45 protein-coding genes and 1 tRNA gene (1 of these 46 running past the window's edge) are annotated in these 57671 nt (G+C 33.0%); 26 read left to right on the plus strand and 20 right to left on the minus strand.

Going from position 1 to position 57671, the window contains the following annotated elements; all coding sequences use genetic code 11:
• Window positions 1–142: 142 nt before the first annotated feature.
• Window positions 143–215, minus strand: a tRNA-Phe gene (locus ABEB18_RS16550).
• Between the two features lie 98 nt (window positions 216–313).
• Here ABEB18_RS16550 and ABEB18_RS16555 point away from each other — a divergent pair.
• From ABEB18_RS16555 to ABEB18_RS16585, 7 genes are all read left to right on the plus strand, one after another.
• Entirely contained in the window at window positions 314–1048 is a 735-nt protein-coding gene (locus ABEB18_RS16555) for a type III pantothenate kinase (protein ID WP_348800449.1), read from the plus strand.
• A complete protein-coding gene (gene bamG / locus ABEB18_RS16560) occupies window positions 1041–2291 on the plus strand; it encodes a BamG family beta-barrel-assembly machinery protein (protein WP_348800450.1) in 1251 nt (416 codons plus the stop codon). Before ABEB18_RS16555 ends, bamG begins: the two co-directional genes overlap by 8 nt.
• 44 nt (window positions 2292–2335) lie before the next feature.
• Window positions 2336–2890, plus strand: a complete 555-nt coding sequence (gene lptC / locus ABEB18_RS16565) for an LPS export ABC transporter periplasmic protein LptC (RefSeq protein ID WP_348800452.1) — start codon at window positions 2336–2338, stop codon at window positions 2888–2890.
• A 12-nt stretch (window positions 2891–2902) separates the two neighbouring features.
• On the plus strand, window positions 2903–3094 hold the full coding sequence (locus ABEB18_RS16570; RefSeq protein WP_348800453.1) for a hypothetical protein: 192 nt from the start codon (window positions 2903–2905) through the stop codon (window positions 3092–3094).
• Between the two features lie 6 nt (window positions 3095–3100).
• A complete protein-coding gene (locus tag ABEB18_RS16575) occupies window positions 3101–4360 on the plus strand; it encodes a hemolysin family protein (RefSeq protein ID WP_348800454.1) in 1260 nt (419 codons plus the stop codon).
• 110 nt (window positions 4361–4470) lie between these two features.
• Window positions 4471–6570: a peptidylprolyl isomerase gene (locus ABEB18_RS16580; RefSeq protein WP_348800455.1), complete on the plus strand. Its 2100-nt coding sequence runs from the start codon at window positions 4471–4473 to the stop codon at window positions 6568–6570.
• A 291-nt stretch (window positions 6571–6861) separates the two neighbouring features.
• A complete protein-coding gene (locus ABEB18_RS16585; protein WP_348800456.1) occupies window positions 6862–7299 on the plus strand; it encodes a hypothetical protein in 438 nt (145 codons plus the stop codon).
• Window positions 7300–7303: 4 nt separating this feature from the next.
• Here ABEB18_RS16585 and ABEB18_RS16590 read toward each other — a convergent pair whose 3' ends face one another.
• Both ABEB18_RS16590 and ABEB18_RS16595 read right to left on the minus strand, forming a co-directional pair.
• A complete protein-coding gene (locus ABEB18_RS16590; RefSeq protein WP_348800457.1) occupies window positions 7304–8215 on the minus strand; it encodes a GYDIA family GHMP kinase in 912 nt (303 codons plus the stop codon).
• A 102-nt stretch (window positions 8216–8317) separates the two neighbouring features.
• A complete protein-coding gene (locus ABEB18_RS16595; protein WP_348800458.1) occupies window positions 8318–9634 on the minus strand; it encodes a hydroxymethylglutaryl-CoA reductase, degradative in 1317 nt (438 codons plus the stop codon).
• Between the two features lie 356 nt (window positions 9635–9990).
• Between ABEB18_RS16595 and ABEB18_RS16600 the strand changes: the two genes are divergently transcribed.
• Genes ABEB18_RS16600 through ABEB18_RS16615 form a run of 4 tightly spaced genes read left to right on the plus strand, consistent with a single transcriptional unit; the run spans window position 9991 to window position 16079 of the window.
• The gene (locus tag ABEB18_RS16600; RefSeq protein WP_348800459.1) at window positions 9991–12162 is read left to right on the plus strand and encodes a S9 family peptidase; all 2172 of its coding nucleotides are present in this window, start codon (window positions 9991–9993) and stop codon (window positions 12160–12162) included.
• 9 nt (window positions 12163–12171) lie between these two features.
• Window positions 12172–13674 (plus strand): peptide MFS transporter, encoded by a 1503-nt coding sequence (locus ABEB18_RS16605; protein ID WP_348800460.1) that lies wholly within the window; start codon window positions 12172–12174, stop codon window positions 13672–13674.
• A 35-nt stretch (window positions 13675–13709) separates the two neighbouring features.
• The gene (locus tag ABEB18_RS16610; protein WP_348800461.1) at window positions 13710–15515 is read left to right on the plus strand and encodes a peptide MFS transporter; all 1806 of its coding nucleotides are present in this window, start codon (window positions 13710–13712) and stop codon (window positions 15513–15515) included.
• A gap of 45 nt (window positions 15516–15560) precedes the next feature.
• Complete coding sequence (locus tag ABEB18_RS16615; RefSeq protein WP_348800463.1) at window positions 15561–16079, plus strand: thioredoxin family protein; 519 nt, start codon at window positions 15561–15563, stop codon at window positions 16077–16079.
• A gap of 5 nt (window positions 16080–16084) precedes the next feature.
• Here ABEB18_RS16615 and ABEB18_RS16620 read toward each other — a convergent pair whose 3' ends face one another.
• The 5 genes from ABEB18_RS16620 to surE form a co-directional block, all read right to left on the minus strand.
• A complete protein-coding gene (locus ABEB18_RS16620) occupies window positions 16085–18121 on the minus strand; it encodes a ComEC/Rec2 family competence protein (protein WP_348800464.1) in 2037 nt (678 codons plus the stop codon).
• A 342-nt stretch (window positions 18122–18463) separates the two neighbouring features.
• On the minus strand, window positions 18464–19072 hold the full coding sequence (locus ABEB18_RS16625; RefSeq protein ID WP_348800465.1) for a DUF937 domain-containing protein: 609 nt from the start codon (window positions 19070–19072) through the stop codon (window positions 18464–18466).
• Between the two features lie 249 nt (window positions 19073–19321).
• Complete coding sequence (gene lpxB, locus ABEB18_RS16630; RefSeq protein WP_348800466.1) at window positions 19322–20434, minus strand: lipid-A-disaccharide synthase; 1113 nt, start codon at window positions 20432–20434, stop codon at window positions 19322–19324.
• A gap of 127 nt (window positions 20435–20561) precedes the next feature.
• Window positions 20562–20834 (minus strand): hypothetical protein, encoded by a 273-nt coding sequence (locus tag ABEB18_RS16635; RefSeq protein ID WP_348800468.1) that lies wholly within the window; start codon window positions 20832–20834, stop codon window positions 20562–20564.
• Complete coding sequence (gene surE, locus ABEB18_RS16640) at window positions 20827–21606, minus strand: 5'/3'-nucleotidase SurE (RefSeq protein ID WP_348800469.1); 780 nt, start codon at window positions 21604–21606, stop codon at window positions 20827–20829. The genes ABEB18_RS16635 and surE overlap by 8 nt, the downstream gene beginning before the upstream one ends.
• A gap of 176 nt (window positions 21607–21782) precedes the next feature.
• Between surE and ABEB18_RS16645 the strand changes: the two genes are divergently transcribed.
• Window positions 21783–23963 (plus strand): carboxy terminal-processing peptidase, encoded by a 2181-nt coding sequence (locus ABEB18_RS16645; protein ID WP_348800470.1) that lies wholly within the window; start codon window positions 21783–21785, stop codon window positions 23961–23963.
• A 212-nt stretch (window positions 23964–24175) separates the two neighbouring features.
• Here the strand turns inward: ABEB18_RS16645 and ABEB18_RS16650 are convergent, their stop codons facing one another.
• The 4 genes from ABEB18_RS16650 to ABEB18_RS16665 form a co-directional block, all read right to left on the minus strand.
• Complete coding sequence (locus ABEB18_RS16650) at window positions 24176–27064, minus strand: alpha-amylase family glycosyl hydrolase (RefSeq protein ID WP_348800471.1); 2889 nt, start codon at window positions 27062–27064, stop codon at window positions 24176–24178.
• A gap of 75 nt (window positions 27065–27139) precedes the next feature.
• Complete coding sequence (locus ABEB18_RS16655; RefSeq protein ID WP_348800472.1) at window positions 27140–28252, minus strand: SusE domain-containing protein; 1113 nt, start codon at window positions 28250–28252, stop codon at window positions 27140–27142.
• A gap of 25 nt (window positions 28253–28277) precedes the next feature.
• Window positions 28278–29885 (minus strand): RagB/SusD family nutrient uptake outer membrane protein, encoded by a 1608-nt coding sequence (locus ABEB18_RS16660; protein WP_348800473.1) that lies wholly within the window; start codon window positions 29883–29885, stop codon window positions 28278–28280.
• Between the two features lie 35 nt (window positions 29886–29920).
• Window positions 29921–32896, minus strand: a complete 2976-nt coding sequence (locus tag ABEB18_RS16665) for a SusC/RagA family TonB-linked outer membrane protein (protein ID WP_348800474.1) — start codon at window positions 32894–32896, stop codon at window positions 29921–29923.
• Window positions 32897–33139: 243 nt separating this feature from the next.
• Here ABEB18_RS16665 and ABEB18_RS16670 point away from each other — a divergent pair, with 243 nt between their 5' ends.
• The 5 genes from ABEB18_RS16670 (at window position 33140) to ABEB18_RS16690 (ending at window position 41139) form a co-directional block, all read left to right on the plus strand.
• The gene (locus ABEB18_RS16670; protein WP_348800475.1) at window positions 33140–34162 is read left to right on the plus strand and encodes a LacI family DNA-binding transcriptional regulator; all 1023 of its coding nucleotides are present in this window, start codon (window positions 33140–33142) and stop codon (window positions 34160–34162) included.
• Between the two features lie 633 nt (window positions 34163–34795).
• On the plus strand, window positions 34796–36121 hold the full coding sequence (locus ABEB18_RS16675) for an MFS transporter (RefSeq protein WP_348800476.1): 1326 nt from the start codon (window positions 34796–34798) through the stop codon (window positions 36119–36121).
• Window positions 36122–36143: 22 nt separating this feature from the next.
• Window positions 36144–36803, plus strand: coding sequence for a beta-phosphoglucomutase (gene pgmB, locus ABEB18_RS16680; RefSeq protein ID WP_348800477.1), 660 nt, complete (start codon window positions 36144–36146; stop codon window positions 36801–36803).
• An 84-nt stretch (window positions 36804–36887) separates the two neighbouring features.
• A complete protein-coding gene (locus ABEB18_RS16685) occupies window positions 36888–39182 on the plus strand; it encodes a glycoside hydrolase family 65 protein (RefSeq protein WP_348800478.1) in 2295 nt (764 codons plus the stop codon).
• A 118-nt stretch (window positions 39183–39300) separates the two neighbouring features.
• Window positions 39301–41139: a glycoside hydrolase family 13 protein gene (locus tag ABEB18_RS16690; RefSeq protein ID WP_348800479.1), complete on the plus strand. Its 1839-nt coding sequence runs from the start codon at window positions 39301–39303 to the stop codon at window positions 41137–41139.
• 161 nt (window positions 41140–41300) lie between these two features.
• Here ABEB18_RS16690 and ABEB18_RS16695 read toward each other — a convergent pair whose 3' ends face one another.
• The gene (locus tag ABEB18_RS16695; protein ID WP_348800480.1) at window positions 41301–43601 is read right to left on the minus strand and encodes a family 20 glycosylhydrolase; all 2301 of its coding nucleotides are present in this window, start codon (window positions 43599–43601) and stop codon (window positions 41301–41303) included.
• A gap of 186 nt (window positions 43602–43787) precedes the next feature.
• Between ABEB18_RS16695 and ABEB18_RS16700 the strand changes: the two genes are divergently transcribed.
• The gene (locus ABEB18_RS16700; RefSeq protein WP_348800481.1) at window positions 43788–44564 is read left to right on the plus strand and encodes a DeoR/GlpR family DNA-binding transcription regulator; all 777 of its coding nucleotides are present in this window, start codon (window positions 43788–43790) and stop codon (window positions 44562–44564) included.
• On the opposite strand, the gene ABEB18_RS16705 is transcribed toward ABEB18_RS16700, so the two are convergent.
• Window positions 44561–45631 (minus strand): dipeptidase, encoded by a 1071-nt coding sequence (locus ABEB18_RS16705; protein WP_348800482.1) that lies wholly within the window; start codon window positions 45629–45631, stop codon window positions 44561–44563. The genes ABEB18_RS16700 and ABEB18_RS16705 overlap by 4 nt on opposite strands.
• A gap of 16 nt (window positions 45632–45647) precedes the next feature.
• Complete coding sequence (locus ABEB18_RS16710) at window positions 45648–45959, minus strand: type III PLP-dependent enzyme domain-containing protein (protein ID WP_348800507.1); 312 nt, start codon at window positions 45957–45959, stop codon at window positions 45648–45650.
• A gap of 14 nt (window positions 45960–45973) precedes the next feature.
• Here ABEB18_RS16710 and ABEB18_RS16715 point away from each other — a divergent pair, with 14 nt between their 5' ends.
• From ABEB18_RS16715 to ABEB18_RS16725, 3 genes are all read left to right on the plus strand, one after another.
• A complete protein-coding gene (locus tag ABEB18_RS16715; protein ID WP_348800483.1) occupies window positions 45974–46660 on the plus strand; it encodes a glycerophosphodiester phosphodiesterase in 687 nt (228 codons plus the stop codon).
• A 131-nt stretch (window positions 46661–46791) separates the two neighbouring features.
• Window positions 46792–48003 carry a BaiN/RdsA family NAD(P)/FAD-dependent oxidoreductase gene (locus ABEB18_RS16720; protein WP_348800484.1) on the plus strand — a complete coding sequence of 404 codons (1212 nt, stop codon included), beginning with the start codon at window positions 46792–46794 and terminating at the stop codon, window positions 48001–48003.
• A gap of 84 nt (window positions 48004–48087) precedes the next feature.
• Window positions 48088–48834, plus strand: a complete 747-nt coding sequence (locus tag ABEB18_RS16725; protein WP_348800485.1) for a BamP family beta-assembly machinery protein — start codon at window positions 48088–48090, stop codon at window positions 48832–48834.
• A gap of 37 nt (window positions 48835–48871) precedes the next feature.
• Here ABEB18_RS16725 and ABEB18_RS16730 read toward each other — a convergent pair whose 3' ends face one another.
• Window positions 48872–49348 carry a TspO/MBR family protein gene (locus ABEB18_RS16730; RefSeq protein WP_348800486.1) on the minus strand — a complete coding sequence of 159 codons (477 nt, stop codon included), beginning with the start codon at window positions 49346–49348 and terminating at the stop codon, window positions 48872–48874.
• 111 nt (window positions 49349–49459) lie between these two features.
• Between ABEB18_RS16730 and ABEB18_RS16735 the strand changes: the two genes are divergently transcribed.
• The 5 genes from ABEB18_RS16735 (at window position 49460) to ABEB18_RS16755 (ending at window position 53796) form a co-directional block, all read left to right on the plus strand.
• Window positions 49460–50542, plus strand: coding sequence for a diphosphomevalonate decarboxylase (locus tag ABEB18_RS16735; protein WP_348800487.1), 1083 nt, complete (start codon window positions 49460–49462; stop codon window positions 50540–50542).
• Window positions 50543–50582: 40 nt separating this feature from the next.
• On the plus strand, window positions 50583–50777 hold the full coding sequence (locus ABEB18_RS16740) for a hypothetical protein (protein ID WP_348800488.1): 195 nt from the start codon (window positions 50583–50585) through the stop codon (window positions 50775–50777).
• A gap of 43 nt (window positions 50778–50820) precedes the next feature.
• Complete coding sequence (locus ABEB18_RS16745) at window positions 50821–51759, plus strand: mevalonate kinase family protein (RefSeq protein ID WP_348800489.1); 939 nt, start codon at window positions 50821–50823, stop codon at window positions 51757–51759.
• Window positions 51760–51791: 32 nt separating this feature from the next.
• Window positions 51792–52748 carry a geranylgeranylglycerol-phosphate geranylgeranyltransferase gene (locus ABEB18_RS16750; protein ID WP_348800490.1) on the plus strand — a complete coding sequence of 319 codons (957 nt, stop codon included), beginning with the start codon at window positions 51792–51794 and terminating at the stop codon, window positions 52746–52748.
• Between the two features lie 139 nt (window positions 52749–52887).
• The gene (locus tag ABEB18_RS16755; RefSeq protein ID WP_348800491.1) at window positions 52888–53796 is read left to right on the plus strand and encodes a pseudouridine synthase; all 909 of its coding nucleotides are present in this window, start codon (window positions 52888–52890) and stop codon (window positions 53794–53796) included.
• Window positions 53797–53903: 107 nt separating this feature from the next.
• Here ABEB18_RS16755 and rodA read toward each other — a convergent pair whose 3' ends face one another.
• The 4 genes in view from rodA to mreC are tightly spaced (at most 16 nt apart) and all read right to left on the minus strand, a layout consistent with a single transcriptional unit that may run on beyond the window.
• The gene (gene rodA, locus ABEB18_RS16760; protein WP_348800492.1) at window positions 53904–55139 is read right to left on the minus strand and encodes a rod shape-determining protein RodA; all 1236 of its coding nucleotides are present in this window, start codon (window positions 55137–55139) and stop codon (window positions 53904–53906) included.
• A 16-nt stretch (window positions 55140–55155) separates the two neighbouring features.
• The gene (mrdA, locus tag ABEB18_RS16765) at window positions 55156–57099 is read right to left on the minus strand and encodes a penicillin-binding protein 2 (protein ID WP_348800493.1); all 1944 of its coding nucleotides are present in this window, start codon (window positions 57097–57099) and stop codon (window positions 55156–55158) included.
• Window positions 57096–57602, minus strand: a complete 507-nt coding sequence (locus ABEB18_RS16770; protein WP_348800494.1) for a rod shape-determining protein MreD — start codon at window positions 57600–57602, stop codon at window positions 57096–57098. The genes mrdA and ABEB18_RS16770 overlap by 4 nt, the downstream gene beginning before the upstream one ends.
• On the minus strand, window positions 57595–57671 hold the final stretch of the coding sequence (gene mreC / locus ABEB18_RS16775; RefSeq protein ID WP_348800495.1) for a rod shape-determining protein MreC. Its footprint extends 751 nt past the window's final position; the window shows 77 of its 828 coding nt (coding positions 752–828); its start codon lies off the right edge, out of view — the gene reads right to left on this strand; its stop codon occupies window positions 57595–57597. The genes ABEB18_RS16770 and mreC overlap by 8 nt, the downstream gene beginning before the upstream one ends.

A 57671-nucleotide genomic window follows, 5' to 3' on the forward strand; every position in this document is an offset into this window, starting at 1 on the left:
TATGATTCCAATTGCAGTAGCTTTTCTGCAAATATCAAGCTTTTTAATTATTTCTCCCCAGGTTTTGTGATTGATCCGGGATCAGGTTATAATTAGTTCTAAGAGGTATAAAACAAAAAACCCACTCGAAGAGTGGGTTATGTGGTACCTCCAGGGATCGAACCAGGGACACATGGATTTTCAGTCCATTGCTCTACCATCTGAGCTAAGGTACCTTGCTAATGCGGGTGCAAATATAAGATCATTTTTAATTTATCCAAAACAAATATTAAAAAAAAATCAATTCGTATCTTAGCAGTATTAAATTAAATCTATGATTCTAGCTATTGATATCGGGAATACTAGAGTTAAGTCTGCTGTTTTTCAAGACGATACTCTTTTGGAGCTTTTTGTTTTTTATAAATTGGAGTTGAAAAAAAATATTCAAAATATTTTGATTAATTATCCAAAAGTGACTCAATTTGTTGTTTCATCTGTTTCGGATATTGAAAAAAAGGATTTTTCATTATTTGAGTTGCAAGTTAAAATACATTTTGTCTCTTATAAAGATTCGTTCCCTTTTGTGAATAAGTATAAAACTCCGGAGACATTAGGTGTTGATAGGATGATTCTAGCAGCAGGAGCATTACTTTTATATCCCAATCAAAATAGGTTGGTTATTGATGTAGGGACATGTCTTACATATGATTTTATTGATAAGTCGAACAATTATCTTGGTGGTGCTATTTCTCCTGGTTTGCAATTGCGTTATAATGCTATGCATAATTTTACTGCTAAACTACCACAATTGATTGCTGAAAATCCCCATTCTATAATTGGGGGGTCGACTATTGAAGCAATGCATTCGGGAGTTGTAAACGGATTGGTCTATGAAATTGACGGTTTTATAGAAGAATATAAGCAATTGTATTCAAATTTTATCATAATTTTAACGGGTGGTGATACAGATTTTTTGGCTAGAAGATTAAAAAATACCATATTTGCCAATTCAAATTTTCTATTGGAGAGTTTGAACCAATTTTTTCAATATAAAATAGAAAATGATTAAAAAAATTATTGTTGCCGCTTGTTTCTTTTTCTCACTAATGGTTAGTGCTCAAAGTGGATCAGCATCTCCTTATTCTTTTTTTGGTTTAGGTGAATCTAGATTTAAAGGAAACCTCGAAAATCGTTCAATGGGTGGGCTTAATATTGAGCAAGACAGTCTTCATATCAATATTTTAAATCCTGCAAGCTTTGCTGCGATACAGTTAACCGCATTTACAATTGGTGGAAATTATACAATGACTAATTTAAAAACGGATTCTAATAAAGGTAATGCTCAAAGAACTGCTATTGATTATTTAGCTGTTGGATTGCCTTTAGGAAAAGTTGGAGTTGGTTTTGGATTGATGCCTTATACTTCTGTCGGATATAATATTGAATCTACAAATTCTGATATCGATGGTGCAAATAGTGTTTTAAAGGGTACAGGAGGGTTGAACAAAGCTTTTTTCTCGTTAGGTTATACAATTATCCCAAATTTGGTCATTGGAGCTGATATTCAATATAATTTTGGAAGAATAAATAATACAAATTTAGAATTCTTGACAGGAGTTTTAGTTGGGACAGAAGAAAAAAATAAAGCTGATTTGAACGGATTGGCAACTAATTTTGGAATAATGTATAAGCAAAAGATTTATAAATCTACCAATTTATATACTAGCTTTACTTATACTCCAAAATCTAAATTATCTTCTACTAATACTAAAACAATATCTACAGTAAGTTATAATTCTAATTATGATGTTTCTATTATAGATGCTGTTGATGAACAAGAAATTAGAACCGATTTAACTATTCCTGATAAAACTTCTATTGGAATAGGTGTTGGGAAAACAAAAAAATGGTTGTTAGGTACACAATTGACATTTCAAAACGTCGGAGAATTAGCAGCTGATTTCAATACAACGGACAAAGTTAGTTATGGAAAATCTGCAAGTTATAGTTTAGGAGGTTTTTATGTGCCAAATTATAATGTATTCTCAAGTTATTTTCAAAAAGTGGTTTACAGAGGAGGTTTGAAATTTACCAAGACTGGAACTATAATTGATAATGAAGAAATAAACGAAAAATCTATTAATCTAGGTTTTGGAATGCCAATTATAGGGAGTGTTTCTAATGTGAATCTTGGTTTAGAATTTGGAAAACGAGGAACGACATCTAAAGGATTGGTTCAGGAGAATTATTTTTCTTTTGCAGTGAGTTTTTCTCTTAATGATAAGTGGTTTAGACAACGTAAAATCGATTAAGATTTTGTCTTTTTAAACATTTAGAGGTTGTTTATAAATTAGATATGCTTTTTTTTACTAGAAATATTTCTTCCTATTTTTTTATGTTCATTCTTACTGGAGTGTTTCTTGCTTGTGAAAGTAATTTTAAGGAAATCCAAAAAAATGATTATTCAGAATTTGTTCCTAGTGGAGATGCTGATAATGTGAATCTGAAATACACAGATTCTGGAAGAATAAAATCTATATTGATAAGTCCTAAAATGTTTGATTATGCTAATGTAGATTTTGCATTTACAGAATTTCCAAAAGGAGTTGATGTTACTATATATGACGATAAAGGAAAGCGAACATTTATTCGGTCAAATTATGCGGTTTCATATAAGCAAACCAATATTATCGATTTGCAAGGAAAAGTTAAGATAACTTCTGAGGCAGGACAGGTATTAGAAACCGAACAACTGTTTTTTGATCAAAAAAATCAATGGTTTTATACTGAACGAAAATTTAAATTAACGGATGCAGCGAATAGCTCGACGGGGCAAGGAATTGATTTTAGTAAAGATTTTAAAACAATCAATTCACAAAGAATCCAAGGAGAAATAGAATCCAACGAATAAAATTAAAATCACATGAATTTTTTAAAATACACCTCGTATCTGTATTTGGCTTTTGGAATATATTTTTTATACGAAGGCTATACAAAATTGAATTCAGAAGAATCTCCTGCATTGAGTTTCTTTATTGGAGGACTTGCTATTTTTATGTTTTTCTTTAGAATGCGATTTGCTAAGAAATTTAATGATAAGAATAAAAAGTCTTGATAAAAAATGGAAATAGGGGTCATAATATTGTCTCTAATACTATGTGCATTTTTTTCAGGAATGGAGATTGCCTTTGTTTCGTCAAATAAGATATATCTTGAATTAGAAAAAAAGCAAGATAATTTTCTTTCTAGAATACTTACTAAGCTTACCGAAAAACCTTCAAAATTTATTGTTGCCATGCTTGTTGGTAATAATATAGCCCTTGTTGTATATGGTTTTTTTTCTGGTGAGTTGTTAATGAAGTGGTTGATGTTATTCGATCTTCATTTTTCAGATTTCACTAGTCTTTTGTTGCAAACGGTAATTTCGACGATAATAGTTCTAATCACAGCTGAATTTTTGCCAAAGGTTTTTTTTCAAATTTATGCCAATTCTATAATTAAGTTTTTTGCTATTCCAACTTATTTCTTTTATAGATTATTTTATTTTATTTCAACTTTCTTAATTTGGATTTCCGATTTTGTACTGAAAAATTTTTTTAAAACCGAAGGAGATCAGGTGCAACTCTATTTTAGTAAAGTAGAACTTGGAAATTATATTACCGAACAAATGAGTACTGTAGATGATGAAGAAGAAGTGGATTCTGAGATACAAATTTTTAGAAATGCTTTGGAATTTTCGGGAGTAAAAGCTCGAGATGTGATGACGCCGAGGACTGAAATAGCGGCAATAGATATTAAGGATCCAGTTGCTGATTTGAAAACTTTGTTTATTGAAACCGGTTACTCTAAAATTGTTATTTATCAAAATGCATTGGATGACATAGTTGGTTACGTTCATTCTTTTGATTTATTTAAAAAACCATCTACTATCAAAGATATTGTAATTCCAGTCGAATTTATTCCGGAGACTATTTTTGTAAAAGAGGCTATGGGAATTTTGATGAAAAAGAGAAAAAGTGTAGCAGTAGTTTTGGATGAATACGGAGGGACTTCTGGAATCTTGACAATGGAGGATATAGTAGAAGAACTTTTTGGGGAGATAGAAGACGAACACGATTTAGACGAAGAATTGATCGAAAAAGCATTAGGAGACAATACATTTTTGTTTTCTACTCGACTAGATGTAGAATATTTAAATCAAGCCTATAAGCTTACAATTCCCGAAAGCGATTCGTATGGAACACTTGGAGGATTTATTGTGAATTTTACTAAAGAAATTCCTCAAAAAGGAGCCGAAATTGATATCGAAAATTATCATTTCGTTATTGAAGAAGCCACAAATAAAAAGATAGAATTGGTTAGAATGTCTATCAAAGACTGAGTTTCTTTTTTTAATTTAAAAAAAAACAAAAAAAAAACAGTAGTTCTATAATTATTAATTAGATAATTGTATTTTCGCAAACAAAATTTTATAATAAACAATAATAAACAATGGCAGTTTTATCAAAAATTAGACAACATTCCGCTATAATGATTGGAGTTATCGCTCTGGCATTATTCTCATTTATAATTCAAGATCTTTTTACAAAAGGGAATTTTGGGACCAGTTCAAGTGATGTAGGAAGTATTAATGGAAAAGATGTTTCATTTGAAGATTTTAGAGTTAAGGTAAGCAATGTCGAAAAAAGTGGACAAGGTATCTCTGCAACAGAAGCCTCTAGAAGAGTTTGGGATCAAGAAGTGACTATTGCTTTGCTTACTGCCGAATTTGATAAATTAGGTTTAAGAGTAGGTGAAAAACATATTTTTGATATTCTAAAAGCGGATCAAAATATTGGTGGGAATCCGATGTTTTTGAATGCTGCAGGAATGTTTGATATTGCTAAATTCAAAGAATTTTTTAAATCAAATCCAGAGCAAGCTCAATTCTTAAAAGAAAGAGAGAAAGATGCAGAATTGAATGCTAAGTTTCAAATCTATAATACCTTAATCAAATCTGGAATTTATACTACACAAAGTGAAGGGAAATTCAACTATGAATTAGGAGCAAACAAAGTAAATTTTGATTACGTAGCTGCTTTGTATTCTACTATTAAAGATAGCGATGTAAAAATTAGCGATGCTGAAATTTTGGATTACATGAAAGCCAGTCCAAAAAAATTCAAGTCTGATGAAACTCGTGATGTAGAATATGTGTTGGTAGAAGATAAAGCTTCTGCTGCAGATATTAATGATGTTAAAACAAAATTGACTTCTTTGTTGTCAGGAAGTGTTGTTTATAATCAAACTACTGGTAAAAATGATACATTACCAGGGTTTAAAACTGCTAAAAACGTTGCTGAATTTGTAAATTCAAATTCGGATGTAGCTTACGATTCGTCTTATGTTGCTAAAAAAGATTTACCAGCTGTTGATGCGGATAAATTATACAATTTAGCACCAGGTGAAGTATATGGACCTTATGTTTTTGGTAAATATTACTGTATTTCTAAAGCTTTAGGGAAAAAAGCTGGTGTAAATGCAAAAGCAAGTCATATTTTAATTAGCTGGGAAGGAACTCAAGTTTCAAATCCAAAAGAAAAAAGAACTAAAGAAGAAGCAAAAATTTTGGCTGATGAAATTTTGGCTCAAGTTACTGCAAATCCAGATAGTTTCTTAATGCTTGCCTTTACTAAGTCTGATGATTCTTCATCTCAACAAGGTGGTGATTTAGGTTATTTTGGTCAAAACCAAATGGTGAAGCCATTTAATGATTTTGTTTTTAACAATGGAATTGGAAAAATTGGATTGGTTGAAACTCAATTTGGATATCATATTATTAAAATCACGGATAAACAAGATGGAATTCGTTTAGCAACTGTGGCTCAAAAAATAGAAGCTTCTGAAGCAACTTCTGACAAGGTGTTTCAACAAGCAACTAAATTTGAAATGGATGCTGAAGATAAAGATTTTAATAAATCAGCTAAAGATCTTGGTTTGTCAGTATCTCCAGCTGTTGCGGTAAAAGCAATGGATGAAGCATTTGGACCATTAGGAAACCAAAGAACAATTGTAAGATGGGCTTTTGAAAAGGAAACTAAAGTTGGTGATGTTAAACGATTTGAAGTAGCTAATTTAGGTCACGTTATTGCAAAATTAAAATCTGTAGATGATTCAGGATTGGTTCCAGTTTCTCAAGCAAGACCTTATATCGAAACAATCTTGAAAAACAAGAAAAAAGCAGAGATGTTAAAGGCTAAAATGACAGGAAGCTCATTAGAAGCTATTGCAAAAGCTACTGGAACAACTGTTGCAAAAGCTACAGACATTACTTTAGAAAACCCAGTTTTACCAGGTGGAGTAGGGCAAGAAGCTAAAGTTGTGGGTAATGCATTTGCTTTATCGGCAAATAAAATGTCAGCTCCTATTGAAGGTATTACAGGAGTATATGTTGTAAAAAACAATAGCACTGTAAAAGCTCCAGCTTTGAAAAACTATGCTGATAATGTTGCAAAATTAAAAGCTCAAAGTGCTTCTGATGCTAGTAGAGTATTATCTGCTTTGAAAGATGATGCTGAAATTGAAGATAATAGAAAAGATTTTAACTACTAGATAGATTATAGTTATAAAAAAAACCTGATGCTTGAAAAATAAAGTATCAGGTTTTTTTTATATTATAGGTAGCTCTTTTTTTAATGAATTACTCAATTCAATTAAATATTTTATTGTTAAATTTTATATCATCATTTTCTTTCTTCGTGACAATTTTTCTTTAACCTATGTCAAATATTACCGTTCATAGTATTTTTTGGTAAATCGTCTATACTTTTTGCGATACAAAAAAAAATGACATTATTTTGCATTAGTCAATTTTAAAGAATATTTTAATTAATACTATTTCTTATGTTTAGTTTATTTAGAAAAAAGCCTAAAGAATATTCCAAAATTGAAAGTCACATTTTTGGAATAATTACTGAGTTGCTAAAACTTAGTTCAACAGATATAAATTGTGACGAATTAGGTGCTAGATATTATCTTAGTAATGAAGAGCAACATTTTAGAGTTACTATTTATAGCGAGGATTCAGTAATCAGATTAACAAATACTCATGATTCTGTAGCTGAAAAATACAGTGTAGGTTTTGTGAAAGATGTATTGAGCGCTGTGAAAGAAGAAAAACACAGAAGAATGGAGTTAGTTTGCGGATCCATTACAACAAGTATCGAGGCTATGGCAGAACGCATGCATAATAAATTACTTGAGCAGAATGAAGCTGAAAATCAAACCATCAAGTTAGTCAAAACGGAAAGTTATAGTAATAGAAAAAAAGCGAATTACTAAGCGTTTATAAAATTAGGTCTTTATAGGCTATAATAATTTCATATCCTCTCTTTGTAAAATAATGTAGAGGATTTTTTTTTGAAACTACTAATACAAAATCACCTCCCCAGGCACCAAGACTTTTTATAGTTCCCTCAAAATCTGGAAACAAAGCTTCTTTTACGGTTTTAGTTTCAAGAATAGCACTCAATATTTTTTCATGTTTTTCTAAAGCTTCTGAAAAAACTTCTTCATTTTGAGCTTGTAAAACGTGCTGAGTCAATTGATTTATAGTTTCCTTTTGTTGATCTAAATGATTTTTTTTCTCTTTATAAGAGGCAATAGCTTTTTTGCTGTCTTGTTTTTGGTTGAGATAAACAAAATATAAATTCTCGAAAAACTTAGGGTTAAATTTTACTTTTTCGACTATTGGTTTTTCATTTTCGATATGATAAATAATTGGACAGTCATTTTGAGCACAGCTAATATCGTAACCACTTCCTCCAAAACTAATTCTAAGAAGCGTGTAGGCATCAATAGAAAACCATTGGGCGATATTGTTTATTAGAGTTGATGATGTTCCAAGTCCCCATTTTCTTGGGAAAGTCAATTCGGTAGTAACGTTGAAGCCCTTAGAATTTGATAAGATTTCTGGATTTAGATCGTGTGCTGATCGTAGAATCGTAATTAAAGTTTCTTTTATCGATTCATATTGTAATGGAGTTTTATTTGTTATATCTGAATAGAGGATTGTTTCATCAAACCAAATACTACCATCAGCATCATAACTTTTCCATTTTATTTCGTGATTTGTTTTTTTTTCGATACTTAAATTTTGTCCTAATTTAGTAGGTAGTGCTAATGCTTTTACGCCATCAAGAACGAGGTATTCTCCTGTTATTAAAAGTTTTCCGTTGCTGTAAAAGGTTGTTTTCATGGATGTTTTTTTGTAGCCCCGATAGTAGTGGAAATCCTTTTGTGCCAGGGTTCGGCACAAAAGATTGAAACGGATAGCGGGATTGGCTCCTAATAAAATTAATTATTTTCTTAAGTTTTCTATAAAATCTACAACTCCGCTATGTGAAACGACGTGGTGTTTGAAGTGTTTTTTAATTAAATGCCGTTCTTCATCATTGGTTTCGAACTGATTGAGAATGTTGTTTAGATGCATTTTCATGTGGCCTTCTTGTATTCCTGTTGTGGTGAGTGAACGCAAAGCGGCAAAGTTTTGTGCCAAACCTGCAACTGCTACAATTTGCATAAGTTCTTCTGCTGTTGGTTTTTCTAGCATTTCTAAAGATAATTTTACCAAAGGATGTAAAGAGGTTAGTCCGCCAACGGTTCCTAATGCTAAAGGGACTTCTAGCCAAAAACTAAAAACCCCATTTTCGATTTTGGCATGAGACAAACTGGAATATTGGCCGTTTTTTGATGCATAAGCATGAATTCCAGCTTCGACAGCTCTAAAGTCGTTTCCAGTTGCTAAAACAACAGCGTCTATTCCGTTCATAATCCCTTTATTGTGCGTTACGGCACGGAAAGGCTCTATTTCGGCAATTTGAACAGCTTGAATAAATTTTGTCGCAAATTCTTCAGGATCTTCTATATGTTTTTCGGCTAATTCTTCTATTGGACATGATACTTCGGCACGAACAATACAATTGGGCACATAGTTTGACAAAATGCTCATGACCACCTGGATGTTCTTTTCTTCTTCAGTGAATATTTCGAAATCTAATGCTTCCTCTTTTAATGTCTTGGCAAATTGCTCTAAACAGGAGTTGATAAAATTAGCTCCCATGCTATCCTTTGTTTCAAAGGTTGCATGAAGTTGAAAGTAATTTGGAAGCAAATCCGTTTTGTTGTTTAGAATGATGTCAATAATTCCACCACCACGTTTTTGCATGTTTTTGGTAAGATTTTCGGTATTGTCAAACAATTTTGATTTTATTTGAGCGAAAAAGGATGTCAGTTTTGATGAATCTCCTTTGTAAATAAAATGAACTTGTCCAATTTTTTCGGTATTGATAACAGTAGTTTTAAAACCCCCACGTGTGGACCAAAATTTGGCTGCTTTTGATGCTGCGGCAACTACCGAACTCTCTTCAATGGCCATTGGTATAGTTTTATATTTTCCATTTATCAAAAAATTTGGTGCCACCCCTAGAGGTAAATAAAAGTTTGAAATGGTATTTTCTATAAACTCATCGTGTAATTTCTGAATTTTTTCGTCTGCATTCCAATAATTTTTAAGAATAGAAATGGCTTCGCTAGGGGTTGAAAAATAGTTATTAGCAATCCAGTTAATTTTTTCTTCTTTGGATAATTTAGAAAATCCTGAAACCATATTGTTCATAGAGTATTTGTTATTCTTTAATGAGACAAAGATACATATTCCTGATGTTTTATTTTCGGGATATTTTTTTTGGTTTTTAGATTAAAATATTAAAAACTGTAGCGATTTTTATTTTGAGAATAGTAGTAATTTATCCATTCTTTTGTTGTAATGTGAAAAGATAGTTTTGCTAATGATTTTTTGTAGAATTTTAAAAATTGCTCATTCTTTGGTAAGAATGTTTGATTTTTATTTACTTATTGAGAAACATTCATAAGAATTGTTAAAAATATTTTTTTATAACATTTAACATCGCTTTGGTGTTTTATTTGTGAATTTTTCACTAAAATTGTCGTTTTTATAACTTAACCTACATTATGAGTTCAAACAAAATTACTATTTTACTTCTTTTTTTGTGTGTTACTGTTTTTGGACAGCAGAAAATAACGGTTGATGAGATTTATACAGGTGCTTTTCGTGCGAAAGGAATGGATCAAATGCAATCTTTAAAGAATACGAATCAATACACAGTATTGAATTTTGACAGAGTTTCTAAGAGTATGCAAATTGATTTATACGATTTCGCTACTTTGAAAAAAGTTTCAAATTTGATTGACACAAAAAATATTAAAGAACTTGCTAAGGGAATCGATAGTTATACTTTTGATTCTTCTGAAAAGAAGATTTTAATTGCTTGTAATTCTTCTAAAATTTTCCGCCACTCTTTTACTGCTGATTATTTCGTTTACGATATCGCAGAAAAAACTTTGACAAAACTGGTTGATTCTCAAATTCAAGAACCAACTTTCTCGCCTGACGGAACAAAAATCGCTTACGCAAAACAGAATAACCTTTATATCTACGACCTAGCATCAAAAAAAGAAATTGCTGTTACAACTGATGGAAAAAAGAATGCCATTGTAAATGGTATTACTGACTGGGTTTATGAAGAAGAATTTGCATTTGTACGAGCTTTTGACTGGAGTAAGGACAGTAAAAAAGTAGCTTATATTCGTTTTGACGAAAGTCAGGTTCCAGAGTTTTCGATGTCAATGTTTCATAAAGATTTATATCCAACAATTGAAACGTTCAAATACCCTAAAGCTGGTGAGAAAAATTCAGAAGTTTCATTGCATATTTTTGATGTAGCAGGATCGACTTCTAAAAAAGTTGATTTAGGAAACTATAATGATTTCTACATTGCGAGAATGCAATGGACGAATGACAATAATGTATTATCGGCTCAGGTTTTAAATCGTCACCAAGATAATTTAGATTTGCTATTTGTGGATGGAACATCAGCAAAAGCCAAAGTGGTTTTGAACGAGAAGGATAAAGCTTATGTTGATGTTACCGATAATTTGACATTTTTAGCAGATAATAGTTTTATCTGGACAAGTGAGCAAGATGGTTTTAATCATATTTATGTATATGATAAAACAGGAAAGCTTAAAAATCAAGTTACTAAAGGAAATTGGGAAGTTACTAATTACTACGGTTTCGACGAAAAAAACAAAACTATTTTCTACCAATCTACAGAAAAAGGTTCCATCAATAGAGCAGTTTACCGTATTTCATTAGAAGGAAAAAATAAAGTTGCTTTATCAAGTAAAATTGGAACAAACTCAGCGACATTCAGTCCTAACTTCCAATACTTCATTAATACTTATTCTAGCGCTACTCAACCAACAACTTATACTTTAAACGAGGCAAAAGCAGGAAAAGAAATTCAGGTTATCGAAAACAATAAGGTTCTTGCAGATAAATTAAAAGGATATGAGCTTCCTTCAAAAGAGTTTTTTGTTCTAAAGACTGCAAAAGGAAATGAATTGAATGCTTGGATTATGAAGCCAAAAGATTTTGATGCTTCAAAAAAATACCCAGTTTTCATGTTTCAGTATTCAGGGCCAGGATCACAGCAGGTAGCAAATCAATGGAATAATTCTAACGATTATTGGTTTCTTTCATTGACGCAACAAGGTTGTATAGTTGCTTGTGTCGATGGTAGAGGAACAGGATTCAAAGGTGCTGAGTTCAAAAAAGTAACTCAGCTACAATTAGGTAAATATGAAGTAGAAGACCAAATTGAAGCCGCTAAAGTTATTGGTTCTTATCCATACGTTGATGCTTCACGAATTGGAATTTTTGGATGGAGCTACGGTGGTTTCATGGCTTCAAACTGCATTTTCCAAGGAGCAGATGTATTCAAAATGGCTATCGCCGTTGCACCAGTTACCAACTGGCGTTTTTATGACAGTGTTTATACTGAGCGTTACATGCATACTCCGCAAGAAAATGCAAGCGGATATGATATCAATTCTCCGATCAACCATGTGGATAAATTGAAAGGCAAGTTTTTATTAATTCATGGTTCAGGTGATGACAACGTTCACGTTCAAAATTCAATGCAAATGATGGAAGCTTTAATTCAAGAAAACAAACAATTTGATTCTCAGATATATCCTGACAAAGACCATGGTATTTATGGAGGGAAAACAAGAATACAACTGTATAATAAAATGACTAATTTTATTAAAGTAAATTTATAGTAGTAAGCAATGAGCGCAATTAGACCAACTTTAGAGGAAATTCAAAATTTCGAAGGAAAATACCCGAAACAGTTGTGGTATTTATTTTTTGTAGAAATGTGGGAGCGTTTTTGTTTCTACGGAATGCGTGGTGTATTGACCATTTTTATGGCAGATCAGCTTTTAGGACTAGCTTTGTCTGATAAAGATGCCAATTTAAAATACGGTGCTATTCAGGCGTTTGTATATGCTTTCACTTTTATAGGTGGAATTTTTGCGGACAAAATTTTAGGGTTTAAAAAATCATTGTTTTTCGGAGGTTTAATAATGATTTTAGGAAACTTAATCATTGCGTTTTCTCCGCAAGCCTTATTTTATGTCGGAATTACATTGACTATTATAGGGACAGGTTTTTTTAAACCGAATATCTCTTCGATGGTGGGTGAATTATACAAGGAAGGAGATCCTCGTCGTGATGCAGGTTTCGGTTTGTTTTATTCAGGTATTAATGCCGGAGCTTTTTTAGGAGGTATTGTTTGTGTTTATCTTGGAAAAAGTGCAGATTTTGGATGGAGTTATGCCTTTTTGGCTGCCGCTGCTGTAATGGTTATTGGATTAATCACTTTTGTGTATACTAAAAATGCATTAGGTCCAATTGGAGACTCACCTTTATTAGAAAATGAACCTTCAAAACGCAAAACCAAAGAAATTGCTGTGTATGTTGGAGCCTTACTGAGTATTCCACTGGTCTTTTTGATGATTAAAAATACGGACTATACAGATTATTTTATGTATACTATTGGCCCGTTGGCCTTGTTGTACTTCTTGTATGAAACATTTAAAGAAAACAGTGAAGCAGCACGTAAAAAATTAATTGCAGCATTGGTTTTTATTTTATTCTCTGTAGTTTTCTGGGCTTTCTTTGAACAAAGTGGAGGGTCATTATCTTTATTTGCAAAATACAATCTTTCGGATAAGTTGTTGTTTTTCAATATTGATCCTAATATGGTGAACAACTCTTCAAACTCTTTGTTCGTAATTATTTTTAGTCCAATTATCGGTTTGTTGTGGTTAGGATTGGCGAAACGAAAAATTGAGCCGAACACTGTAATTAAATTTGGAATTGGATTTTTGTTCTTAGCTGCAGCATTTTATGTTTTTTACTCTACTCGTTTCTTTGCTGGTCCGGATGGTAAAACATCTTTAAATGTTTTTACGGTTTCATACCTGATTATTACTTTGGCTGAGTTGTGTTTGTCGCCAATTGGGTTGTCAATTATGACCAAACTATCTCCGAAGAGGTTGTCAGGAATGATGATGGGAATGTGGTTTTTGGCGAGTGCATATGGACAATATGTAGCAGGTTTGTTAGGGGCAGGAATGTCATCGCCTGATGAAAATGCTTCAGCTGCAGATAAATTGATTGCTTTTACAGATGGTTATTATCAATTGGCAATTTATGCACTGATTGCGGGTATAGTTTTGGTTGCACTTTCGCCTTTGGTGCGTAAGTTAATGCAGGAGGTTAAATAAAAAGTTCTTAAAAGAATTAGTTTTAAATTTTTAATATGAGTCAGAACAATACAGATCAATTTTTTAAGAGTACCGTTTTAGGACATCCTGCCGGTTTGTTCGTTTTATTTTTTACAGAGATGTGGGAGCGTTTTTCGTTTTACGGAATGCGTTCATTATTGATTTTATTTTTAACCACTTCTTTTGTAGATGGCGGCTGGGGCTGGACTCGTGAGAATGCTTCTGCGCTTTTCGGTTCTTATGTAGGATTGGTTTATCTGTCTACCATGCTTGGCGGTTATTTTGCCGACAAAGTAATTGGTTTTCGATGGGCAGTAGTAGTTGGGGCAGTTTTAATGACGTTAGGACATGCTTCTATGGCGGTTGAAACAGAATTTTCTATTTACCTTGGTTTAGTATTATTGGTTTTTGGAAATGGTTTTTTTAAGCCAAATATGACTTCTATTGTTTCTGAAATGTATAAAGACCGTCCTGAAAAGAAAGACGGAGCCTACACATTATTTTATATGGGCGTGAATGCAGGTGCTTTTTTCGGAATTTTGCTTTGTGGATACTTAGGGGAAAAAGTGGGCTGGAGTTATGGTTTTGGATTAGCAGGAATTTTTATGTTCTTCGGAATGCTGCAGTTTTGGCTGTCTCAGAATATCTTTGGAGATATTGGTTTAAAGCCAAATAAAGAAAGTAAAGCAAAAGCTGAGGCTTTAGATACAGATAAAAGAAACCCTTTTTCGCCATTGCAGTTAGCAGCAATTGCATTCTCTTCAATTGTAGCGTTGTTATGGCTTGTAAATGATCCTGCGGCCAAAATATCCGGAGGAAAAGTAAATGTTTTTTCTTTCCTTGGTGATAACGGAAATTCAATTGCGATACTTTCTGCCTTAATTGTTTTTATTGTTTTGTTGGTTTACAGATTTACTCAATATTCAAAAATTACTAAAGAAAAACTGATAGCAGTAACTTTTTTCGCTTTTCTAACAATTTTCTTTTGGGCAATTTTTGAGCAGTCTCCAAACAGTCTGACCATTTTTGCCAGTGATTATACAGACCGAGTTTTGGTTGGAAATTGGAGTGTTGTCTTTTTAGTAGTAAATTCATTAATTACGATTTTGCCATTGGTGATTATAACCTGGGTTTTGATCTTATTATTTAAACAGACTTTCAAATTATATGCTGTCGCTAATATTATTTTGAGTATTAGTTTTGTCATTATTTGGGCAATAGCAATCTGGATGCTGGCTAAAGATTATTATACAGCCGGATATTTGTCATTGTCAGACGCAACATTGCAAACTTTGAAAATTGACAAGGTTACGACACCTCTTACCGAAGTTCCAGCAACATGGTTTTCTACTTTAAACTCTTTGTTTATCATTTCTTTAGCTCCATTGTTTTCTAAATGGTGGGAAAGCAAATACAACCCTTCTGCAAATTTAAAATATGGTATCGGAATGGGGTTGCTTGCACTTGGAATGGCTTGTGTTGCTTTTGGTGCAAATGGGATTGAGCCAGGAGCCAAAACAGCTTCGGTAAGTATGATTTGGCTAATTCTGGTTTATCTTTTTCACACAATGGGTGAACTTTGTATTTCTCCAGTTGGACTTTCGTATGTTAGTAAATTAGTTCCTGCCCGTATGATTGCGTTCATGTTCGGAGTTTGGTACCTGGCAGTGGCTATCGGAATGAAAGGGGCTGGGATGTTTGGTGAAAATATTGATAAAATTGCCAATGAGCACGGTTTAAGTTATTTCTTTTGGATGCTGACCATTATATCAATTGTGGTGGCTTTGTTTTCAATTTTAATGACACCAGTCATTAAAAAATTAATGCATGGTGTAAGATAACCAACTTTATTATTTTTGTTTAAATTTGAAAAAAAAATAAACCAAATGAGAAAAATATTTATACTGGCTTTTTTTATAATAGGTTCTTTGGCTGTAGAAGCTCAAGAAGTGAAATGGTACACAGATGTAAAAGAGGCGATTACAGTTTCTGTCAAAGAAAAAAAACCATTGATGCTTTTTTTTACAGGAAGTGACTGGTGTGGATGGTGCATTCGGTTACAAAAAGAAGTGCTGAAAACACCAGAATTTGATAAATGGGCAAAAGAAAGTGTTGTTCTTGTTGAAATAGATTACCCAAGAAGAACTGCACAATCGGCAGAATTGAAAAGACAAAATAACGAATTGCAACAAGTTTTCGGGATCCAAGGTTTTCCAACGGTCTATTTTGCTAACGCAAAAGAAAAAGACGGCAAAGTCAATTTTGAAGCATTAGGAAGCACGGGTTATGTTGCAGGTGGTCCTACAGCTTGGTTGGGAGTTGCAGATTCATTTGTTAAAAAGCCAATTGTAAGTGCTGAGGAAACTTCTAAATCCAAATCTAAATCCAAAACCAAAAAAGGCTAAAATAATTAGTTAATTCTGAAGAATCCTTTTTCGTTCGTTGAATGAAAAGGGATTTTTTTCTTTGCGCAAGTTCTTGCCCATATTTGTTGAATGTTTTTATAATTGGAAGCATCAGCCACAATATTTTTGGGTTTAGCTATTTGTAGTAATCGCTCAAGATTAATTTTTGCAGATTGAGTTATAATAATGATATCAGGATGAATTCTAGTGGGATAAATAGTTGTACTATCAATCAAGAGAATTTTTTTGTCCTCAAAATAAAAAAGATTTTTTAGTTGGTATTGGTGTTGTAAGGAACTAAAATTCGATGTTAAATACGAAGATACTTGTTCATTGGGAGTGTTTTTAATATCAAAGTTATTTGCATAGAGTGTAGCATTTGTTCCTTTTCGTTCTATTATTTGTGTTTGTTTGTAAGTATTAAAAACAATAAATTCAGCTTGTTTTTGGGTTTCCCATTTGGTTGCTATGTAGGATAATTGCAACAGTATAATTGCCGATAATGTGGCTAGACAATTTTTGAAAGTTCTAAATTTTAAGGCCAAAACAAGTGTTATAATTACCAAATAACTGTTTAATAATAGCGGAATATTCAAAGGAATATCTTTGATAATGAACTGTTCAAAGGAGGCTACTGTTTCGATAATTTTGTTCAAACAAAAGATACTTAATTCTAATGCATTGATGGTATAAACAGAGACCCAATTGAAGGCAGCAAAAAACATTACCAAAACCCCAAGCCCCATTATTAGACCCAAAAGAGGGATGATCAGGATATTGGTTAGAAAGAATAATCCAGGAAATTGATGGAAATAATAAATACTAAGTGGTAAAGTTCCTATCTGTGCTGCAAATGAAATTGTTAGAATGTCCCAAAAATAGTTTGCGATTTTGTTTTTAGGTTTCCAAATTGAGGCTAATAAGGGCTGTAGCCAAATGATAAAAAAAACGGCTAAATAACTGAGTTGAAAGCCTAGGTCGAACAAAAAAGAAGGTTCAAATAACAATATGACTAATATTGAAATTGATAAAGTGTGATAAATATTGGTGCTTCTTCGTAGATAGAGACCAATGGCTACAAATGAAAACATTACCACAGATCGAACTACAGATGCGGATAATCCAGTAAAAATTCCAAATAAGAACAACAATATTAGCGTTGTTGTCAATTTTAAGAGATTGCTTTTTGGAGAGTTAGGAAAAGGTTTTAATAGAAAATTTATAAACAAAAGTAGAAATCCGATATGCAAACCCGAAACCGATAAAATATGTACCGCTCCAGCATATTGATAATCTTGAATAATTTCTGGATCAATATCTTGTTGTTGTCCTATGATTAAGGCAATTGCTACGTTTAACTCTTTTGAGTTGAATTTACTTTTTTCTAGATTTTTAATTATTTTCGATCGTAGAGCAGCAGCGTAATACCAGATGTTCTCTGTTTTTTTAGAGCCTAATTGTATTTGATTGAGTTTGACAAAAAGTTGAGCGTAAATTTGTTTGTTTTCTAGATACTTAGAATAATCAAACTGGTTGGGATTTTTTTGATTACTATTTTTAATGAGTTGCGCTTCGATTTTAAGTTGATTTCCAATTGTAAATTGATATTGAGTCAAGCTATCTTTTTCGATGTTTAAGAGGATTTTTCCAGATGTTTCTTTGCCATTTATCGAGTTTACTTGTGCAAGGTAGCGTTCTCTAAAGTGAGTACTTTTGAGCCTTTCTTTTACAGTAAGTATAAAAACATGATTACTATTATGAATATTTTTGTAGTGGTTGTAATGCTTGGGTTGAAAAGTTTCTGTGTGTAGTGTTTGGGTAGTCATTCCAATTGTCAAGGACTGGAGACAGGTTATTATTCCGAAATATATCGAAATTGTTGAATGTTTTTTAGATAAATAGTAGAATAGTATAAAGATAATAAAGGTTGCGCCTAATAAAGTAATGACAGTAGTAGGAACCGGTTTTAGAAAATAGGAAAGTAAAAGACCTATTATAAAAAAAATAGTGACTTTGAGTAAAGGGAAATTCCAAATTTTCATAAGAAACGTTTTTTAGTTTCACTTAGAAATGTAAAGATTGTCTTTATTAATACAGAATGATAATCTAAAATAAAATAGTTAAGTAGTTGGTTTAGTTATGAGTGTGATTATAAAACTAAATATTTTTTTTAAAATCACAATTTATATTGTAAATATTTTCGTAAAAAAACAAGCGTAAGTTTTGTGAATTTTAAATTTGTTTTTTTGTCAAATATAATTAACCTGAAAAGGTTTAATAAGAATAGCAGATAATACATCTCGAACCAATGCAGGAATGAATTGGTTTTAATTTTTAGAGAAATAGTTTTTTGCGACAGTTAATCTTTCTAGGTATTGAAGATTTTAAATTTTAAAAAGTTTGCCGAAAAATAGTTGCTTTATGTTAGATTTAGATAAAGAATCAGAGTTGAAGTGTGTTTCTTCATACTCGAAATTAGGATAACCCAATATCAATCTAATTCCTTCAGGAATTGTGTTTAAAAGTGTATTTTTCTCCGAAATTATACTGTTTAGCATATTGTTTTCTTTCTGTATTTCATTGTTAAAACGGGTCAAAATCAGCATTGTAGCAAAATTAAGTATGGCTGATGCTGTTTCGCTTTTGACGCCAATTTCATTTGAGATCATTTCAGAAATACGCCCTTTTTTGTAAGAGAAAATTTGATTCAATGGCTCATTGCCTTCTTCTTCAAAAGAATAATTTATCGAAGTGATTTTACCGTTTTCAAATTCGGTAGATTTATAAAATTCGGTCAGAGCAACAGAATTGATTATTTGCTCAAATAATGCATCGTTGGTAATTTTATCACCAAGACCAATGAGTACCGTACAAAAACTGGCATCTATTGATTTTTTTAATACAGATTCATTCTCTTCGTATTTTTTACAAAAGAGTGAAATTAAGGGTGAAGTGACAACACTTCGCAGTTGATTAAGTAAAAATGGGGCCATATTTATCTTTATATCAAGCAAATTTTGTTTGCATTATTCTATAAAAATCGACAAAGTGTATTATTTTATCGATTATCGGATAAATATATGTAAAATAAAATCAATAAATAACAAAAAGTAATAAATTTTTTAAAATTTGAATATTTTTTTGTTAATTGTTTTTAATATGGTTAGATAAAGATGTTTCCTTGTTTAGTTATTGATGCCTAAATTTAGAAAAGCATCACAAATTTACTGATATCGAAATACTTATTTTAGGTTGCTTACAATCAATTGAGCTGTGGTTTTACTGGCGCCAATTCCACCAAGTTTTTCTTCTAATAAATCGTAGTCGTTTAGTAATTTCTGGCGGTAATCAGGATTTAGAATTTTGGTCAATTCTTCATAAATGCGTTGCTGTGAACAATCATCCTGAATCAATTCTGTAACCACTTCTCTGTCCATAATTAAGTTGACCAAAGAAATGTATTTAAGGGTTATAATGCGTTTAGCAATTTGGTACGAAACCCAACTTCCTTTATAGCAAACCACTTCGGGAATTTTAAAAAGAGCGGTTTCTAATGTGGCTGTTCCCGAAGTTACAAGAGCTGCGGTAGCATTGCGTAATAGTGCATAGGTTTTATTTGATATAAATTTGATGTTGTCACTCGAAATAAATTGTTGGTAAAAACTAAAATCTTGACTCGGAGCACCCGCTATTACAAACTGATAATCTGGAAAATCCTCAACGATACTAAGCATTACTGATAGCATTTTGCTGATTTCTTGTTTTCGGCTTCCTGGTAAAATAGCAATAATTGGTTTTTCGGATAATTGATTTTCGGTTCGAAAAGTAGTCGTATCAATGGCCGATTGGTTGTGAATGGCATCAATCAACGGATGGCCGACAAAGTGTACGGGGAAATTGTGTTTCACTTCGTAGAAATCTTTTTCAAAAGGTAAAATCACATACATTTTATCAATATCGTGCTTGATGGCTTTGATTCTATTTTCTTTCCATGCCCAAATTTGTGGCGAAATATAATAATGATTCTTATATCCGTTTTCTTTGGCCCATTTAGCAATTCGCATATTAAAACCTGGATAATCAATATAAATGATAACGTCAGGATTAAACTGTTTAATATCATTTTTACAAAAGGCAATATTATTCAAAATGGTTTTTAGATTGAAGAGAACCTCTATAAAACCCATAAAAGCCAAATCACGGTAATGTTTTACCAAAGTACCTCCTATATTTTGCATTAAATCACCTCCCCAAAAACGAATTTCTGCTTTGGGATCTTCTTGATAGAGTGCTTTCATTAAATTTGAGCCATGTAAATCTCCTGATGCTTCTCCTGCAATAATATAGTATTTCATTTTTTTGCTTTTTATTGAACCGATTTTTTTCAACCACAAATTACACAAATTTGTAGTAATCCGACAAGATTTTAAAAGAACTAATTGAGTTGCTTTTTTGTCGTTTTAACGGGTTTGATTTATTTTTTTAAAGAAATAACGTGACAATGGTTAATACAATAACCGAAAAAATGACTCCTCTTGCCATGAGTTCTTTGTTTATTTTTAGTAATATTCCAAAGGCAGCCAAATCAAGAATAGAACCCAAAGTCACAATCTTTCCTAGGTTTCCTTGACTTTTTATGAGTTCAATTCCAGGTAGAAATTCCAAATGCATTACACATGTGATGTAAAGAAACATTCCTATTACAGCAGCAATGATCCCGATTATAAATCCGATTAGTAGGTCTATTTTATTCATTCCATTTCCAGGTGTTAAGTTGTTGCATCGTGTGATGGGCAGTCAGATCAAATTTTACAGGGACAACCGAAATGTATCCGTTTTCTAAAGCCCATTCGTCAGTGTCTTCGCCTTTGTCTTCGTTGATAAATTCGCCGTCGAGCCAGTAATAATCTTTTCCTTGAGGTGTTTTTCTTTTTTCAAATCTCTGATCGTATTTAGCATTGGCTTGGCGACAAATTTTTATTCCTTTAATTTCATTTTCTTTCAATTTTGGAAAATTAACATTCAGCACTACACCGTTTGGGAGTTTGTTTTGCAAAACTTCAAGTGTTATTTTTTTGATATAAGATTTGATTGGTGTAAAATCGGCATTCCAATCGAAATCCAACAACGAAAAACCTATAGATTGAATCCCTTCGATCCCAGCTTCAACAGCAGCGCTCATGGTTCCGGAATAGATTACATTTATAGACGAATTTGATCCGTGGTTGATTCCCGAAACACAAATGTCAGGTTTTTGTTTTAAAAGTTCGTTAACTGCCAATTTTACACAATCTACTGGAGTTCCAGAACAACTGTATTCGGTTATTGTGTCAGTGTCTTTTGAAATTTTATTCAGATAAAGGGTGTTGTTTATGGTGATGGCATGTCCCATGGCACTTTGAGGTTTGTCTGGCGCAACCACTACAACCTCACCAATTGTAGCCATTACTTCAATCAAAGTACGAATTCCTGGCGCCGAGATACCGTCGTCATTGGTAATAAGGATAAGAGGTTTTTTATTTTTCATTTTAAATTTAGAATAAAAATAATTGTTGATATTTTTTTAGTTCTTGAACAAATGTAGGGAGTCAATATGGTATATTGCGAACAAATAAAATCTATTTTTATACCTTTAACAAAAAATTATATAGCACTTTAAGGGGGTGGCATAGTTTTTAATGTAACTTAGTTTAAAAAATTTTGATGAATTCTATTATAGTCTTTATGAAGCGAAATTATAAAATACTCATTGCAGTGGTATTTCTTTCAGCCACTTTGTTTGCTTTTAAAATAAATTCAAAAAAGGCAATTGATCCAGAGAGGGACAAATTATTGTTGGAATTGTTAACATTCGTAATTGAGAAAGGGCACTATAACCCAGCTGTGGTCGATGATGAATTTTCTAAAGGAGTTTATAAAGATTATATCACTGCTTTAGACCCTTCTAAGCGTTTTTTCTTGCAATCAGATATCAATGAGTTTTCTAAATTCGAGTTAGAGCTTGACGATCAATTATTGAATAAGGATTTGACCTTTTTTAATTTGACTTATGACCGCTTGATGTTGAGAATGGAGGAAAGTAAAAAAGTGTTTAAAACTATTTTGAGTAAGCCATTTAACTACAATCTAGAAGAAACTTTTAATGTAGATTACGATAAAACTCCTTATGCTAAAAACAGTACAGAGTTAAAAGAAAAATGGAGAAAACAAATTAAATTATCGACTCTTTCATCTTTTACAGATAAGAAAAAAATAGAAGAGGATAAGAAAGAAAAAGATCCAAAATATGTGATGAAAACCGATGCTGAGTTGGATGTTGAAACTAGAGAAAGTTCTTTGAATTCTTTAAATGAATCTTTTGGATTCATGAACGAACTAAAGAGAGACGACTGGTTCACGTTATTCATCAATTCGATAATGTCACGCTTTGATCCACACACAACTTATTTTGCTCCTGAAGAGAAAGAAAGATTTGATGTTAGTATGAGTGGAAAGCTTGAAGGTATTGGGGCGAGATTACAAAAAAAGAACGACTATACTGAAATTTCAGAATTGATTTCTGGAGGACCAGCTTGGAGAGGAAAAAAATTAGAGGCGGGCGATTTAGTGATGAAAGTAGCTCAAGGTAATGGTACTCCTGTTGATGTTGTAGGAATGCGTTTGGACGATGTTGTAAAAAAAATCAAAGGACCAAAAGGTTCAGAAGTTCGTTTGACTGTTAAAAAAGTTGACGGAACCATTCAGGTTATTTCTATCATTAGGGATATTGTTGAAATAGAGGAAACCTATGCAAAATCAAGTGTTGTTGAGAAAAACGGGTTGAAATATGGAGTAATCTATTTGCCTAAATTCTATATTGATTTCGAAAACAAAGATGGTAGAGATGCTGGTAAAGACATCGCATTGGAGGTTGAAAGATTGAAAAAAGAAGGTGTTAATGGAATTGTACTCGATGTTAGAGATGACGGGGGAGGATCATTATCTACCGTTGTAAACATTGCGGGATTATTTATTGAGCAAGGTCCAATTGTACAAATAAAATCAGCAGGCAAGAAAAAGGAAATCTTGTACGATACTGATAAAAAAGTAGAATGGAATGGTCCCTTAGTTATCATGGTCAATGAATTTTCAGCTTCGGCTTCAGAGATTTTGGCAGCTGCAATTCAAGATTACAAGAGAGGAATTATCATCGGAAGCAAGCAAACTTACGGTAAAGGAACTGTACAAAATGTAATTGATTTGAATCAATTTGTGCGTAACAGCTCGGCTGGCGATTTAGGGGCACTAAAAACTACGACTCAAAAATTCTATAGAATTAACGGAGGATCCACTCAATTAGAAGGGGTTAGTAGTGATGTTGTTATGCCAGATCGTTATGCTTATTTAAAAATGGGTGAGCGTGATGAAGAAAATGCTATGCAATGGGACAAAATTGATGCAGCTCCTTATACAGTTTGGAATAACAATGAAAAATTTGCTCAAGCAATTATTAATAGTAAAAATAGAATTGCAAGTAATGTTCAATTTCAGTTAATCGAAGAGAATGCAAAGTGGATTGATAGCAGAAGCAAAGAAAACACTTATAGTTTAAATATTGATAAATTTAAGGTGGCGCAAAAACAAATCGAGGAAACAGCCAAGAAATTTAAGCCAATTCTTGACTATAAAAACAATTTGAAATTTACATCATTACCTTATGAATTGGAAGTTTTTAGTAAAGATCCAATTTTAAAAGAAAAAAGAGATGCATGGCACGAAAGCTTATCAAAAGATATTTATGTAGAAGAAGCTTTAAATATTTTGGATGATTTGCAATCTAAATCAATTGTGAAAAATAAAAGCAATATACAAAGTGATAAAAAAGGGAAGTTGGTCAAATCATAATTCCTGACTTTAGAATATGTAACGGGGTTCTCTTTAGGAGAGCCTCTTTTTTTTGAGTCAATTTTCTTAAGGAATGATATAATGTAGTTTTTTTGATTGTATCGGACTTGATGTTAGAATGTTTTTGGAATGTTTTTGGACAATTAAAACTCAAAAAAAAAGCTATCAAAACTTAATTTGATAGCTGATTTACAACTAACTAAAAAAAATATTTATTGTTTAATGAGTTTAATGACACTTGTTTGTTGATCTTCATTGTATATTTTTATGAAATACAAACCGCTACTTAAATCACTTATATTGTATTGATACTCTTTTTGATGAGACTTGTCGAAAGTTTTTACCAATTGACCTGTTAAGGAATAGATTTGTATTTTACTAGTTTCGACATTCAATGTAAAGTAGTTTGAAACCGGGTTTGGTAATAATAAAATACTTTGAGAAGTTTCATAATCGTTGGTTGCCAAGTTGGTCATTTTATTTCCTAAAACTCTAAATTCACCAGGTTGTAAATTGATAGTTGCATTGACATTGGTTACTGTGAGGGTTGAATTATCCATCAAATTGTACCATGTCCCAGTATAAGGGAAACCGGTAGCAACATCTTTTGCAACTAAGTCAAGATTTGCAATGATAAGAATATCTTTTAGATCACTACTGGATAACGCACTATTGGTTATCTTGATATTTGGAGTTAGAGTTGTGGTGCTAGGAACAGTAGCAGTACCAGAAAATACAGGTTCACTTGTTTTTAAAGCGATCATTTTTGACCAATTATTGTAAATGGTATTTCTAGAATTATTTGCAAGCCAATCTTCTATCCATTGAGGTTGAGGTTTGGTAGATAATTTACAATCACCTGCTATTGTTGCCGAATTATCGTTTACGGTATTGTCTGTACAAGTATATATAGAGTCATCCATTCCTAATTCTCCAAAATGCCATATCATTTTTGGGCCAGGAATTAACAATGAAATCGCCCCAATAGCTGACATTCTGGATAATGCAGTATTTAATGTTTTTACATTATAAGTGCCACTAGTATTCCCAGATTTAAGATTTTTGTACATAAGGCGTTCTTCGTCGTGGCTTTCGGCATAGCCTATAACCCTGTTGCCTAGAAAACCAGAATGATTCGGACCATACATTCTCGAAATATCGTTGCTAGAATTAAATCCCATTGATAATTGATTGTAATTGTCGGTCATTTTTCCCCACATCATAACTCCTTTGCTAGGGGTTTCTGCAAATCTGTAATTGGCCCATTCTTTCTCTTCTAGATCACTACCTAAATGTTCAAAGATTGTATAATGTGTTGGGTCTAGTGACCAAGAATAATCTGCATATTCTTTTAAGATATCTACTCGGTCTTGTTGGTATCCATTGGTACAACTTTCGTTTGCAGCGGTACAGTTTTGTGTAAAACCTTTGGTCAAATCCCAACGGAAACCATCAATTTTGTATTCTTCAATCCAATGTTTTACAACCCTTTTGACATAATTTTTGGTAAGAGCTGAAGTGTGATTAAAATCTTCACCCACGCTATAACTATGTTTTGCTACAGTGTTAAAATAAGGATTCTCGGTTGTTGGAGAACCAAAACCATCTCCGTCAGGATCACTCATCCACATACGAACCATAGGGTTTCTGCCAAAGGCATGGTTAAGCGCTATGTCTAAAATAACTGCGATTCCGTTTTGATGACACAAATCAATAAATTCTTTTAGTTTATCGGATGTACCGTAAAATTTATCCAACGCCATGTGAAAAGAAGTGTTGTAGCCCCAACTTTCATTACCTTCAAATTCCATTATTGGCATTAATTCGATGGCATTAATTTTTAAATTTTTAAAATAATCAATGCGATCAATTAAATTTTGGAAGTTTCGATTGGCATCAAAATCTCTAATTAATACTTCATAAACTACCAGTTTGTCTTTTTCGGGTTTAACAAAGTTGGTCGTGGCCGAACTCCAAGTATAAGGTGTTTGTCCTGTTTGTAATACGGTTACTTCTTTGTCTTGACCACTAGGGTAGGTAGGCATGTTAGGGTAGGTGCTAGCAGGGATCCCAGAATCATCATATGGAGAAAGCACTAATGTAGAATATGGATCGGCAGTTTTGACCAATGCCGGAGAGTTGGTAATTGGGGTAGATTCTCCAACCCAATATTGGTAGGTATAATTTGTACCCGAAACTAGTCCAGTAAGTTCCAACCAAAATTTTGTAGAACCTGTAGTAGCATCTTTTTTCATGGCATATGCAGATCCAGGTTGCCAATTATTGAAACTTCCTGCGACATACACAAAATCTTTTAAGGGTGCATTTAAAACCAGAGTAGCTTTTGTTGGGTCTGAAGAGTTGTAATTAATCCCTTCAACCAATCCAGCAGGAATTGTTTCGCTAACGGTGGTCGGGTTAACCACTACAGAAAATTTTTTGGTAATGATAGTAGTTCCTTGGGTTACTTCTAACTCATAATTTTGATTTGCAGTAATATTAGAATGAATATAACTATAACTCGAAGCACTTGCATTTGTATTAATACTAACACCATTTGATTTTAAATTATAACTCGCTATTCCATTAGTGTTAGTAGCACTTATAGTTAGACTCCCTCCAGAATTGATTATGGTTGTACTGTTTTGTAAAGGCGATGTTAGATTTACCTGAAAAGCCCCAACTTCGATTAATATATCTTGTGATTTTTTGTCGCCAGTTCCGTCTTTGGCTTTTACTAAGAAACCAATTTTTCCAATACCTGTTGTATTATAGTAAGTTGCGGGAGTAATTGTTTTGGTGTAGGTATCAGTTCCAGCATTATAGGTGAACTTACTTGCTTCGTTTGAAGCTGTCCATGTACCATTCGAAGGGTTTCCTTTTTGGGTAGTATCATCAATATCAAAAGCCCAAGCCCACATGTAAAGTGCATTTCCTGTTACCCCCCATGTTGCTTCATTAATACTATTGCCATTAATTGTAATAGTGATAGCGTTTGTTTCTTCAAAAGTTGCTGGACTTATGGAGTACGTAACGGTTTGTTGTTGTGCAAATGATAATGCCGACAACAGAACGGAAAACAATAGTAGAGTTTTTTTCATGATAATCAATATAAAGTTCGTGAAATGAAAAAAAGGGCTATCTTTAGGATAGCCCTTTTTGAAATGAAATCAGTATTAATCTTGGTTAGGAATCATTAAATAGCTTCCGTCTAAATCATTGAAATAAATTAAATATTTAGATTTTGCAACTGGAATATTTGGGCTTCCTCCCGCTGTAGAACCCATTCCTGAGAAAGGTGTTGTAGCTCCCCAAGCAACATCCCAAGCGTCATTCGCTCTAAATTTAAGCTCGCCCTCTACTAATGGAGTTACTCCTAATGTCCAGATATGTTCGTTAAAAGTTGATTGTACCATTGGAGTTGATGAATCCCAAGATCCTGCTGTACTACTTCCGATAATACCAACTGTTGCATAAGTAGCTGCAGTTGAAGCATCATAAGGTGCCAAAGTATAGGTTAAAGTTGATACATTCATTTTGAATGAATAATAACCATCAGCAGGAATTACGAAACTCGCAGGATCAGGATCAGCTTCTGTGCCTCTGTAAACTAAAGTACCATTTGCACCACCATACATTGGAGCCCAATTTCCTAAATTTTTGATTGCTTTGAAAGCTCCTGCTTTAAAATAACCTGTAAAAGTATATTCATTGGCATCAGTTCCGCTTCTGAATAAAATTTGATTTCCTTTATTATTATCCCATCCAGCAACTGTTGCATCACCAACTAAATACCATTCTACAAAATCGTAATCAACTCTTCCAGAATAAGGCGTAATTGTAATGGTAATTGGAGTTTCGGATATCATCGGAACACCGCCAGAAACACTAGATTCAACTTTAACATCAAACTGAGTAGCAACATCTGTAGGTGCTCCAAGATCAATTGCTGCTTGATTTAATTCTTTTACCAATACTTCAGCTTGAGTCACATTGTTAGTTGTAGTTGTAATGGTTTTTGCATTAGTAAAATCTCCATCTTTTAAGTCAATTAAAAGCTTATATTCAACAGCTACATTTTCAGAATACTCTCCAGCAGACCATACAAATCTATCAGCAACACTATTACCATTATCTTCATCAAGTACAAATTGTTTTCCTGATTCTGGAGCAATCATTTCTGGTGTTGTAATAGTTTCAATTACTGGTCTATCTTCTACGTCGTCGGCATTACAAGAAATTGCAAGTACGCTAACAAATGCGATTAAAATTTTATATATGTTTTTCATTTTATTATTTTTTGTTGGTTAGTTTTTAGTATCCTAGATTTTGTTTCAATGTTGGATTTGCCTGGATTATTCTAGCAGGAATAGGCATAAGATCTCTGAATGAAGGTGTCGATGAACCATTCATAGTGCCACCTTTCCACTGCCAAATTTTAGAGCTTCCTGTAAATTTTCCAAAACGAATCAAATCGGTTCTTCTGTGACATTCCCAGAACAATTCTCTTCCTCTTTCATCTAAGATAAAATCAAGTGTAAGTTGTCCAGAAGTAACTGATGCTGCATTGGCTCTTGTACGAAGTTGATTTATATAACCTACTGCTGTTTCTAAATTTGCAGATGAAGCTCCTCTCACGGCTGCTTCTGCGTACATTAAATATACATCTGACAATCTGTACATAGGAAAATCTGTATCAGGAATGTCAATTCGTTGAGCTGGAGAACCATCGGCTTTTTTATTGATATATTTTGTTACTGCATACCCGTTGGTAAAAGTTCCAACATTAGCGATATCTAAAGTTTGTCCGTCAGTATAAAAAGTTCCTCTTTCATCTGCTGTTGCTGTTTCGTCTGGAAACAAGGCTACAAACTCTTTGCGAGTTCTAATTCCTTGCCATCCACCATCCATACCTCTAGAAGAAGCATCCATGCTACCTCCAATAGAAGCATGTAAGATAAAGCTCATTCCTCCCCCTGTTGCTCTAATAGCATTTCCATCACTAATGATTGGAAAAATAAATTCAGACTGTGCACCGTTCGTGTCATTATCAGCAGAAAACAAATAACTATAAGGAACATTTGCAAAAGTATATCCTGAATTATTAATGATATCAGCACATAAAGTTCCTGCTTCATTAAACATTTCGTTTCCAGTATATACTTTAGCATTTAAATAAATTTGAGCTAATAAAAATTTAGCAGCAGTTTTATCAACTCTTCCGTATTCATTTGTTTTAGAATCCGCTAAACTATTATCTAAATCTTTTAGTTCTGATTCAACAAAAGCAAAAACTTCAGTTCTTGTTTTTTGCTCAGGATAAAAGAATCCTACTGGATCATTTTCTGTAGTAATTGGTACATTTCCGAACAAATCCATTAAGTTAACATACGAAAAAGCTCTTAGAAAACGAGCCTCAGCTCTAAAAGTTGCTATCTCCGCTTTCAAATTAGCATCGACACCTCTGGCATTTAGCTTATCTTCAGTAGTTTGTCTTAAAAACTCATTAGCAACACTAATTTCATAGAATGCTCTTGAATAAGTTCCTGCTAAAAATTCATTTGCAGGAGACCAAGTTTGAGAATTCATTGTAGGCAAGGTTCCATCAGCCCAAGCAATAATCGCTTCGTCTGTAGTAAACTCTTGGGTTACGAAAAGTAAACGCAAATAACTACTAAAGTCTCCTCCGATTCCTGCAATATCTGGTTGTCCATCACCATCATTACCTCCTACGTACAAACCAGCATATAATTTTGCCAAAACTTGTTTATACGATGTTGGATCTTGGAAAAAATCTTCCGATAAAAATTCATCATCATCGGTCGGAGTAACATCCAAGTCGCTCGTGCATGAAGTAAGCGCCATATTTAATCCTAAAATCATTAGGAATAAATAAGATATATATTTAAATGATATTTTCATTTTGTGTTTTTTTAAAATTTGTTTTCAATATTTTACTAGAAACTTGCATTTACTCCAAACAAGAAAGTTCTAGCTCTTGGATACACATTATTATCAATTCCGTTGAATCTCTCAGGATCTAAACCATTGTATTTGGTTAGCACAAAAACATTTTGTACGCCAGCAGAAAATCGTAATGAAGTCGTTTTTAGTAAAGCTTTATCTAAAGTATATCCTAGCGTAATATTATCAAGTTTGATATAAGAAGCATCTTTGATATAATAATTAGACAAATAGCGGGAAGTTCCGTTATCCTCATATCTAAAACCTGTATTTAAGTAGTCTGCACTAACATTAGACAAATCTGTATTTCGTCTTAAAGCTGCATCCGAATATCCTAAATTAGAACTTACGTTATCAAAAATGTAGTTACCTAAACTAGCTCTCCAGTTCATTGTAAAATCAAACTTTTTGTAGTTTAAAGTAGAGAATAAACCAAATAGATAATCTGGAGCTGGTTTATGGAATCTGTAACGATCAGCTGGATCTATTTTACCATCTCCATTTCTATCTACATAAGCACCTGCAATAGGTTTTTTATTGGCATCATATAATTGCTCATATACCAAGAATGATCTTGGAGCATAACCCACGGAGTTAACCTGAATTTGATTTCCGGATCCACCAGCAATATTATCACCTGTTAAATAACCTTGAAAACCAGGAACTGTAATTCCTAAATCATCAATTTTTTGATCAATATAAGACGTGTTAAATGTCATATTCCAAGTCAAATTATCATTTTTGATAATATCTGACTGAATATTAAACTCGATCCCTTTTGTTCTTACACTACCAATATTGTATGTACCTTGATTTCTAATATTAGCTCCATCTGGCACAGCAACATCAGCTAATAAATCACTAGATTTTTTGTCAAAATAATTTACAGTTCCTGTAATTCTGTCATTAAAAAATCCAAAATCAACACCTACATTCATCTCAGCCAACTCTTCCCATTTGATATTTTCGTTATATCCTTCTGGTCTTGCAGTTGAATAAATTTGACCACCAAAAATGTATTGTGTATTGATTGTACCTAGAGTTATTCTTTTTAAATAATCGTAGGCTCCTGAAATATCTTGTTGTCCTGTTGTACCGTAACCAAACCTTAGTTTAAGGCTTGATAATGTTTCGTTATCTTGTAAGAATGCTTCTTCAGCTACGTTCCAAGCCAAAGCTACTCCCCCGAAATTACCCCATCTGTATTTTTCAGAAAAACGAGAACTACCGTCTCTTCTATAATTTAGAGTTACTAAATATCGGCTATCATATCCTAAATTAACACGTCCGAAATAAGACTGCAAATTAATATCTGGTCTTGTATTAACATCCTCATTAGGATTTGGTTGTCTTAATTCGCCAGATTGATAACTTTCTCTTTGAAATAGTTGGTAGTTATAACCTGCTGTTGCGTCAATTTTGAATTTATCAATATCTTTTGTGTAATTTAAATACGTATTTAAGTTCTTATTCTGAAGCATATCAGTGTATTTAGAATAATTTCCAAAATTCTGATAATCAGGGCCATTGAATGGATTTGGTTGATAACCCAAAATACTTTCAGTACTTACAGTTGTATTTCCATCGCTATCGAATCTGTCGATTCCCGCTTCAACAACTGCTCTTAAATCTTCAAAGAAATGCAATTTGTAATCTAATCTAATATTTCCCCATTTTCTTGTAGAAGTTGCTTTACGCACATCTTGGTTTAATCTTGCAACTGGATTTCTTGCAGGCAATAATGGTACATTACCATTAGAATCTAACCATTCAAAATAACCTCCATAACGAGAACCTTCTTCATAAACTGGTTGTGTAGGATCAAATCCGATAGCGCTACCAATTGCAGCTCCTTCGTCTTGAAATCTATTTTTACCAAAAGATAAATTTCCGTTAATATCTATTTTTAAGTGATTATCAAATAAAACTGGGTTTATCGATAAGGATGTTGTAGTTCTCTCAAAAGAAGTATTTCTTAAAATACCTGGGTTATTAACATTACCAACAGATAATCGTACTGGCAACTTATCAAACAAAGCACCGTTTACCGAAATATTATTGTTAGTTGTCAAAACGGTATGAAAAATTTCGTCTTGCCAATCAGTATTTGCTGTTCCCATCAAAGCTTTTTGAGTATCATTACCTCTTTCATTAACTAAGGCTCTGAATTGGTCTGCACTCAAAACATCTACAGTATTGGCAACAGTGTTTATCCCTACTTGTGAGCTAAAATTTACTTTTACCGCTCCTTTTGAACCTTTTTTAGTAGTAATAACAATTACTCCACTCGCAGCACGAGAACCATAAATCGCAGCAGCCGAAGCATCTTTTAATACTGTAAATGACTCAATATCGTTAGGGTCTATAGTAGATAAAATACTTGTAGCTCCATTAGGAACGTCATTAGTCAAAGGAAGTCCATCTAAAACAATTAATGGTTCATTAGAGGCACTTAAAGAAGATCCTCCACGAATTCTAATATCGGCTTTTGCACCAGGAGCACCTCCGCCCACAACATTTACACCGGCAATACGACCGCTAATTAATGTTTCAGGCGTTACGTTGATTCCTTTATTAAATTCTTTTGCTGAAATTTGAGATACAGATCCCGTAGCATCTTTTTTCTTAACAGTTCCGTACCCTACTTGTACTACAACCTCTTTTAACTGACTTGCATCTTCTTGAAGACGTACTGTCAGTGATTTTTGAGCTCCAACTGTTATTGATCTTGTTTGATACCCCATGTAGGATACATTCAAGACATCTGTTGGTTTTACATTAGATAATTGAAATTTACCATCAAAATCTGTTGAAACACCTGTGGTGGTTCCTTCTATCTTGATATTTACTCCCGGGATAGGCTGACCTGATGTATTGTCAACCACAGTTCCTTCTACTTTGTTCTGGGCAATGGCACAAAACGGAAGTAGGAGCAATAAAAAGAACAACTTTTTGTAAATTGTTTTCATACTTTTTGTTTAAATTAATTGTTTTTTGGTTAAGTTTTGTTTAAGATTTTATTACTTCGAATTTCAAAATTATGAATTAATTAACACGCTCGACAAAATCAAAAATTTACAGGCTTACGAAAACGTGATAGTGTTGAAAACTTTGCTTTTTTTATTCATTTTTATCTGAATATTTATAATAAATAAAAAATTATGTTATCTTTATTATGAAATGAATAACTAAGTAAAGTTTGCATCATTGCCATGAAAAAGAAAATTACCTTAAAACAAATTGCCAAAGAATTAGATGTTTCTATCTCAACTGTCTCAAAATCACTTAGAAATAGTCCCGAAATTGGCGAGGAAACAAGACTGAAAGTTCAGGCATTTGCCAAATTCTATCATTATACGCCCAACAACATTGCCTTAAGTTTAAAAAACAAAAAAACGAAGACAATTGGAATTATAATTCCTGAAATTGTACATCACTTTTTCTCAACAGTTATCAACGGAATTGAACAAGTTGCTAACGAAAAAGGATATAGTGTAGTTATTTGCTTATCTGATGATTCTTTTGATAAGGAAGTTCTTAATATGGAACTTTTAGCCAATGGTAGCATTGATGGTTTTATTATGTCATTATCAAAAGAAACTCAGTATAAAGGAGATTTTCATCATATTACCGAAGTTATCAATCAAGGTATGCCTGTTGTTATGTTTGATCGTGTTACCAATGAAGTACTTTGCGACAAAGTAATTATTGACGACAAGCAAGCCGCTTATGAGGCAGTTCAAAGTTTGATAGACAAAGGCCGAAGAAAAATTGCTCTTGTAACAACAGTAGATTATGTAAGTGTTGGTAAATTAAGAACCGACGGTTATGTAAAAGCATTATTGGATAACAATCTTCCTTTTGATGAAAAGCTGATTATAAAGATTGAAGACATTGATACCTGTGAAATAATTATCGGTAAGCTATTAGAAGAAGAAGCCATCGATGCTGTTTTTGCAGTAAATGAAATTTTTGCCGTTACTTGTATTAAAACAGCCAATAAAATTGGGCTGAATGTTCCCAAAGATCTTGCTGTTATAGCTTTTACAGATGGAATGATCTCCAAATATTCTACACCTACAATTACAACAGTTAGTCAAAGTGGTGTGAAAATGGGAAATAGAGCAGCCAAAATAATTATTGATCGTCTGGAATCCGAAGATGATAATGAAGAAGAAAATTACACAACAGAAGTCATCGAAACCTTTTTGGTAGAAAGAGAATCTACCAATTAATTTTTTACTGAAAAGAGTTTACCTCAAATGCGCAGATTTTATTCTTAAAATAATCTGCGCATTTATTGTTTACAGACATTTCAAATGCTTTTGGTTTTTTGCTAATTACTAATTATAAAATTATTTTACCAAAAAGTAGGTAAATTATTAATTACTACAACCTTGTAGTAGAAAAAAATGATGTTTTTGGATTTTTATTAAAAAAAATCCAAAAAGTATTTTATACATTTACCAAACGTTTATAGCTTTTCTATTACTTCGAAAAAAATAAGATGAGTATTTTATAACGATTATTTCCGTGTTATTTTTTCTTAACACGAATGCATTATTTAGATAAAAATCCTTAAATCGTGTCGTGATTTGATGGAATTTTGCATGTATCGTTATTAATTATTTAAGAAAACTCCCTGTTCTGGGTGTTTTTGTTGATTATTTCATAATTGTTTATCAAGTTGAATTTTATTGCTACCTGAGATTTAAAAGTGATCCAAGTAAATGGTCATTTTTGAATCGTACTAAGTGTATGGAAATGTCCGTATGGTAAAAAAATCAATTTTCAATTTTATGATTAATCAGTAGGCCAAAAGAACAATGGATAAACAGTTTATCAAATAAATATCTAATTTTTTAATAATGGGAAAACCAAATTTAAGTTTTTGGCAAATTTGGAATTTAAGTTTTGGATTTTTAGGAGTTCAAATCGGATATTCTTTGCAAGGTGGTAATACAAGTAGAATATTAGAAGCATTAGGAGCAAACGTTGAGAATATAGGTTATTTTTGGTTGGCAGCACCTTTGGCTGGTTTAATTGTGCAGCCTATTATTGGACTTTCAAGCGATAAGACTTGGACTAAATTAGGCCGCCGTATTCCTTTTATCCTCTTTGGTGCGATAGCATCGGCATTGGCAATGTTTTTTATGCCAAATGCAGAGTATTTTACTTATTTATTGCCTCCCTTGGCTTTTGGAGCTGTAATGTTACTGCTGATGGATACTTCGTTTAATGTTACTATGCAGCCTTTTAGAACACTTGTTGGAGATATGGTAAATGATGAACAGAAAAATTTAGGATTTTCACTTCAAAGTGCGTTAATCAACTTTGGATCTGTTTTCGGGTCATTAATGCCTTGGATTTTAGTAAAAATAGGATTGTCTAATGTTCCAGCAGCTGGTGAAAAAGTAGGCGAATCTGTAATATGGTCTTTCTATATTGGAGGAGCAATATTATTGGGAACGGTTCTTTGGACTGTTTTTAGAACCAAAGAGTATGGGCCAAAAGAGCATGCAGAATATAATACGATTGATTTAAGTACTGTCGAAAATAAAAAAAGCGAAAGTGTTTTCAAGCTAATTGGGAATGCGCCAAAAATCTTTTGGCAGCTTGGTATTGTTCAGTTTTTCTCTTGGTTTTCATTGTTTTTGATTTGGGTTTACACAACAAGAGCTATTGCCAATCAAGTTTGGGGACCAACTGCTCTGGATGCTAAGTCAATTGGATTTAATGAAGCTGGTGATTGGACAGGTGTAATGTTTGCTTTCTATAGTGGAGTAGCTGCACTGTTCTCTCTTCTAATTCCTTCTATAGCGAAATCATTCGGGAGAAAAAAAGTGTATAGTTTTTCACTTTTGTTAGGTGGAATAGGTTTGATTTCTATGTTTTTTGTACATGATAAAAACGTGCTATTATTATGTATGATTGGAGTTGGTTTAGCATGGGCAGTGATTTTGGCTATGCCATATGCAATTCTTTCTGGAGTATTGCCTCCAGATAAAATGGGAATATATATGGGATTATTTAATGCAACAATAACGGTACCTCAAATTGCTGCGGGTATTTTAGGAAGTACAATTTTAGTTTTTTTTGGAGGAAATCCGATTGCAATTATTGTCGTAGCTGGAATTTCATGGATTATAGCTGGTTCAGCAGTATTTTTTGTTAAAGACAAAGTGCAAAAATAAAATAAAAATAATAAGCAGAATAATGAAAAAGAGAAAAGCATTCATATTCGATCTAGATGGTGTAATCGTTGACACTGCCAAATATCATTTCTTAGCTTGGAAAAAAATCGCCAATGATTTAGGAATTGATTTCACATTAGAACATAATGAATTATTAAAAGGAGTGAGCCGAGTTCGTTCTCTGGATATCATTTTAGAATTAGGAAATGTTCAAGCTTCTCAGGAAGATAAAGACAAATGGTTGATTCAAAAAAACGAAGATTATTTATCGTATTTGGTAAACATGGACGAAAGTGAGATTCTTCCAGGGGTTATGCCAGTTTTGACTTATTTGAAAGAGCATAACCAACCAATTGCTTTAGGATCTGCTAGTAAAAACGCAAGACCAATTCTTGAAAAAACTGGAATACTTTCTTTTTTTGATGCCATCGTTGATGGGAACGATGTTGTAAATGCAAAACCTGATCCAGAAGTTTTTCTTCATGCTGCTCGTTTGCTGAATGTAGCCAACGAAGATTCAATTGTTTTTGAAGATTCTGTTGCCGGAATTCAAGCAGCTAATAAAGCCAGAATGATTAGTATTGGTATTGGTCATGAAGAAACTTTGTACGAAGCACTATACAATTTCAAAGATTTTACTCAAATGAGTCCAACTTTTTTGGAACTTTTAATAAAAAAATAACCAACAAAATATAAGGTTGCAGAGAGTGAAACAAAGAGGTGTTTTATTCTTTGATTTCAAATCTTATCCTTAAATTAAAATAAAATGAATCAAGATTATATTAAACCAGACAATTGGTCAATCATCGAAGAAGGATTTGACAAAGAACAAGTAAAATCTTCCGAAAGTTTATTTAGCATTGGTAATGGTGCTATGGGACAAAGAGCCAATTTTGAAGAAAATTATTCAGGCGAAACTTTTCAAGGGAGTTATATTGCAGGAATTTATTATCCAGACAAAACCAAAGTGGGTTGGTGGAAAAATGGGTATCCAAAATATTTTGCCAAGGTATTAAATGCTCCAAATTGGATTGGGATCAATATCGAAATTAATGGCGAAGATCTTGATTTGAATACTTGTGCTGCAGTAAAAAGCTACCGAAGAGAGTTGAATATGAAAGAAGGTTGGTACAATCGTTCTTTTGAGGCTACTCTAAAAAACGGAACAGAAATAGCAGTTAATGTTCGTCGTTTTTTATCTCTTGATTTAGATGAGGTTGGAGTAATCAACTATGAAATTACACCTTTAAACAAGGATGCCAAAATCGTTTACAAGCCTTATATCGATGCTGGTGTTACCAATGAAGATGCTAATTGGGAAGAAAAATTCTGGGAACCTTTGGATGTTAAAAAATCTGGTAACGAGGCTTTTGTAACTGCTCAAACTTTCAAGACACATTTTAAGGTAACTACTTTTATGCAAAACACCATTTTTGCAAAAGGCGAAAAACAAAAATTATCCCCAACTTCTATCGATACACAAGCAGATAAAATTCTTTTTTACTACGATGTGATTGTAGCTCAAGGAGAAAAATCTGGAATCCAGAAGATAGGAGGTTACACAGTTTCTTTAAATCATACCGATACGGTTTCGGCAGCCGAAAATGTGATTCAAAAAGCTTTGGCAAAAGGATACGATCAATTATTGCAAGATCAGATAGATGCTTGGGCAAAGATTTGGGAAATGTCGGATATAACCATAGAAGGAGATGTAAAAGCCCAACAAGGTATTCGTTTTAATATTTTTCAATTGAATCAAACGTATTCAGGAAAAGATTCTCGTTTAAATATTGGACCAAAAGGATTCACTGGAGAGAAATACGGTGGTTCTACTTATTGGGATACCGAGGCTTACTGTATTCCTTTTTATATGGCAACTAAAGATCAGCAAGTTGCTCGTAACCTACTGACGTATCGTTACAATCAATTAGACAAAGCGATAGAAAATGCCAAAGATAATTTAGGTTTCAAGGACGGAGCTGCTTTGTACCCAATGGTTACTATGAATGGTGAGGAATGTCATAATGAGTGGGAAATCACACATGAGGAAATTCATAGAAATGGAGCAATAGCTTTTGCTATTTACAATTACCATCGTTTTACTGGAGACTACTCGTATATTCCAGAGAAAGGGTTAGAAGTATTAATTGGAATTGCTCGTTTTTGGCATCAAAGAGCTTCGTTTTCGAGCGTTAAAAATCAGTATGTTATTCTGGGTGTAACTGGACCAAATGAATACGAAAATAACATCAACAATAATTTTTATACCAATTATATTGCCAAATGGTGTATCGATTATGCAACAGAGCAAATCAAAAAAGTTTCGGTCGAGTTTCCTTCAGACTACAAACGAATTATCGAGAAAGTAAATCTTTCGGATGTAGAATTGCAGCAATGGAGTAAAGTGGCAGACAATATGTATTTTCCAAGAGATGAAGAAAGAGGTATTTACTTGCAACAAGACGGTTTCTTAGACAAAGAATTGGTAAGAGTAAAAGATTTAGATCGTTCTCAAAGACCAATTAATCAAAAATGGTCTTGGGACAGAGTTTTACGTTCGCCTTATATCAAACAGGCAGATGTTTTGCAATGTTTTTATTTCTTTGAAGATCATTTTTCTAAGGATGAATTGGAGCGTAATTTTGATTTCTACGAATCTTTCACGGTACATGAAAGTTCTCTTTCTCCATGCGTTCACTCAATTCAAGCTGCTCTATTAGATAAAATGGATATGGCTTATGCTTTCTACTTGAGAACTTCGCGTTTGGATCTAGATGATTATAACAAAGAAGTCGAAGAAGGATGTCATATTACCTCTATGGCAGGTACTTGGATGAGTATTGTAGAAGGTTTTGGCGGAATGAGGGTCAAAAATGATGCTCTTCATTTCTCACCAAAAATCCCTAAAGAATGGGAAGGGTATTCTTTTAAAATCAACTTCAGACACCAAATTCTGAAAATTACTGTGAATCATCAAGAAACCAAATTCACTTTAGAGGGGAATCAAGAGCTGACAGTTTATGTAAACGGTTCACCAATTTTGGTTAAGCCTAATCATTAAAATTAAATTATTCTTTCAAATAGTCCTAACAGGTTTATAAAATCTGTTAGGTATTCTTTTGAGATTATCTCTTAGCTAATTCAATACTTATTAATTTCACAATCAAAATCAATTATATATGAGAAAAATAATTGTTCTTTTGTTATTCTGTTCTATTTCTGTTTTTGCTCAAATAGACAGAGTAGAGCCACCATTTTGGTATGCAGGAATGCATAATCCAGAGCTACAAATTATTTTTTATGGTAAAAGTATTGCTCAGAACGAAGTTTCAGTTTCGAACAATATTGTTATCAAAGAAGTAAAGAAAACCGAAAATCCAAATTATCTATTCGTAACAATTGATACCAAAAATGTAACGGCACAAGACTTTACTTTTTCTTTTTCAAAAAATAAAAAAGTTGTTTTTACCAAAAAGTACAGTTTGAAACAAAGAAGAGAAAATTCAGCTTCCCGCAAAAGTTATGACGCTTCGGATGTGGTTTATTTAATTATGTCTGACCGTTTTGCCAATGGGAATCCAAAAAATGACAGTGACAAATCGGTTACCGAAAAAGCCAATAGAACAATTTCTGGCGGAAGACATGGGGGAGATATTGCTGGGATGATTCAGCATTTGGATTACATCAAAGAATTGGGAGCAACAGCAATTTGGCCAACACCTCTTTGCGAAGATAATGATGCGACTTATTCCTACCACACCTACGCACAATCTGATGTTTATAAGATTGATCCTCGTTTTGGAACAAATGAGGAGTATCTTCAACTTTCATCTGAATTACACAAACGAGATATGAAATTGATAATGGATTATGTAACTAACCATTGGGGAGCCGAACATTGGATGATGAAAGATTTGCCAACTTACGAGTGGTTTCATCAGTTCCCAGGCTATGCACAAACGAATTACAGAATGACAACTCAATTCGATACGAATGCTTCTCAAATTGATGCCAAAATGTGTATGGACGGATGGTTTGTAAAATCGATGCCAGATTTAAATCAATCTAATCCTTTGGTTTTAAAATACCTGATTCAAAATGCCATTTGGTGGATAGAATATGCCAATTTAGATGGTTTCAGAGTTGATACTTATTCGTATAATGACAAAAAAGGAATCGCCGAATGGACCAAAGCTATTACAGATGAATATCCAAATTTTAACATAGTTGGCGAAGTTTGGATGCACGATCAAGCTCAAATTGCCTATTGGCAAAAAGACAGTAAAATTGCCGAAATACAAGGCTATAATTCGCATTTGCCTTCAGTGATGGATTTTACTTTGAACGATGCAATGGGTAAGGTGTTTAATGAAGATAACGGTGCTTGGAATGCTGGGATGATAAATGTGTATGAAAATTTTACTAATGATTTTTTATATCCTAATGTTAATAATCTTTTGACATTTGTCGAAAATCATGACACCAATCGCTTCAATGAAATTTATCAAAAAGACCTTTCGAAGTACAAAATGGCAATGACTTTGTTAGCTACTGTTCGTGGAATTCCACAAATTTATTATGGTTCTGAAATAGGAATGGCAGGTAATAAAGATAAAGAAGGAGACGGAGCCATTCGTCAGGATTTTCCTGGAGGTTGGCCTGGTGATACCAATAACGCTTTTACCAAGGCTGGAAGAACTGCCGAACAACAACAGTTTTTTGACTTTTCATCAAAGTTATTCAATTGGCGTAAGTCTAATGACGTTGTTCATTTCGGGAAAATGAAGCATTACCTTCCTGAGAATAATGTATATGTGTATTTTAGATATACAGATTCAAAATCGGTTATGGTGGTCATCAATAATAGTAAGGAATCTAAAACGTTTTCAACAAATCGTTTTCAAGAAAGTATATCGAATTATAAAACGGGTAACGAAGTGATAACTGGACAAGATATTGATTTAGAAAAAGACATTACTATCGGAGGAAAATCGGCTTTGATTTTAGAATTGAAATAATTATCCTTACATCAAATAAAAAAAGAGGCTGTCCAAAAAAGCATAATCTTGTCAAGCTGAACTTGTTTCAGCTTCTATAGATGCTTAACAGTCAATTGTTTTAGATTCCGAAATAAATTCGGAATGACAAAAACAAGACTTTTTGGATTACCTCTTTTTTTTTATTCATAATACAATTGCGAAGCACTAATTTCCTCTTTTTCTTTTCCTTCCTGCTGAATAAAACAGCTTAAAGTAGTTCCTCCAACTTGGTCAAAATAACTAATATTTATTTTGTGAAATCCCTTTTCAAGTTTTACGGCTCCGTAAGCTTCATGAAGCCAATGAATTCCGTCATTATTAACTACCAATTCATTGTCTATAAACAATTTTGATCCGTCATCTGAAAGTGTCGAAAAGGTGTAATTTGCCGTTTCTGGAATAAAAATATAGCCTTCAAATTTTAAACCGATATAACGCTCTAGTTTGGTTTTCCATTTTTCACTACTTATTTTACCTTCAAAAATGCCTGAATTAATGGGTTTAGCAAATTCTAAATCTTGAACCTGTTTAAATGTTCCTTTAAAATATTCAAATCGTAATCCGTTTTGTTTTGGATTAATTGATAAAGCAGGTTTTATTTCGGGATTTCTAACAATGATTGTATTTATAGAACTTCGTTTTCCGCTTGGACTTATTTGAACTGTTTTTATAATTCTGAATTCTCCTTTTGGAATATTGATTGTTACGGGTTTCGTATAAAGTTCGGCCGTTTCGTCTGGATTATAACCATCTATTGTATAAAAAATTTGTCCATTTTTAATTGTTGGTTTTAGATCTAAACTATATTTTGAGGCTATTAATGCCGTTTCTGCTGCACCAAAAGGCGTTGGAACTTTGTACAATCTTTTCTGTGATTCTAATTTTTCTAAATGATACGGAATTGGGTTTAAAATAAAATTGTTATAATTTTTATTTTGTGGTTCTGTCCAAGCTATTTCTGCCAAAGCAAATAGTCGCGGATACAGCATATAATTTAGTTTTGCAGGACTTGTCAAATACTCTGACCAAAGGTTGGCTTGAACACCTATAATGTATTTTTGTTCCTCAACAGTTAGACTGTCAACTGGAGTTGGGTTGTAGTTATAGACTTTGTCAAGTGTATTTAGTCTTCCAACAGTAAGTGGTTCTTCTGGAGAGAATCCTTGATTATAGTCAAAATAAACCGTATTTTCTGGAGTCATCACTACCAGATGTTTTAGTTTTGCTGCATGAATTCCACCAGATTCGCCTCGCCAGGACATCACAGCAGCATTTGGGGCTAATCCACCTTCGAGAATTTCATCCCAACCAAAAATCTGTCTTCCGTTTGCATTTAGAAATTTTTCAATTCTTTTGATGAAATAACTTTGCAGTTCATGTTCGTCTTTCAACCCCAAATCTTTTATTCTTTTTTGACAATTAGGGCAAACTTTCCATCTGGTTTTCAGACATTCATCTCCACCAATATGAATATTTTTACTTGGAAACAAATTCATAGTTTCTGTTAAAACATCTTCCAGAAAAGTAAAAGTCTCCTCTTTTCCAGCACAAAATACATCTTCAAAAATGCCCCAAGATTCTACAACTTTATAGTTTCTGTCTGGAAAACAAGCCAATTCAGGATAAGCTGTAATGGCAGCCGAAGCATGTCCGGGCATTTCGATTTCGGGAATAATAGTCACATAATGCTCTTCGGCAAATTGTACGACTGCTGCAATTTCTTCCTGAGTATAAAAACCGCCGTAAGGATTTTCATCCAAAAAATAAGGCGATCTTTCGAATTTATTCCCGACCAACGTCTGGGCTCTTTTTGAACCAATTGCCGTTAATTTCGGATACTTTTTTATTTCAATTCTCCAACCCTGATCGTCGGTCAAATGCCAATGAAAGGTATTTAATTTATAATAAGACATCTGTGCGATAAAATCTTTTATGACGTCAACAGAGAAAAAATGACGGCAAACATCGAGGTGAAGTCCACGGTATTGGTATCTGGGTTGGTCTTCGATAGCAACATAAGGGAATTTTACTTCATGATTTTTTGGATTATTTGGTAAAAGTTGTAATAAACTCTGAACAGCATAAAATAATCCTGCTTCGCTTCCGGTAACTGTTATTTTTTTTGAGGTTATATTGATTTTGTAGGCTTCTTTTTTGGAAACCGAAGATGGATTTTTGGTACTAAACAAAACTTCAATATTACTTTTTTTGTTTTCTGTATTTGAGTTTATAGCCGACTCAAAAATTTGTGCTGTTTTAAGTTCTCTTTGGCTGTATTTATTATTCTCAAATGCAATTTTTATTTTTCCGCTTATGCGAATGCTGTCTCCAGTAGTTGTATAAATATTAGGCGAAGGAATTATCGAAACGTTGCTGGAAGTACTTTGTGCATTTCCGAAAAAGCAACAGAAAATTAAAAAGAGAAATATAGTTTTTTGCATAATTATTTTTTGGTTTTGACACACAAATTTAAGGTTTATAAATTAGGTTGCATTTTTTTTGCAAAAGCTATTTTGATTTAAACACTTGTAAAATAGCGTAATTTTATTTTTAATTAGGTTGTGTTATAATTTGTTTCGCAAGAATATTGCAATTATTATTACATTTGTTCAAAAAAAAGAATCCTCATGAATAATGGAAACGAAATGGTTAATTACACTAAAGAAGAACGTAAAAATCTTATTCTAAAAGAGATTAACTTACATACTCGTGTAAGTTTTGAAACCCTTTCGTCTAAATTATTTGTTTCAGAAGATACTATAAGACGGGATATAAATGAACTTGAATCAGAATCTTTATTGATTAAAGTAAAAGGAGGTGCTATGACAAAAGCCTATCACCATTCTTCTCTCAATCAGACTTATGCGGGCGAATCAAAACAAATTATTGCCCAAAAAACCTTAGGTTTACTTCATGACGGAATGGTTTTGCTAATTGGAGGCGGTACTACAATTAGAGAATTCATCCGCTTAATTCCGACTGATTTAAATCTAACTATTTTTACAGTTGCGGTTTTATCAGCAGTTGAACTTTTAGACAAACCAAATGTAAAAACTATTATGATTGGCGGCAGTATTTCATCGTACAGCCAAATGTGTGTAAGCGGCGATGTGTATAATCAGCTGGCTAATATAAAAGTTGATTTGCTTATTTTAGGAACCAATGCTTTGGATATCGAAGGCGGATTCTCAGATTCTGACTGGGAAACGGTTCAGGTAAAAAAAGCAATGATTCAGGCTTCTGAAAAAACAGCCATTTTGACTATTTCTGAAAAACTCGACACAGTTCTGAAAATGAAAATTGCTAACTTATCCGAAGTCGATTACGTCGTTACAGAAATTGATCCTAGCGACGAAAAATTGCAAGCATATAAAAAGGCCGTTCCAAACTTAGTTTTTATTTAATTCCAGTTTTTTATCAAAAAATCAATCCAGTTCTGGTGAAAAATTTTAGCTAAATCTTCATCTGTATAACCGTGATTTTTGAATATCAAAACTAGTTTCTGCAAATCGGCAATGGTATTTAAATCATACGGAGATTGTTCCGTGCCAAAAGCGCCGTCCAGATCTGAACCTATCCCAATATGATTTGCATTTCCAGCCAATTGACAAATGTGATCCATGTGTTTGAAAACAGTTTCCAGATTACAATTCATTTCTTTAGGCATCGAAACGCCTCTTTCCCAATTGGGTACCAACATCCAAGCATCCAATGCCCCACCGATAACCGCTCCTCTCGAAACCAAAGCTTTAATCATTTCATTACTATACTGACGATTATGGTCAACAAGGCTTCTGCAATTGTTATGACTAGCCCAAACTGGTCCATGATAATGATCTAAAGCCTGCCAAAAAGCATCATCGCACAAATGAGTAGCATCCAAAATAATATTCAAACGCTCCATTTCTTTTAATAAATCAAGACCATTTTGATTCATTTTCCCAGTTGCATCCGTTCCGTTTGCGTAACGTCCAGGACCGTAATGCGCAGGGCCAACTGCTCGTAATCCGTAATTATAGGCTTTTTCTAAATAGGAAATATCAATTAGCGAATCGGCACCTTCGAGGCTCAAAATATATCCGATAGGTTTTTTGTCGTTTGGTGTTCCGTCATTCCATAAATCAATTTGTTTTTGGAGTGATTTTTTGTCTGTAATTGGCGTTATTTCGCCAGCTTCTTCCATGGCTTTGTACCATGAAAGTTGTCCCTGTGTTTGTGCCCACGCTTGCTCAGGTGAATTCCAACCCGGAATTATACTGCCTGGTTTTACAAATCTTGCAATCTGAGTGGCAACCACAATTCCGATATTTCCTCTTCTTAAATCAGGAAATGAAACGGTAGCACGTTTGCGATCTGGTTTATCGGTCATTCCTTTTTCCAAATGGCGCAAAGTAGTAACATCATTTCTCAGATCACGATTCCATTCCATTGCATTCATGCTTAGGTCTAAATGGGCATCTATTATAAACATATATTTTGACTTAAATTTATATAGTAATTACTCTATTTCGTGCGCTAACGTTCCATTGATTAAAAATCTTTTGTTCTTTATTTACAACCTGAACCGTATCATAAAGTGCACACGTAGGACATACATGATAGGGGAGTGCATAAACAGTATCGCCAATTTTATACTTGTGTTTTCCTTTATTTTCCAAAATCAAATGTTCTTCGGAATGAGATATTGGAATCAAATTTTTATCATTTAAAACCACTAATCGCTTGTCAATTGGATTTTCAGAAGAAACAGATTTATACCCAATATCAATACAAATGGTTGAATCTGTAGGTTTTGAAATAACGGTTGCAAAAAATGAATAAAATTCTCAAAATAGCACACCGAGGTGCTAGTGGATATGAACCCGAAAATACCTTGATTTCATTTGAAAAAGCTATCGAAATGGGAGCAGACGGAATCGAATTGGACGTTCATCTAAGTGCAGATGGTCATTTGATGGTTATTCACGATGGAACCCTAGATCGTACCACCAACGGAAAAGGTTTTGTCAATCAAAAGACTTTGGCGGAGCTTACCTCTTTCCGAATCAATGAAGAGCATCAAATCCCAACTCTAGTTGAGGTTTTGGATTTGGTCGATAGAAAATGTCTTGTCAATATCGAAATTAAAGGCGACGGCTGTGCCGATCAGGTTGTCGAGTTGATTGATCGCTATGTTTCTGAAAAAAACTGGAAACAGGATCATTTTATCGTTTCTAGTTTTGATTGGAATAGTTTGCAGCAAGTACGTTTTCTAGATGAAAATATTAGAATAGGGGTTTTGACCGAAACAGATTTAGACTTGGCTTTTTCTTTTTCTAGATTCATTAATGCGAAAGCATTGCATCCTGATTTTCAATTATTGACTAAAGAATATGTTACAAAAATTCAAGAGAAAGGCATTTTGGTTTTTCCTTGGACAGTAAATAATCCAGATGACATTCAACGAATGAAATCATTCAAAGTGGATGGCATCATAACCGATTTTTTGGATAGGGTTTAAAAATGTCAAACACGAATTACTCAAATTATATTCAAAATTGAAATTTTAAAAGAGGTTTTTATTCGTGGCAATTTGTGTAATTCGTGTTTTTTTTAATGCATACCTTTGAACTCCAATATTATTTCATAACCATGATTCAAAATTTTGACATACTTGTTGTAGGCGGTGGCGCTGCTGGTTTTTTTACGGCTATTAATATTGTAGAGAAAAACCCAAAAACCAAAGTCGCCATTCTCGAAAGAGGTTCCGAAGTTTTGGCCAAAGTGCGTGTCTCTGGAGGAGGAAGATGCAATGTTACCCATGCCTGTTTTGAACCGAATGAATTGGTGAAATTTTATCCTCGTGGCGAAAAAGAATTGCGTGGTCCTTTTCATCAGTTTTGTTCTGGTGATACCATTGAGTGGTTTGAAAAACACGGAGTCGAACTCAAAATTGAAGATGATGGGAGAATGTTTCCAGTTTCTAATTCTTCACAAACTATCATTGATTGTTTTGTAAAAGCTACCCAAAAACTGGGAATCAAAGTATTTACTGGACAAAGCGTTCAATCTATTTTCAAAAAAGACAATTTCTGGAAAGTCGAAACACAGAATGAAAATTACATTGCAAGCAAACTGGTTTTGGCTACAGGTAGTAATCCTAAAATTTGGGACATGCTTCACAATCAGGGACACGCCATTGTGACTCCTGTTCCGTCCTTATTTACTTTTAATATCAAGGATTCTCGAATCAAAGAATTACCAGGAGTTTCGGCACAGGTTTCTGTAAAAGTAAAAGATACCAAACTCAGTTCGACAGGACCTTTGTTGATTACCCATTGGGGAATGAGCGGGCCAGCTATATTGAAATTATCGGCTTGGGGGGCGAGAATTCTCCATGATAAAAATTATCAGTTTACCATTTTTATAAATTGGTTGAATGATGTCGATACAGATGAAGCAGAGCAACTTTTAAAAGAATTAAAACAAGATCAGCCTAAAAAAACAGTATCCAAAAAATCACCTTTCGAACTAACGAACCGTCTTTGGGAAAGTTTGGTTTTGGCTTCAGGAATTGGCGTTGAAACTAAATGGGCAGATTTATCGAAAGTTCAGATTCAGAATTTAGCCAAGCAATTGACCAATGGTTCTTTTCAGGTCAATGGTAAAAGCACTTTTAAGGAAGAATTTGTGACAGCCGGCGGAATCGATTTAAAGGAAATCAATTTCAAGACTATGGAAAGCAAACTTCTTGAGAACCTTTATTTTGCTGGCGAAATCGTAAATATTGATGCCATTACTGGAGGATTCAATTTCCAAAATGCCTGGACAAGCGGATTTATTGTGGCAAATTCGATTTTGTAAACGATGAATTAACAAAATTTTACATTTTTTGTAAGTTCTAGTAAAGAGGATTCTAATAAATTTACTATCACTTAAAACCAAAAAATGAAGTTGAAATTATTTTTAGTATTACCTCTGTTTGTTTTTCAATTCGGGTTTTCGCAAGCAAGACAATATCTTAGCGGAGTTGTTACCTACGATAATCATGTACTTCAAAATGTAGATGTTATTAATAAAACATCCGAAAAAAGTACAAAAACAAATTATAAAGGGGAATTCTTAATTATAGCCAATGCAAATGATAGTATTCTTTTTTATTCTAAAAATTTTCATTTAAAAAAGATAAAAGTTACTAAGGTTCAGCTTGATCAAAACAATCTTAAAATTGTTATGATCGAAAAACCAGAAGAATTAGACGAGGTTGTTGTAGAACGCATTGAAAGTTTTAAGATAAGAGGTAATAAAGCCTATGAACAAGAAAAAATTGATGCCTATAAAACTGAAAAATTTGATAATAATGAAGGCTATCAAGCGATGAGAGAAGGGACTTTTGTCAATGGTTTGAACTTTGTCGAAATAGGGAAAAGGATTTTAAGCTTATTTGAAAAAAAATCCAAAAACGAAGAGCTTCCTAAAATTGAATTCTCCATATTAGCTAAAGAAATATGTGAGGAAAAATTTTTTACTCAAACTTTAAAATTAAGACCCGATGAAATTGATCTTTTTCTTCAATTTTGTGATAGCGATCCTAGATCTTTAGAGTTGAAAAAGGAAGTAAATGTTTTGAAAATGATGGATTTCTTACTGGTAAAAAATACTGAATTTCAAAAACTAAAAGAAACCATCAGATAATTTTTGTTGCTAAGAGTAAAATGCTAAGTACAGTTTGCTATTTATTCAGCCACCAAATGCTAATATTTAAAACCGTTGCAAAACCAACCCAAAGTAAATAAGGGATAAATAAATAACCTGAAATTTTGTTGATTTTGGCAAATTGAATATACGTTTCGTAAATCATTAACCATAAGATAATGATTTCTAAACCAGCCAGCATTGGGTTTTTTAAACCAAAAAACAAATACGACCACAAGGCATTTAGTGCCAACTGGATGGCGAAAAATTGCAAAGCCTTTTTAACGGCTTCTTTTTCAAAATCCATTCGGTTCCAAACCAGTCCAGCTGCGATTCCCATCATAATATAAAGCATGTTCCAAACTGGAGCAAAAACCCAATTAGGTGGATTAAAACTTGGTTTTATCAATTGCGGATACCAAGTTGTCACAGCGGTACGAGTAACAATTCCTGAGAAATATCCAATGGTTAAACAGGTAACAACAATAGCTAATATTTTGGTAATCTTATTCATTTATTTGTTTTTAAGAGGAGTCAAAAATACTCAAAACTTTCAAATGGATTATCCAAATAAAGGAACTAACGGTTTAATCAAAAAAAGTATCTTTGCCCAAAATTATTTTTTATGTTTCAAATCGAAGATTTTATTCCATCAAGTTATAGTAAATCTGTTAATGAAGGAAGTTTTTCCTGGAGCGCTCCCAGCAACATTGCTTTGGTAAAATATTGGGGTAAGAGAGGGAAACAGTTACCCGCAAATCCTTCTGTTAGCTTTACGCTCAACAATTGCAAAACGATTACAACTTTGGCTTTTGTTAAAAAGCAAAACCATGGAAATTTTTCTTTTGATTTATTTTTTGAAGGAAAACCAAAAGATGATTTTAAACCTAAAATTCAAAAATTTCTAGAAAGAGTTGAGGTATATCTGCCTTTTCTGAAAGAGTATCATTTTACAATAGATACTCAAAATACGTTTCCGCATAGTTCTGGAATTGCGTCATCAGCTTCTGGAATGGCAGCTTTGGCAATGAATTTCATGAGTTTGGAGAGAGAATTAAATCCAGCAATGTCAGAGGATTATTTCTATAGTAAAGCTTCTTTTTTGGCAAGATTGGGTTCTGGAAGTGCTTGTCGAAGTGTAAAAGGACAAATAGTGGTTTGGGGAAGTCAAGCGAATATAAATGGAAGTTCTGATTTATTTGGCGTAGAATATCCGTATGAAATTCATCCGGTTTTCAAAGATTTTCAAGATACTATTTTACTAGTTGATAAAGGGGAAAAACAAGTTTCAAGTACTGTAGGCCACGATTTGATGCACAATCATCCTTTTGCAGAAAGACGTTTTGCTCAGGCACATGAAAATTTGGATAAATTGGTTCCAGTTTTTAAGAATGGTGATTTAGAAGAGTTTATCCAGATTGTGGAAAGTGAAGCCTTGACTTTGCACGCTATGATGATGACTTCTTTGCCTTATTTTATTTTGATGAAACCAAACACTTTACAAATTATTAATGCTATTTGGAAGTTTAGAAATGAAACTAAAATTCCTGTTTGTTTTACGCTCGATGCAGGAGCTAATGTGCATGTTTTATATCCAAAGAATTGTAAAGAAAAAGTATTGCAATTTATTACAGCAGAATTAGTTGACTATTGTCAAAATGGTCATTACCTTTGCGACGAAATTGGAAATGGCGCTTTGTTGAGGTAATGCTTTATTTTTGTACATTTAAGGTCTAATTTTACTAATTATGGACTTAAATGCAGAAAAATTAGAATTGATACAAAAGATAGTCGAAATCAACGACGTTAATTTGTTGAAAAAAATCAAAGCTGTTTTTAATGAAGTTGAAAATGAAGTTTGGCTGGAATTAACACCCGAACAACAAGAAGAAATAAACATTGGAATTCAAAATGAAAACCGAAGTGATGTAGTTGATTTTTAAAAAAAACATTTTCTATTTCGATTGGATAATTTTAAAAAAATTTATGAAAGGACCTTTATTTTATTCAAAAATATTACTCTTCGGAGAGTACGGAATTATTCGCGACTCCAAAGGGTTGTCTATTCCTTATAATTTTTACAATGGAGCTCTCAAGAAAGATGAAAATCCTTCGGAAGCAGCCCAGAAATCAAACGGACATTTGAAACGTTTTGTTGTTTATTTAGAGCAATTGCAACAGGAACAACCCGAATTAGTAACTTTTGATTTGCAAGCACTCCATAATGATGTTCAAACCGGAATGTATTTTGATTCCAGTATCCCACAGGGATATGGAGTAGGGAGTAGTGGAGCATTGGTAGCTGCGATTTATGATAAATATGCTCAGGATAAAATCACTGTTTTAGAAAATTTGACGAGAGAAAAATTATTAGCTCTCAAAACTATTTTCTCCCAAATGGAAAGCTTTTTTCACGGTAAGAGTTCTGGACTTGACCCTTTAAACAGCTATTTGAGTATTCCAATTTTAATTAATTCAAAAGATAATATTGAAGCTACAGGAATTCCTACTCAGAGTTTAGACGGGAAAAGAGCCGTGTTTTTATTAGACTCAGGGATTGTTGGAGAAACGGCTCCCATGATTAATATTTTTATGGAAAACCTAAAAGATCATGGTTTTCGTACAATGTTGAAAAATCAATTTGTTAAATATACAGATGCTTGTGTAGAGAACTTTTTGGGAGGTGATATGAAATCATTGTTCGAGAATACGAAGCAATTATCTAGAGTAGTGCTTAATAATTTTAAACCAATGATTCCAGAGCAGTTTCACGGTATTTGGCAAGAAGGTATTGATTCGAATGCTTATTATCTGAAATTGTGTGGTTCTGGAGGCGGTGGATATATTTTAGGATTTACAGAAGATTTAGAAAGAGCCAAAGCAGCATTGAAAGATTATAAACTTGAAGTAGTTTATCAGTTTTAATTCCATACACGGTCTAAATTTAAGTGTTTCCTATGTTAAGCAGACAGCATAAGCTTTTTGTAATGAAAATGATCAGTTTATTTTCTGTCGTTAGAGGTTATAATATTCCTATTATAGCTTTAGCTCAATATTTATCGGCTATTTTTATATTGGCTCCAGAGCAAAGAGCCTTGTCTATTTTGTTAGATTTTCAACTCTTTATTATTGTATTGGCTTCTAGTTTAACTATCGCTTCGGGTTATATAATTAATAATTTTTATGACAGTCAAAAAGATTTAATTAATCGTCCTAATAAATCAAAATTGGATCGGTTGGTAAGTCAAAAAACAAAATTGCAAGTTTATTTTAGCCTTAACTTTTTTGTGGCTTTAATCGCTTTTTTTGTTTCGTTTAGAGCAGTTTTATTCTACTCGTCGTATATTTTCTTAATATGGTTTTATTCTCATAAAATAAAAAAATACCCGATTATAGGGAATTTAATGGCAGCATTATTGGCTGTTCTTCCTTTTTTTGGAATCCTTTTATATTATTTTTTAAAAATGCCGTTATACGAATTAGAAAGTAATGGTGGTAAACTAGCGGTAATATTTTCTCATGGTGCTTTTTTGTTTTTGCTAATTCTAATTCGTGAAATGATTAAGGATTTAGAGAACCTCAAAGGCGATTTTGCCAATGATTACAAAACAATTCCAATTATCTTCGGAGAAGAGACTTCTAAAAAAATAATTACAGGTTTGACTTTGATGACTGTTGTGCCTGTTTATTTTTTAATCAATGTTTATGATGTAGGTTATATGGATATTTACTTTTATTTTGGTTTTATAGTTTTGATTTTGTTTTTGTTATATCTTTGGAAATGGCAAACCAAAGAGCAATACGTTCTTCTTCATAACGTACTTAAATTTTTAATTGTTGCAGGGGTTTTTTGTATTGTGCTTATCAATCCTAGTGTTTTGTGGCACGGTAAAAAAGTATTAATGTCGATTTAAAATTTAATAAAAATATTTCTTCAAAAAAGCCCAAAAATCTGTTAGAAAGTGCTAGCGGTTAGGTAGTTGTTTTTTCTATTTATCAAAAATCGTTTGCCAATTATATAAATAGTATCTTTGCACCAAATTATAGAACATTATGAATAATAAGGAAGGCAATAATAAGAGAAATGGTGGAAGAACAAATAGTTCTAGGCCAAGTTCTAATAAGCCAAAACCTGCACTGCCAAAAAGAGCTCAGGGGCCAAAAAAAGCAAAAGCAAATCCTAAATTAGCAGATGAAAATGCTAATAAAGTTGCCAAAAAGCCAAATCAAGCTCCGAAGAGAATTAAAGCAAAAGATGAAATGCGTTTGAACAAGTACATTTCAAACTCAGGAACTTGCTCTAGACGCGATGCTGATATTTATATTCAATCAGGAAATGTAAAAGTAAATGGTGTTCCAGTTACTGAAATGGGTTATTTAGTAAAACCTGGTGACGTTGTTAACTTTGATGGTGTCGTTATCACCCCAGAAAAAAAAGTATATATCTTATTGAATAAGCCTAAAAATTTTACAACTGCACTAGACGAAGGTCAAGAGTATCGTAACGTTTTAGAATTGGTAAAAGGTTCTACAACGGCTAAAATTGGACCAATAGGCAGAATGGATAAAAACACAACAGGTTTGTTGGTATTTACCAATGATACAGACATGATTCGTAAATTTAGTTTGCCAAATCAAAAGTCATTCAAAATTTATCAAGTTTCTTTAGATAAAAATTTAAAGTTTGAAGATTTAGAAAAAATAGGCAAAGGGTTAATGATTGAAGGACATCGAGTTGTTATTGATGAAGTGAGTTATATTGATGGAGAGGCAAAAAGCGAAATAGGGATTAAGCTAAAGAGTTCAAATATAAAAGTAGTTCGTGCTATATTTGAAAATTTTCAATATAATGTTCTACGAGTTGATCGTGTTGCTTTTGCAGGTTTAACCAAGAAAAATTTACCTCGTGGGAATTGGAGATTGCTTACAGATCAGGAAATCATTAATTTGAAAAATATGTAGTTTTCAAAGAAAATTATCATTCTAAAAATCCCTTAGTAATTCAAAATTGCTAAGGGATTTTTGTTTAGAGTAATTATCCAAAAGGATAAGAGTTTTGAAACGTAGTGCTACCACTCATTTACTTTATTCGCATCCATTTTGATAAAAATGAACAATAAGATTGTGAATCCCCAAAGTCCCGAACCACCGTATGAAAAGAATGGTAATGGTACCCCAATTGTTGGGAATATCCCAACGACCATTGCGATATTTACAAAAAAGTGAATGAATAAAATTCCAGCCACACAATAGCCATATACGCGACTAAATTTTGTTTTTTGTCTTTCGGCTAAGTAAATTATTCTCAAAAATAAAGCAGTAAAAAGGCCAATTACAACCAATGATCCTACAAATCCCCATTCTTCACCAACTGTTGTAAAAATATAATCGGTATGTTGTTCAGGAACAAATCCTCCTTTGGTTTGAGTGCCTTCTAGAAATCCTTTACCAAACCACCCGCCCGATCCAATTGCAATTTCAGATTGGTTGGTGTTATATCCAATCCCTTTCATATCGACTTCTTTTCCTAGCAAAATATTGAAACGATCGCGGTGATGTTGTTTGAAAATATTTGTAAAAACATAATTCACAGATAAAACAAAACCCGATATGAGTGTGAATATAATTCCACTTAGTACAACATTTCTATCAGCCAATCTCGATCGATAATGGACCAAAATAATAACCAAAAGAGCCATTAAAATTACATATTGCGGTTCTAGAACTAGCGTTAGCATAAAGAGTAAAATAGCTATAAAGCCTGTCCATACGTACCAAGCCGAAAGTCCTTCTCGATACAAAATGATAATAAAAACACTATAAATTAAAGCACTTCCAGGGTCTGGTTGCGGTAAAATGAGCAAGACTGGCAAAAAGACAATAGCTAATGCTTGAATTTGTCTATTGGTTTCTTTTAAGTTAATCTGTGTGTCACTTAAGTATTTTGCAATTGCCAAAGAAGTGGCTGCTTTTGCAAATTCTGATGGTTGTAGTGTAAAACTTCCAAAGCCATACCAGCAACGCTGACCCGCAATGGTCTTTCCGAAAACAAACAAACCAGCCAATGAAATGAGTGATATTACAAAAATAATACTGGCATATTTTTCATAAAATTTACCATCAATGTAGAGTAAAATAAAAATCATAGGAATAGCCAATGCAATAAATATAGCCTGCTTTTCCGAAGTCCCATCAGTAGAGGATAACGAAGAGGAATAAATATTTAGCCAACCTAAAACCACAAGTAATACATAGATAATGATACATATCCAATCAATATTACTTGATAAACTTTGATTTTTCATTTGATATGAATATTATTTATTGTTTTGTTTTTGTTGTGTCTTTTGTTACAGCTACAGGTTTAGGTTTCAATTTGCTTTGTTTTATAGAATCCTGTATTCTCATTTGTTCTTTTACTTCAGGCGAAAGGCCTCCCAATATAGCATAACGACTTTGCAAACTGGTATTGAGTACTCTAGTTTCTAAATCGGTTCTTGTGATTTTCTTTTTAAGGTATTTTTCAATCATCAAACTGGCAATAGGCCCTGCAATTGTTGCCCCAAAACCTCCATTTTCGACCATAACAGCAATGGCAATTTTAGGATCATCCTTAGGGGCAAATGCCACAAAAATAGAATGGTCTTTTAATTGTACTCTTTTTCCGTCTATTTTTGCAAAATTTTCAGCTGTACCCGTTTTTCCACAAATATCAATTCCTTCAACTCTCAATGCATAGGCAGTACCTTTATTGTAAACATCAAATAATCCGCTAATTATGGGTGGAAAATATTTTTGATCTATAGTGGTAACATGTTTAGTTGTGAATTTTTGATCGATTTGTTCTCCTTTTATTTTTTTGATGATGTGAGGCGTATAGTAATATCCGTGGTTGGCTATCGTAGCCATCATATTGGCTAATTGAATTGGTGTCAACAAGACTTCTCCCTGTCCAATAGCATTTGAAATAATCGTTTTTCCGCTATATCCCCAACCAGGATACATTCTTTTATAGGTTTTTGATGTTGGTATTTTACCTCTTCTGCCTATAGGTAAATCGTATCCCATAAATTGACCCAATCCAAAACTTCTAATATGATTGCTCCAAACATCTACCGCGTAGGGAGTACTTTTGTATTTACCTATTGTTTTTAAATAGGTATTCGAGAAGTAAGCATTACAGGATTTGTAAATACCAACATGTAAATCTAGATTTCCTCCTCCGCAATGACATCCTTGAAATCGACCTGGGGCATAATAAAATCCACCATGACAAGCAAAAGTTGTTTCTTCTTGTATAACTCCTTCTTGTAAACCAACAAGTCCTGTCAGAATTTTGAAAGGAGAACCAGGAGGATATTCGGCAAGTAATCCTCTATCGTAAAGTGGTTTCGCAATAGAATCACGATATAATTTGGTGTAATTTTTAGAGCGTTGTCTCCCTACCAGAATTCCAGGATCATAAGATGGAGCTGTAACCAAGGCTAAAATCTCACCTGTTTTAGGTTCAATCGCTACAATTCCACCTCGTTTATTAATCATTAATTGTTCGCCATATTTTTGAATTTCGGCATCAATCGTAAGGTTGATATCTTCTCCAGGAACAGCAATAGTGTCATATTTTCCGTCTTTGTACGATCCGATTTCACGATTAAATTTGTCTTTTTGAAAGTATTTTACCCCTTTTATACCGCGAAGAACTTTCTCGTAGTTCTGCTCAACACCTTGCATTCCAATTAAATCCCCACTTTTGTAATAATGGTTTTTTTCGATAATTTTATCATCAACCTCTCTTATAAAACCAAAAATATTGGCTCCAAAATTTACTTCGTAATCACGTAAAGAACGTTTTTGAAAATAAAAGCCTTCGAACTTTCGGATTTTTTCTTGGAAAGCTGCAAATTCAGTTTTGTTCAACTGAGCCATAAATACAGATGGCAATCTAGGGCTATACACCTTAGCTTTTTCTATTTTTTTAATAAAATCTTCTTTAGTGATGTTTAGCAATTTGCAAAACTGTAATGTGTCCGTATTTTTAAGTTCCCTAGGAATTACCATGATGTCGTATGAGGGTTGGTTTGCAACCAATAGTACTCCATTTCGATCATAAATATAACCTCTCTCTGGATAATCATATTTTATTTTTATTGCATTATTTTCTGATTTTAGTTTAAACGAATCATCAATAATTTGCAAGTAAAAGACACGTATGATTAACAAAGATGCACCAATTATAATTAAAGCTGGTAACAAGACTTTTCTCATCGTTTATTTGGCTTTATGAGGTAGATTAAAATAATACAGATTAAAATAGTAAATATTGTACTTAGTACGATTCTAATTAAAATGTCTAAAAGAAAATAAATTTGAAACGATTCTAATAAAAACAACACTATGTTGTGAGTACTAACCGATAATAAGATAAAGGAGAATCGTTCGGGAGTTAGTACATCATTTAGTTTAATGGTTTGGTATTCATAACTTAAACCAAATGAAAATTTAAAAAAGAAAGGCCTAAGATAGGCTAGAAGTACACAAGCTGTGGCATGAACTCCTCCTGAATTGCAAAACAAGTCCATTATCAATCCCAATGCAAAACTAGCTAGTAAGAGGTTTGCTTTATTACCGTTTACAGGGTATAGAATGATAAAAAGAATGTATGGGAATGCAGTTATATAACCTCCCAAATTCATATTGTTAAAAACTAGAATTTGGAGTGCTAATAAAAGTATAAAACGAAAAGTATTCACTAATAGAGTGCTATTCATCTTTTCCCAGTTTTTCTAAATTTTTAATTTCTTCGCTATACTCAGTTTTTATAATATAGACATGTCCTA

Source organism: Flavobacterium adhaerens, assembly GCF_040045115.1.
In the GTDB taxonomy this organism is placed as follows: domain Bacteria; phylum Bacteroidota; class Bacteroidia; order Flavobacteriales; family Flavobacteriaceae; genus Flavobacterium; species Flavobacterium adhaerens.

Excerpts from the sequence above, each read along its gene's own strand:
- ABEB18_RS16555 (WP_348800449.1), top strand. The coding sequence starts at position 314 with ATGATTCTAGCTATTGATATCGGGAATACTAGAGTTAAGTCTGCTGTT.
- bamG (WP_348800450.1), top strand. The coding sequence starts at position 1,041 with ATGATTAAAAAAATTATTGTTGCCGCTTGTTTCTTTTTCTCACTAATG.
- lptC (WP_348800452.1), top strand. The coding sequence starts at position 2,336 with ATGCTTTTTTTTACTAGAAATATTTCTTCCTATTTTTTTATGTTCATT.
- ABEB18_RS16570 (WP_348800453.1), top strand. The coding sequence starts at position 2,903 with ATGAATTTTTTAAAATACACCTCGTATCTGTATTTGGCTTTTGGAATA.
- ABEB18_RS16575 (WP_348800454.1), top strand. The coding sequence starts at position 3,101 with ATGGAAATAGGGGTCATAATATTGTCTCTAATACTATGTGCATTTTTT.
- ABEB18_RS16580 (WP_348800455.1), top strand. The coding sequence starts at position 4,471 with ATGGCAGTTTTATCAAAAATTAGACAACATTCCGCTATAATGATTGGA.
- ABEB18_RS16585 (WP_348800456.1), top strand. The coding sequence starts at position 6,862 with ATGTTTAGTTTATTTAGAAAAAAGCCTAAAGAATATTCCAAAATTGAA.
- ABEB18_RS16590 (WP_348800457.1), bottom strand. The coding sequence starts at position 8,215 with ATGAAAACAACCTTTTACAGCAACGGAAAACTTTTAATAACAGGAGAA.
- ABEB18_RS16595 (WP_348800458.1), bottom strand. The coding sequence starts at position 9,634 with ATGAACAATATGGTTTCAGGATTTTCTAAATTATCCAAAGAAGAAAAA.
- ABEB18_RS16600 (WP_348800459.1), top strand. The coding sequence starts at position 9,991 with ATGAGTTCAAACAAAATTACTATTTTACTTCTTTTTTTGTGTGTTACT.
- ABEB18_RS16605 (WP_348800460.1), top strand. The coding sequence starts at position 12,172 with ATGAGCGCAATTAGACCAACTTTAGAGGAAATTCAAAATTTCGAAGGA.
- ABEB18_RS16610 (WP_348800461.1), top strand. The coding sequence starts at position 13,710 with ATGAGTCAGAACAATACAGATCAATTTTTTAAGAGTACCGTTTTAGGA.
- ABEB18_RS16615 (WP_348800463.1), top strand. The coding sequence starts at position 15,561 with ATGAGAAAAATATTTATACTGGCTTTTTTTATAATAGGTTCTTTGGCT.
- ABEB18_RS16620 (WP_348800464.1), bottom strand. The coding sequence starts at position 18,121 with ATGAAAATTTGGAATTTCCCTTTACTCAAAGTCACTATTTTTTTTATA.
- ABEB18_RS16625 (WP_348800465.1), bottom strand. The coding sequence starts at position 19,072 with ATGGCCCCATTTTTACTTAATCAACTGCGAAGTGTTGTCACTTCACCC.
- lpxB (WP_348800466.1), bottom strand. The coding sequence starts at position 20,434 with ATGAAATACTATATTATTGCAGGAGAAGCATCAGGAGATTTACATGGC.
- ABEB18_RS16635 (WP_348800468.1), bottom strand. The coding sequence starts at position 20,834 with ATGAATAAAATAGACCTACTAATCGGATTTATAATCGGGATCATTGCT.
- surE (WP_348800469.1), bottom strand. The coding sequence starts at position 21,606 with ATGAAAAATAAAAAACCTCTTATCCTTATTACCAATGACGACGGTATC.
- ABEB18_RS16645 (WP_348800470.1), top strand. The coding sequence starts at position 21,783 with ATGAATTCTATTATAGTCTTTATGAAGCGAAATTATAAAATACTCATT.
- ABEB18_RS16650 (WP_348800471.1), bottom strand. The coding sequence starts at position 27,064 with ATGAAAAAAACTCTACTATTGTTTTCCGTTCTGTTGTCGGCATTATCA.
- ABEB18_RS16655 (WP_348800472.1), bottom strand. The coding sequence starts at position 28,252 with ATGAAAAACATATATAAAATTTTAATCGCATTTGTTAGCGTACTTGCA.
- ABEB18_RS16660 (WP_348800473.1), bottom strand. The coding sequence starts at position 29,885 with ATGAAAATATCATTTAAATATATATCTTATTTATTCCTAATGATTTTA.
- ABEB18_RS16665 (WP_348800474.1), bottom strand. The coding sequence starts at position 32,896 with ATGAAAACAATTTACAAAAAGTTGTTCTTTTTATTGCTCCTACTTCCG.
- ABEB18_RS16670 (WP_348800475.1), top strand. The coding sequence starts at position 33,140 with ATGAAAAAGAAAATTACCTTAAAACAAATTGCCAAAGAATTAGATGTT.
- ABEB18_RS16675 (WP_348800476.1), top strand. The coding sequence starts at position 34,796 with ATGGGAAAACCAAATTTAAGTTTTTGGCAAATTTGGAATTTAAGTTTT.
- pgmB (WP_348800477.1), top strand. The coding sequence starts at position 36,144 with ATGAAAAAGAGAAAAGCATTCATATTCGATCTAGATGGTGTAATCGTT.
- ABEB18_RS16685 (WP_348800478.1), top strand. The coding sequence starts at position 36,888 with ATGAATCAAGATTATATTAAACCAGACAATTGGTCAATCATCGAAGAA.
- ABEB18_RS16690 (WP_348800479.1), top strand. The coding sequence starts at position 39,301 with ATGAGAAAAATAATTGTTCTTTTGTTATTCTGTTCTATTTCTGTTTTT.
- ABEB18_RS16695 (WP_348800480.1), bottom strand. The coding sequence starts at position 43,601 with ATGCAAAAAACTATATTTCTCTTTTTAATTTTCTGTTGCTTTTTCGGA.
- ABEB18_RS16700 (WP_348800481.1), top strand. The coding sequence starts at position 43,788 with ATGAATAATGGAAACGAAATGGTTAATTACACTAAAGAAGAACGTAAA.
- ABEB18_RS16705 (WP_348800482.1), bottom strand. The coding sequence starts at position 45,631 with ATGTTTATAATAGATGCCCATTTAGACCTAAGCATGAATGCAATGGAA.
- ABEB18_RS16715 (WP_348800483.1), top strand. The coding sequence starts at position 45,974 with ATGAATAAAATTCTCAAAATAGCACACCGAGGTGCTAGTGGATATGAA.
- ABEB18_RS16720 (WP_348800484.1), top strand. The coding sequence starts at position 46,792 with ATGATTCAAAATTTTGACATACTTGTTGTAGGCGGTGGCGCTGCTGGT.
- ABEB18_RS16725 (WP_348800485.1), top strand. The coding sequence starts at position 48,088 with ATGAAGTTGAAATTATTTTTAGTATTACCTCTGTTTGTTTTTCAATTC.
- ABEB18_RS16730 (WP_348800486.1), bottom strand. The coding sequence starts at position 49,348 with ATGAATAAGATTACCAAAATATTAGCTATTGTTGTTACCTGTTTAACC.
- ABEB18_RS16735 (WP_348800487.1), top strand. The coding sequence starts at position 49,460 with ATGTTTCAAATCGAAGATTTTATTCCATCAAGTTATAGTAAATCTGTT.
- ABEB18_RS16740 (WP_348800488.1), top strand. The coding sequence starts at position 50,583 with ATGGACTTAAATGCAGAAAAATTAGAATTGATACAAAAGATAGTCGAA.
- ABEB18_RS16745 (WP_348800489.1), top strand. The coding sequence starts at position 50,821 with ATGAAAGGACCTTTATTTTATTCAAAAATATTACTCTTCGGAGAGTAC.
- ABEB18_RS16750 (WP_348800490.1), top strand. The coding sequence starts at position 51,792 with ATGTTAAGCAGACAGCATAAGCTTTTTGTAATGAAAATGATCAGTTTA.
- ABEB18_RS16755 (WP_348800491.1), top strand. The coding sequence starts at position 52,888 with ATGAATAATAAGGAAGGCAATAATAAGAGAAATGGTGGAAGAACAAAT.
- rodA (WP_348800492.1), bottom strand. The coding sequence starts at position 55,139 with ATGAAAAATCAAAGTTTATCAAGTAATATTGATTGGATATGTATCATT.
- mrdA (WP_348800493.1), bottom strand. The coding sequence starts at position 57,099 with ATGAGAAAAGTCTTGTTACCAGCTTTAATTATAATTGGTGCATCTTTG.
- ABEB18_RS16770 (WP_348800494.1), bottom strand. The coding sequence starts at position 57,602 with ATGAATAGCACTCTATTAGTGAATACTTTTCGTTTTATACTTTTATTA.